The 57,671-nt window shown below is 44.0% G+C and carries 36 protein-coding genes and 1 pseudogene; 32 read left to right on the top strand and 5 right to left on the bottom strand.

Going from position 1 to position 57,671, the window contains the following annotated elements:
- Window positions 1–207: 207 nt before the first annotated feature.
- The 3 genes and pseudogenes from AAA938_RS16360 to AAA938_RS16350 all read left to right on the top strand — a co-directional run.
- Window positions 208–519 (top strand): annotated as a pseudogene (locus tag AAA938_RS16360) (energy transducer TonB); the annotation flags it as partial.
- A gap of 109 nt (window positions 520–628) precedes the next feature.
- Entirely contained in the window at window positions 629–1,024 is a 396-nt protein-coding gene (locus AAA938_RS16355; protein WP_338229832.1) for an energy transducer TonB, read from the top strand.
- A gap of 173 nt (window positions 1,025–1,197) precedes the next feature.
- Window positions 1,198–2,388 carry an ATP-binding protein gene (locus AAA938_RS16350; RefSeq protein WP_338229831.1) on the top strand — a complete coding sequence of 397 codons (1,191 nt, stop codon included), beginning with the start codon at window positions 1,198–1,200 and terminating at the stop codon, window positions 2,386–2,388.
- Window positions 2,389–2,490: 102 nt separating this feature from the next.
- Here the strand turns inward: AAA938_RS16350 and AAA938_RS16345 are convergent, their stop codons facing one another.
- Complete coding sequence (locus tag AAA938_RS16345; RefSeq protein ID WP_338229830.1) at window positions 2,491–5,031, bottom strand: M14 metallopeptidase family protein; 2,541 nt, start codon at window positions 5,029–5,031, stop codon at window positions 2,491–2,493.
- 136 nt (window positions 5,032–5,167) lie between these two features.
- On the opposite strand from AAA938_RS16345, the gene AAA938_RS16340 reads away from it, so the two are divergent.
- From AAA938_RS16340 to AAA938_RS16330, 3 genes are all read left to right on the top strand, one after another.
- Window positions 5,168–5,935 carry a 3-keto-disaccharide hydrolase gene (locus AAA938_RS16340; RefSeq protein ID WP_338229829.1) on the top strand — a complete coding sequence of 256 codons (768 nt, stop codon included), beginning with the start codon at window positions 5,168–5,170 and terminating at the stop codon, window positions 5,933–5,935.
- Window positions 5,936–6,142: 207 nt separating this feature from the next.
- Window positions 6,143–7,483, top strand: a complete 1,341-nt coding sequence (locus tag AAA938_RS16335) for a Gfo/Idh/MocA family protein (RefSeq protein WP_338229828.1) — start codon at window positions 6,143–6,145, stop codon at window positions 7,481–7,483.
- 268 nt (window positions 7,484–7,751) lie between these two features.
- Entirely contained in the window at window positions 7,752–10,601 is a 2,850-nt protein-coding gene (locus tag AAA938_RS16330; protein ID WP_338229827.1) for a CHAT domain-containing protein, read from the top strand.
- Between the two features lies 1 nt (window position 10,602).
- Here AAA938_RS16330 and AAA938_RS16325 read toward each other — a convergent pair whose 3' ends face one another.
- On the bottom strand, window positions 10,603–11,337 hold the full coding sequence (locus AAA938_RS16325) for a tetratricopeptide repeat protein (RefSeq protein ID WP_338229826.1): 735 nt from the start codon (window positions 11,335–11,337) through the stop codon (window positions 10,603–10,605).
- A gap of 1 nt (window position 11,338) precedes the next feature.
- A complete protein-coding gene (locus AAA938_RS16320) occupies window positions 11,339–11,878 on the bottom strand; it encodes an RNA polymerase sigma factor (protein WP_338229825.1) in 540 nt (179 codons plus the stop codon).
- Window positions 11,879–12,568: 690 nt separating this feature from the next.
- Between AAA938_RS16320 and AAA938_RS16315 the strand changes: the two genes are divergently transcribed.
- From AAA938_RS16315 to AAA938_RS16245, 15 genes are all read left to right on the top strand, one after another.
- A complete protein-coding gene (locus AAA938_RS16315; RefSeq protein ID WP_338229824.1) occupies window positions 12,569–13,891 on the top strand; it encodes an OmpA family protein in 1,323 nt (440 codons plus the stop codon).
- 3 nt (window positions 13,892–13,894) lie between these two features.
- Entirely contained in the window at window positions 13,895–14,599 is a 705-nt protein-coding gene (locus tag AAA938_RS16310) for a hypothetical protein (protein ID WP_338229823.1), read from the top strand.
- Between the two features lie 38 nt (window positions 14,600–14,637).
- Window positions 14,638–15,042, top strand: a complete 405-nt coding sequence (locus tag AAA938_RS16305; RefSeq protein WP_338229822.1) for a hypothetical protein — start codon at window positions 14,638–14,640, stop codon at window positions 15,040–15,042.
- Between the two features lie 70 nt (window positions 15,043–15,112).
- A complete protein-coding gene (locus tag AAA938_RS16300; RefSeq protein ID WP_338229821.1) occupies window positions 15,113–16,339 on the top strand; it encodes a hypothetical protein in 1,227 nt (408 codons plus the stop codon).
- A 201-nt stretch (window positions 16,340–16,540) separates the two neighbouring features.
- Window positions 16,541–18,184 (top strand): TldD/PmbA family protein, encoded by a 1,644-nt coding sequence (locus tag AAA938_RS16295; protein ID WP_338229820.1) that lies wholly within the window; start codon window positions 16,541–16,543, stop codon window positions 18,182–18,184.
- A 14-nt stretch (window positions 18,185–18,198) separates the two neighbouring features.
- Window positions 18,199–19,515 carry a TldD/PmbA family protein gene (locus AAA938_RS16290; protein ID WP_338229819.1) on the top strand — a complete coding sequence of 439 codons (1,317 nt, stop codon included), beginning with the start codon at window positions 18,199–18,201 and terminating at the stop codon, window positions 19,513–19,515.
- Window positions 19,516–19,650: 135 nt separating this feature from the next.
- Window positions 19,651–20,268, top strand: a complete 618-nt coding sequence (locus AAA938_RS16285; RefSeq protein WP_338229817.1) for a DUF4159 domain-containing protein — start codon at window positions 19,651–19,653, stop codon at window positions 20,266–20,268.
- 6 nt (window positions 20,269–20,274) lie between these two features.
- On the top strand, window positions 20,275–21,267 hold the full coding sequence (locus tag AAA938_RS16280; RefSeq protein ID WP_338229816.1) for an AAA family ATPase: 993 nt from the start codon (window positions 20,275–20,277) through the stop codon (window positions 21,265–21,267).
- Complete coding sequence (locus AAA938_RS16275; protein ID WP_338229815.1) at window positions 21,257–22,123, top strand: DUF58 domain-containing protein; 867 nt, start codon at window positions 21,257–21,259, stop codon at window positions 22,121–22,123. Before AAA938_RS16280 ends, AAA938_RS16275 begins: the two co-directional genes overlap by 11 nt.
- The gene (locus tag AAA938_RS16270; RefSeq protein WP_338229814.1) at window positions 22,123–23,283 is read left to right on the top strand and encodes a BatA domain-containing protein; all 1,161 of its coding nucleotides are present in this window, start codon (window positions 22,123–22,125) and stop codon (window positions 23,281–23,283) included. The genes AAA938_RS16275 and AAA938_RS16270 overlap by 1 nt, the downstream gene beginning before the upstream one ends.
- Window positions 23,280–25,466: a hypothetical protein gene (locus tag AAA938_RS16265; protein WP_338229813.1), complete on the top strand. Its 2,187-nt coding sequence runs from the start codon at window positions 23,280–23,282 to the stop codon at window positions 25,464–25,466. Before AAA938_RS16270 ends, AAA938_RS16265 begins: the two co-directional genes overlap by 4 nt.
- Complete coding sequence (locus AAA938_RS16260) at window positions 25,463–27,052, top strand: hypothetical protein (protein WP_338229812.1); 1,590 nt, start codon at window positions 25,463–25,465, stop codon at window positions 27,050–27,052. Before AAA938_RS16265 ends, AAA938_RS16260 begins: the two co-directional genes overlap by 4 nt.
- 444 nt (window positions 27,053–27,496) lie before the next feature.
- Window positions 27,497–30,121, top strand: a complete 2,625-nt coding sequence (gene alaS, locus AAA938_RS16255) for an alanine--tRNA ligase (protein WP_338229811.1) — start codon at window positions 27,497–27,499, stop codon at window positions 30,119–30,121.
- Window positions 30,122–30,138: 17 nt separating this feature from the next.
- Window positions 30,139–31,599 (top strand): Asp-tRNA(Asn)/Glu-tRNA(Gln) amidotransferase subunit GatB, encoded by a 1,461-nt coding sequence (gatB, locus tag AAA938_RS16250; RefSeq protein WP_338229810.1) that lies wholly within the window; start codon window positions 30,139–30,141, stop codon window positions 31,597–31,599.
- A gap of 4 nt (window positions 31,600–31,603) precedes the next feature.
- Entirely contained in the window at window positions 31,604–32,716 is a 1,113-nt protein-coding gene (locus AAA938_RS16245; protein WP_420915748.1) for a redoxin domain-containing protein, read from the top strand.
- A 507-nt stretch (window positions 32,717–33,223) separates the two neighbouring features.
- On the opposite strand, the gene proC is transcribed toward AAA938_RS16245, so the two are convergent.
- Window positions 33,224–34,024, bottom strand: coding sequence for a pyrroline-5-carboxylate reductase (gene proC, locus AAA938_RS16240; RefSeq protein ID WP_338229809.1), 801 nt, complete (start codon window positions 34,022–34,024; stop codon window positions 33,224–33,226).
- A 173-nt stretch (window positions 34,025–34,197) separates the two neighbouring features.
- Here proC and AAA938_RS16235 point away from each other — a divergent pair, with 173 nt between their 5' ends.
- The 6 genes from AAA938_RS16235 to rfbB all read left to right on the top strand — a co-directional run bounded on the left by AAA938_RS16235 (window position 34,198) and on the right by rfbB (window position 38,750).
- Window positions 34,198–34,620, top strand: coding sequence for a hypothetical protein (locus AAA938_RS16235; protein ID WP_338229808.1), 423 nt, complete (start codon window positions 34,198–34,200; stop codon window positions 34,618–34,620).
- A gap of 11 nt (window positions 34,621–34,631) precedes the next feature.
- Entirely contained in the window at window positions 34,632–35,087 is a 456-nt protein-coding gene (locus AAA938_RS16230) for a hypothetical protein (RefSeq protein WP_338229807.1), read from the top strand.
- Window positions 35,084–35,284 (top strand): helix-turn-helix transcriptional regulator, encoded by a 201-nt coding sequence (locus tag AAA938_RS16225; protein ID WP_338229806.1) that lies wholly within the window; start codon window positions 35,084–35,086, stop codon window positions 35,282–35,284. Before AAA938_RS16230 ends, AAA938_RS16225 begins: the two co-directional genes overlap by 4 nt.
- Window positions 35,285–35,435: 151 nt before the next feature.
- Complete coding sequence (locus tag AAA938_RS16220; protein ID WP_338229805.1) at window positions 35,436–36,590, top strand: glycosyltransferase family 4 protein; 1,155 nt, start codon at window positions 35,436–35,438, stop codon at window positions 36,588–36,590.
- Between the two features lie 51 nt (window positions 36,591–36,641).
- A complete protein-coding gene (locus AAA938_RS16215) occupies window positions 36,642–37,694 on the top strand; it encodes an NAD-dependent epimerase (RefSeq protein WP_338229804.1) in 1,053 nt (350 codons plus the stop codon).
- Window positions 37,695–37,697: 3 nt separating this feature from the next.
- A complete protein-coding gene (gene rfbB, locus AAA938_RS16210) occupies window positions 37,698–38,750 on the top strand; it encodes a dTDP-glucose 4,6-dehydratase (protein ID WP_338229803.1) in 1,053 nt (350 codons plus the stop codon).
- A gap of 25 nt (window positions 38,751–38,775) precedes the next feature.
- Here rfbB and AAA938_RS16205 read toward each other — a convergent pair whose 3' ends face one another.
- Window positions 38,776–42,708 carry a two-component regulator propeller domain-containing protein gene (locus AAA938_RS16205; RefSeq protein WP_338229802.1) on the bottom strand — a complete coding sequence of 1,311 codons (3,933 nt, stop codon included), beginning with the start codon at window positions 42,706–42,708 and terminating at the stop codon, window positions 38,776–38,778.
- Window positions 42,709–43,010: 302 nt separating this feature from the next.
- Between AAA938_RS16205 and AAA938_RS16200 the strand changes: the two genes are divergently transcribed.
- The 5 genes from AAA938_RS16200 to AAA938_RS16180 form a co-directional block, all read left to right on the top strand.
- Window positions 43,011–43,697, top strand: a complete 687-nt coding sequence (locus tag AAA938_RS16200; protein WP_338229801.1) for a LytR/AlgR family response regulator transcription factor — start codon at window positions 43,011–43,013, stop codon at window positions 43,695–43,697.
- Window positions 43,698–43,703: 6 nt separating this feature from the next.
- Window positions 43,704–45,233 carry a histidine kinase gene (locus tag AAA938_RS16195; RefSeq protein WP_338229800.1) on the top strand — a complete coding sequence of 510 codons (1,530 nt, stop codon included), beginning with the start codon at window positions 43,704–43,706 and terminating at the stop codon, window positions 45,231–45,233.
- 187 nt (window positions 45,234–45,420) lie between these two features.
- Window positions 45,421–46,032, top strand: a complete 612-nt coding sequence (locus AAA938_RS16190; RefSeq protein ID WP_338229799.1) for a hypothetical protein — start codon at window positions 45,421–45,423, stop codon at window positions 46,030–46,032.
- A 15-nt stretch (window positions 46,033–46,047) separates the two neighbouring features.
- Entirely contained in the window at window positions 46,048–46,752 is a 705-nt protein-coding gene (locus AAA938_RS16185) for a hypothetical protein (RefSeq protein WP_338229798.1), read from the top strand.
- Between the two features lie 207 nt (window positions 46,753–46,959).
- A partial coding sequence (locus AAA938_RS16180) for a CARDB domain-containing protein (protein ID WP_338229797.1) occupies window positions 46,960–57,671 on the top strand: 10,712 nt, incomplete at its 3' end.

Raw genomic sequence — 57,671 nt, 5'->3', positions numbered from 1 at the left:
CTTATGCTAACTAAAACCAACTCAACACCACAACAAAAAGTCCGGTTTCTTGCCATGCTTCCGGCAGTAGCACTACTTATTGCTGTTTTCTCTTGTGAGATTACTCCTGTGGAGGAAATAAAGGGGCCAATAATGGTTGAAAGATCAATGTCTATGTCTCCCACAAATCTGGTTGCTAGGGTAAATGATTTGGGTAAAGACGGAAAAGAGATTTTTGATGTAGTAGAGGAGCAACCTAACCCGCCCGGTGGTCTTGAAGGCTGGAACATGTATCTGGCAAAAAATCTCAAATACCCTGCTGAGGCCCGAAATATGGGGATTGAGGGAACCGTGATTGTGGTATTTACCATCAATTCTGACGGCTCGATTTCCAATCCTGAAATTCTCAGAGGTATTGGAGGAGGTGCTGATGAAGAGGTACTTAGAGTGGTTTCTGAGGCTCCAAATTGGACACCGGGATACCAAAAGGGGATTGCTGTGAATTGCAGAATGAGGTTGCCAATCCGATTTAAACTTGGAACTGGAAACCCTGTATCTATCGAAACTAAACCTGCGAGTCAATTTGAAGAGGTGATTGAAATACCAATCAATTCTGTAAAAAACTAACCCAACTTAAAACTTAACCGAAATGAAAAACAAATTAATTCCAAGCCTATTCATCCTTATTTGCTTGATTCTTGGATTGTCTAGCTTTGAAGTCAAGGCCCAAGAAACAATCCACAAGCAAGTCGATGAAATGCCTTCTCCTCCGGGAGGAATGCAGGGCTTTACTCAATACATGATCGAAAACCTGAAATACCCTGAGGTAGCCAAGGAAAAAGGAATCGAAGGGATGGTAGTAGTAGCTTTTGTAGTCAAATCTGATGGATCAGTGGAAAATATTGAAATCATCCGGGGCATCGGAGCTGGTTGTGACGAAGAAGCCCTTCGGGTAGTGGCCGAGTCCGGAAAATGGACGCCCGGAAAGAAAGAAGGAAAAGCAGTCAATACACAAATGACCTTGCCGGTACAATTTAAACTGTAAACTAAACCAACTTGATACCTAAAAACCGTCAGGTAGTTCGCTTGACGGTTTTTCTTTTTGAGTAAAGTGAATTGATCTAGCCTAATTGCACAAATAGATGTGCAAAAAAGTTTGAAAAATGCACATATGAACATGCGAAATTTCTTATTTTTGCATAAACAAAAGTGCAAAAGATGGAGGAGCTACTTGAAGTATCGAGCCAATTAATTCAAACGACCCAGACAGGATTTAAGCGCTATTTGTACTCCAAAATTGAATGGGGTGAAAAATTAATTGGAATCAAAGGTGCCCGAGGTACAGGGAAAACCACGCTTTTGCTTCAATATCTGAAAGAGAATCAGCTCCCTAAGTCTCAAATCGCCTACTTTTCCTTAGATGAAATATATTTTCTTTCACATAGTGTAGTAGAGGTAGTCAAAGCCTTCTACCAATCAGGTGGAAAAATTGTCGTTTTGGACGAGGTCCACAAATATCCAAACTGGTCTCAGGAAGTTAAAAATCTTCATGACCGATACAGGGATTTACAGGTAATCTTTACTGGATCTTCCATCATTGATATTGCGAAAGAAGAAGGAGACTTGAGTCGTCGAGCTGTTGTTTATGAACTTCATGGCCTTTCTTATCGAGAATTCCTGAGTTTTCGAAAAGGAATAGACTTACCAATAGTCAAGTTGGAGGACCTGATAAATCCTGCTTTTTCACTTCGAAGCCATTTTCCTTCTCATTTCTTACCCTTAGAACATTTTCAGGCCTATTTAAGAACTGGATATTTTCCTTTTTCAGGAGAAAATGAAGGGATTTATTTCAAAAAGCTCCGGCAGCTAGTCAGAACCGTTGTGGAATACGATATGGCTGAAATAAGGGGGTTCGATATCCGAAATGGGAAAAAACTTCTTCAGCTTCTCTACTTAATCGCCCAGCAGGTGCCATTTAAACCCAACATTTCTGCTTTAGCGGAAAAAACCCTAATCCATCGAAATTCCATGGTCAATTACCTCATTTACTTGGCAGAGGCTCGCTTGATTGATCTTCAATATCCCGCCGGAAATAGTGTGGCCTTGTTACAAAAACCTGAAAAAATCTTTTTGAATAATACGAATTACTTATTTGCGCTAAGTGAAAATAAGCCGGAAGCTGGAACGGTTCGAGAAACTTTTTTCAATAGTCTGGCAAAAGTTACGCATGAAGTCCATTACTCAGCTTCAGTGGATTTTTTGCTTGATGGTAAGTTTCACTTTGAAGTGGGAGGAAAGAATAAAAGCGGAAAGCAGGCTAGAGATGAAATGACCTGGATCGTCAAAGATGATTTGGAATACCCTGTAGGAAAAAGTCTCCCACTTTGGGTTTTTGGAATGTTGTACTGAGAAAAAATAAGCATTGGCATTTTCAAAAATAGCCGCCAAACGATCGTTCAACGGCTATTTTTTTTATAATATCAGAGTCTTTTGGTGTTCTCTGTCTCAGCCTTAATCCATGTTGTCCCCATGGAAAATGGCATTCAGGAATAGCTTGTTGGTTCCAAACCAAGTTCCCCGGAAGTTGGGACTGTCGAAGAAGTGAACCACTCTGCCTTGACCGGAAGGGGAAATGACCACTCCGGCACTCAACTTGAGTTTTTCCAAGTTGGTTTTGGAAATGTATCCTCCCAAGTGAGGATTTGCCGTGTATTTGATTGGTGTCAGATACTTGTCGGCAGATGGCTTGATGAAAATATCCGTGTTTCGGTACACCGGTAGGTTTTTGCGGTGGTAGCCATAAGCAATGGGATGGGTCAAATCCAACTCAGCCAAGTAAATACTTCCACCTACTTCTTTGGCTCCTTCGAAGTCGTTTCGGGTATTGAAACGTAGTGAAGCAGGCTCTTTTTCCTCCTCCAACTTCACTGCTTCTTCCTTGGTAATCCCAACTCGGTTGAGCCAAAGGGAGGCATTCTTCATGGAAATGATCGTTCCCCCACGATTTACCCAGTCTTTCAGGTGATTGACTTGTCCTTCGGAAAGGGAATTGTAATTCCCGGAAGGAAGAATCAGCGTGTTGTAGTTGTGAAGGTTCACACGGCCAAATTGCTCTAAATTTACCTTGGTGATTGGCATTCCGAGCTGCTGATCGAGGAGATTCCAGATTTCTCCCGCTTCGTAGGAACTTATGCCCGTTCCCACCATCATCAGGACTTTGGGCTGCTGTACGGCAGAAACCAGATTCGAACCCAAATCAATTCCGCTCAGGTTTAAACCTGTCTGAACAGCATAGACTTTTTGATGGGTTTTGGCAGCGATTTCTTTGATTTTGGTGCTGACTTCTTCAGCTTTCATTTTCTGGAAGCCCATCGGAATCATCAGGGTCCCTGCCGGGAAATCCACTTTTCCTTCCTGAGTTTGGGAAGAAAAGGATCGATGGACCGACTCTACGTGGATTCCTGCTTTTTGGAGTTCAAAAAGCATTTTCGGCGCATAATAATCCGACCAGTCGATCAGATAAGCATAGGCTTTTCCCTCAGGGAAAGAAAAGGAGGGAGCTTCCACTTCAGAGACTTGATTTCCTGATTTTGCAGAAGGTGCTGCCGCAAAAGGCATCCCATAAGCCGCTGCCATAGTCCAGGCAGAAGCGTCGTAGAAAACTGAATCAGCAAACTCTTTCACATACTCAAACATGGTTCTCACCATTCGGTACTGAGGCTGATTGGTAGGCACCACCCAAGATTTACCTTTCTTGTAGGACTGTCCTGCTAGAGTCAGGTCTGCGGAGTTTTCATAGACTTTGATCTTGTGATCGAGGAGAAACTGGACAAAAAGCCGGTTTCTGCTTTCGTCAAATTCATCTCCGAATACATAGTTTTTTGCTGGGTCTTTGGCTCCCTCAGAAACGGCACTTTCGAAGAATTCCCGCAGATAATCGTGCATGTAAACGCGGTTGTCTAAGGCAGCTTCCATGGTAGCAAGAGAGTTTACCACGTGATTTCGGATGGTGAAAGCGAAGGTGATGTCGCCTCTTTGGCTGCTTTGCACATGACCTCTGGAACTAGCCGTCTCAAACACCAATCCCAAACCACCATGGATGTCCGGATAGGTCGATCCATAGCCAGGATAGCTATTGTCAAAGACTTCCTTGGTCCAGTATAAGCTTCCGATCTCGTCCATGTATTTGGCGAAATACTTGGCAAAACGAGGGTTGATGTCGTCGTAATTCTTTCTTGGAACGACCGGATTTTCGGAGCCATAAGGCTTGGTCGGTTCGAAGAAATAGGTGCTGTTGGTGCCCATTTCATGGAAATCCGTGGTTACATTGGGATACCACTGATGGTACCATTCTACCTTTACCTGAGATTCAGGGTGGGCGAGAGGAAGCCAATCGCGGTTTAGGTCAAACCAATAGTGGTTGGTTCTTCCACCCGGCCAAGCTTCATTGTGTTCCCGGTCCAAAGGATCGGCAACTGCGGGAAAGCCTTTGTTGGAATTAGCCCAAAGGCTATGTCGGTCGCGACCGTCTGGGTTCAATGTCGGGTCGATGTGCACGACGGAATTTTCTCGGAGATTTTTTGCCAAGTCCGACTGGGCGGCCATCAACCAATAGGCGGTCAGCATGGCAGCTTCGGCGGAGGAGGGCTCATTTCCATGCACCCCGTAACCCAAGTGGATGATGGATGGCATGGAAGCCACATCGGGTTTGGCCTGGTTGGGATCAGCCAATTGGAGCTGCTTTTGGCGGATTTGCTCCAGATTTGCCATGTTTTTGGCCGAAGCGATGGTCAAAATGACTTTCGGTCTATGCTCATGGGTGTAGCCGATGGTTTGGAGTTGGGCTGTTTCGCTGAGCTGATCGAGTTTTTCGAAGTATTTGACGATCAAGTCATAGCGTGTATGCCAGTCGCCAACCGGATAACCCAAAAACTGGGATGGTGAGGGGATAGCGGGGTCAAATTTTTCTCCGGGGAAATAATATTCCTCCTGAGCAAAGGCTTGTAAGGTCAGAATAAATCCGAAAATCAATCCGAATAAAGGTCTTTTCATTTCGATGGTTTTTTTAGGAAAAGTAGAAAAGTAATTGGGCAATTCCAGCAAAAATCCATCAACGGCTTTCCGTTTCACGCCTTTTTTCCTGTAATTTATTGGCTTAGTCCAATATCCTAAAATAATCTATTGTACCATGAAAAAATTGTTGACTCTTGCTCTGATCGCAAGTGGATTGAGCTTGAATAATTTAGTGATAGCCCAAACCAATCCGACCCCACCACCCATGCCTCCTCAGGCTACGGAATTTTACACCCCAGTTCCTCCCAAAATTACCCCAGGAGCCCAAAATAACTTGCCTCCTTCTGATGCGATTGTCCTTTTTGATGGATCAAGCTTGAACAATTTCGTATCTGCAAAAGACGGATCAAGTCCGGCTGAGTGGAAAATTGAAAACGGGGAATTGGTGGTCGTTCGTGGAAAAGGCGACATCCAGTCCAAGCTTCCCTTTGGCGATGCCCAGTACCACGTGGAGTGGTCTGCCCCTACCGAAATCGTAGGTGAAGGTCAGGGTAGAGGCAATTCCGGCTTTTTCCTGATGGGCATGTACGAAGTTCAAATCTTAGACAGCTACGAAAGCAAGACTTACACTAATGGTCAGGCTGGATCGATCTACAAGCAATATCCACCTTTGGTGAATCCATTGAGAGCTCCGGGAGAATGGAATTATTATGACATTATTTTCAAGGCTCCAAGATTTGACAAAAATGGAGTGCTGACTTCTCCGGCTACGGTGACTGTCTTGATCAATGGGGTAGTGGTTCAGAATAATGTGATCCTCAGAGGTCCAACCGAGTACATTGGCATTCCAAATTACGAAGCTCACGCTGAGGAACTTCCGATCAAACTGCAAGACCACGGCAACCCGGTGAGATTTAGAAATATTTGGGTACGTCCTCTTTGATTTACGATTTACGAATGACGATCACAAAATTTACGATTTACGAATGACGATTTACGACATCTAAATCAGAGTGAAAGGTGTCTTTTAGTCCAATCCATTAAAGGCCTAATTGGAGAATAAAGAGATGGTTGCTATTCACCACCTCGTATATCGTAAATCTGAAATCGTAAATTCCTCTCACTATAAACCATTTAACCTAACAAGAGAATGTCTTCAAGAAGAAAATTTATACAAAATACCATGCTGCTAGGAGCGGGGCTTTCCATGCCTTCTATCCTTACCGCCGCAGATTTTGGCCGATTTACCCGAACTGTCGGCCCAAATGATCAAATCAATTACGGCGTCATTGGCTGTAAGGGAATGGGCTGGTCCAATATGAATGCCCATCTCAAGATTCCTCAGGTCAATTGCGTGGCCCTCTGCGATGTCGATCAAAGTGTGCTAGATCAACGCACCGAAGATGTGTTCAAGCTTCGCGGCACCCGTCCTAAGCAATACACCGATTACCGCAAGATGCTTGAAGACAAAGACATCGATGTAGTCATCATCGGAACACCTGATCATTGGCACTGCCTGAATATGGTGGATGCGGTATCAGCCGGTAAGCATGTCTATGTGGAGAAGCCCATAGCCAATACCATCGAAGAGTGCCAAATCATGGTCAAAGCCCAAGAACGTTACGGAAAAGTAGTTCAGGTAGGGCAGTGGCAGCGTTCCGGTTCTCAATACGACGAAGCCATTCAGTATGTAAAATCCGGAAAACTCGGGCAAATCCGCTTAGTGAAATGCTGGGCCTATCAGGGTTGGATGAAACCTGTACCTGTAGTACCAGATGGACCTGCACCCGCTGGAGTAGATTACGACATGTGGCTAGGACCAGCACCTAAGCGACCCTTCAACGCCAACCGATTCCATTTCAATTTCCGTTGGTTTTGGGATTATGCTGGTGGGTTGATGACCGATTGGGGAGTGCATGAGATCGACATTGCGCTGTATGCGATGGGAGTAAGTGCGCCCAAATCCGTGATGGCCTCCGGGGGGAAATTCGCTTATCCGGACGATGCTTCAGAGACACCTGACACGCTTCAGACGGTGTATGAATACCAGGGATTCAATATGCTTTGGGAGCATGCGACCGGAATCGACGGGGGAAATTATGGTACCACAGAAGGAATCGCCTTTATCGGAAACAATGCGACCCTAGTCGTCAATCGTGGTGGTTGGAAAGTGATTCCTGAAACCGAAAACGTGGACGGTCAGCGTAAGCCAAAAGTGGAAGAAGTGCCTCATACCCGACCTCAAGGCTCCGCATTAGACTTGCATGCGGTCAACTTTGTGGAAGCGGTGACGGCAAATGATCCCAAGTTGCTGAAATGTGCGATTCAAACAGGTTCGGTCGCTGCGATCAACGCCCAAATGGGAAATATCGCTTACAAAACCGGCAAGAAAGTCTATTGGGATGCGGGGAATAATATGTTTACAGATTCAGAAGCAAATCAGCTGATGAAAGCCAATTACCACAATGGCTGGAATGTGCCCAAGGTTTAACGTCATTGCGAGGAGCGCTTCAATGAACATGAATTTGTACTAGAATGATTGAAGCGACGAAGCAATCTCATTGAAAGTACAAAGTATGATTTACTAGCCCTCCGGAGAGATTCGGAGGTTTTTTTTCGTTTTTGCTTCCGTTAGGGGTAATGCTGGTTATTGATAATTGACATGAATCAATCTGCAAATTGAAATTATTGTGATCCAATTAATTTCTACTAATTTAAAATCAGTTTCTACCTCCAATCAGAGCGATTTAATTTTCAGCATGCTTTTTAGGTTTTTAAGAATAATATTCATTTCCAGTTTTTTTATTCTGATTTCCAAATCTGCCATTTCCCAAAACGCGGATTCCATTCTTTTACAAATCGAAAAAAAACAATTTCAAAGTAATTTTGACCAGGTAATCCCGCTGATCGAGCGGCTTTCTGCGGACTTTTCAGATGGAAAAATCAATCTTTCACCCAGTGAAAAACTTCGATTGGCGGCAATTCAAATGGCTTTTTTCAACGCCAAAGGTGAAGGTGAAAACGGTCTAGCATTGGCAGATTCTTTGGCAAAATTGCCCGAGTTGAAAAGTCTTCCCGAGGAGGCTTGGGCCAGTATTTTCTTTCAAAAAGGCGACATCTACCTCTATGAGGAAAAAATGCTCGAATCCGGAAGAAACTATGAGAAAGCCATTCAACTTTTTGAGCGACAGTCCAAGCCCAACTTCGCCGAGTTGGCGCTTTGTCATAATAATCTGGGCTACGTGCAGGATATTTTGGGTTTCCAAAACCGCTCTCAGGAAAGCTATTATCGTGCTTTTGAAATATGGAAAACAAGCTACTTGGATGATTTTTCAAATATCGCCACTGTACTCAATAATCTCATCTTTGCCGAGATTGAATATGGGAATTACGAGGCAGCGGAGGACTTGCTCCGATTTTTTGACAGCTATGTTAGGGAGATCAAAACTTCTTTTGCCCTCAAGGAAGTCGAGGAATTGGACCTGGAATTAAAACTTCTACTCAATTATTCCAGATTTTACGGAGCCACCAAAGCCGACCAAAAACTCGATCAAATCCTGAACCGGGCTGAAATTTTGCTCCGAAATGCTCCAAAAGAATTCTTCAATGATCAATGGGTGGTCTTGGCTGCGATGTTGGAGGAAGCCGGATTTTTGCAAAAAGAGCTGAAAAACTTCCAAGCTGGGGCGGAATATTACGAGCGGATGAAAAATCTCCCGCTTTCCGGATTTTTTCAAATGAAGTACCAGGCCAATCTTGCCATACTCTACTACGATGCGGGAGAAAACGAAAAGGCTCTGGTCTATGCCCGAAAAAGTCTTCAACTCTTGGAGCAGTTTGGATTTGGTGGATCGAGCAGCTTTTCGCTCAAAGTCCTTCAGGCCGACCTTTTGAATCGCTTGGGTAAGGAAACCGAATCCGTCACCATGCTGGAGGGTATGTTGAGCGATTTGCTGGGCAAATCCCTAAGCTCAAGCTCGATTCCTGAGCTTACATATCGGGATTTTAAGCAGCTCAACAATGAACGCTACCTGACCGTCTTGATCAAGTCGGCTCAGATTTTTCAGCGTATTGGTCAAAAAAACCGCTCAGAATCAGATATTAAATCTTCCTTGACGCTCTTCAGATTGGCTGCAGAGATGTTTCAGGAGTATTACCTCAAAGGGAGTTATACTCAATCTCTGGAGGAAATTCACCGTCAGATACAGGAGGGAATTTATTCTCTTTGGCAAGAAAAAAATCTGTTGACCGAGAGCGAAAAGTACCAGCTCCTTGCCTTACTGGAGCGTAATGAATCCCAACAAGGCTGGAAAAAATTCCTGAGCAAAAATGAGGAGTATTTGGGATCGACTTCTGAAATCCTCCGAGATCTCAATTATAAAAATCTGGAGATTAATCAACAGGAGCCTTCTGCCAGTCAGGAAAAAAGCCTTCAGGAAGAATTAAAGGCTATTGAAAAGCGAATGGAAGAGGAGGCTTCTTACAGATTTTTTACGGGTGGAAATTTTGACCTGAGGGAATTCCAAATCGGTCTTTCCCCCGACCTTTCTGTGCTCAAGTATGTGGTCACTGAGCGGCAGGTTTTTGCTCTGCTGGTGCAGCGAGATGGCACAAAGGTTATTCCATTAGCCGCACTCGAAACGGTCAATTCTTGGGTAGGGGAATTGAGAGCTTCTCTTAGCAAACTGGATGATTCTTATCGATTGCCAGCGCAGACCTTGTATCGCTTGTTGATTGCTCCCTTGGAAAATTCTCTCAGTGAAACCCTGTTTATTTTACCGGATGATCTGCTCCATTCCCTCCCCTTTGAAGCCCTGATTGATGCAGATGGACGGTTTTTGGTAGAGAGATATGTGTTGTCCTATCAGCAATCGTTTCGGCAGATGGCTTTCCAAAGTCCCAATAATGAAACTTGGAGAACCGACTTTTTGGTAGCCTTTGCGCCGGATTATCAAGGGACCAAATATCGGGCTATCCAAAACAATCGGGAAGAGGTGGATCGATTGGCCACTTCGCTTTCAGGAAAGTCTTTTATGGGCAAGGAGGCAACCAAAACGGCTTTTGTAGAAAGCTTTACCGACTTTCAGGTGCATCATCTTGCCATGCATGCCGAGCAAAATCCCTCCAATTTCGAAGAGTCAGCGTTGATATTTTCCGAGGGAGAAAAGTTGCTTCTAAGGGAACTCTACCAAATGAATTTTCCCTCCGAGTTGGTGGTACTGAGCGCTTGCAACACCGGAATTGGTACGCTGATGCCGGGTGAGGGACTGATGAGTCTGTCCAAGGCCCTGAATTTGGCTGGGGTGAAAAGTACCATTTACTCGCTTTGGGAGGTTCCTGATCGGGAGACAGCCGAGCTGATGGTTGATTTTTATGATCAAATTCAAAAAGGCCAACCCAAAAATGTTGCGCTGACGCTTGCCAAGCGGAATTTTCTCCAAAAAAATCCACTAAAAAAACATCCCATCTTTTGGGCTGGATTTGTCCTAAATGGAAACACGGACGCAATGGAGGTTACCTCACCTACCCGAATTTGGATTGCAGGATTGGGCCTGACTGCTCTGATTGTTTTTGGAATTGCTTTTTCTATCAGGAAAGCAAGAAGCTAAGCTATTTCAAAATTTCGGCTAATTCCTGTGCTTTTGCCTGAAGAGGATGCCCTTCAGTCCTAGCCACCTTGTTTACAGCTTGAGTTCCTTCCTCCAGTTTGTTGAGTTGAAAATACCCCAAAGCCGCATACCAGGTAGCCGTAATTTGGTCTGGATTGCTCGCATCCTCCCTAACTTTAAGAAATAGAGGAATAGCTTTTTCCGGCCTGCCCAGTTCTAATTGACAGATTCCAAGATAAAATACCGCATAGTCTGAATCAGGTTCGTGTTGAAGATTTTCGAAAAGGACAGCCGCTTTTTCATAATCTTTGTTGTCAAAAGCCAAAAAGGCATCCGATTCGAGATTGGCTTGACTTTCTCCACGCACGGTCGGTGCGATGAGATTGGGATAGGTCTCGTAATAGCTTTTGTAGATTTTTTCACCAGGTGTCATGCTGAGACTCGTCCAGAGAAATAGTCCAGCTAAGACTATCGCACAGGCAGCAATTCCCGAATAAATCCAAGACCTTAGCCCTCCCTTTGATTTGGGAATTCCTTTTTCTTTTTGATCCAACTCCTCGAGAAAATCCTTGATTTTGGATCTTTCCTCCAGTGTCACGGCGATTTTCAGTTGACGATGTTCTTCCAGTATGGTTTTGTATTCAGGCTGATTTTCGAGCAGTTGCTCGAAAAGTCGCTGATCCTCAGGGCTGAGTTTGCCTTCGAGATAGGCGTTGATTAGTTCTTCCTGATCCATGTTAGGTTCGGTTTAAGGTGTCTTTGAGATTTTTAAGGCATCTCGACTTGGTACTTTTGAGCACGTCTTTGGACTCATAGCCCATGAGTTTGGCGATTTCATCCAGGTTTTTGGATTGGTAATAGAAAAGCTGAAGAATTTCCTGGCATTTTGGTCCGAGTTCCTTCAGTTTTTGCCGGAGGTGACGGATCGATTCTTCCTTAGATTCATCATCGAAGCTTTCGAAAGGAATCGTGTCGATCAACTCCTCTGTGATTTCCAAATGTTGATTTTGTTTCTTTAAACTTTTGAAAAGAAGGTATTTACCTACTGCAAACAGGTAGGTGCCGATGGTGGAACTGAGGCTTTGAATTTTCCCTTTTTGGGCATTTTCCATCAAGGCTATGATAGCATCCTGATAGGCATTGTGGATTTGACCTTCATCAGAGGTGTACCGCTTCGCAAATAGTTGAAATCCGTTTTTATGTTCGAGATAGATTTGTTTAAGCGTATCTCGATCGCCTGCCTTTAGCAGTTCCAGCTGCTTTTCTTTCACATCCATTGGTTAAAAAAGTAAGCAAAAGTAAACATAGATTTTTTCGGACATGAAGAAAAAACAATAGATGGCGTTGATATGAGTAGCAAGAGGCAAGATGCAAGAAGCTAGACCCAAGATGTTAGACAAAAGACATTAGAGACAAGAAGCAAGAAAGAAGAAACAAGAAGCAAGAAGCAAGAGATTAGAAACAAGAATATCGAATACTGAACCTTGAACACCGAACTTCTAATTCTGAACGCAGGCCAACTCCCCCTTGATTTCTCAAGTTGCCAAAGAGTAGAAAACTTGACAAAGGGGGTAGGGGGATTTTGAAAAGAATAAATTCAGAAGTCTAAAGGATTTTAATATCTAACACCGAACATCGAATATCGATCATTGAACATCGAACACCGAACGCAGGCCAACTCCCCCTTGATTTCTCAAGTTGCCAAAGAGTAGAAAACTTGACAAAGGGGGTAGGGGTATTTTGAAAAGTATAAATTCGGAAGGCTAAAGGATTTTATTCGATTATCGGATCTCAATCTCAAGTGGTCTTACCGCTTCAATTAGACGATTAAACTGTTAATCGATTAAGTAACAACGACGTACTCCGAACCCCGAACTTTTCAACAAATAGCCAATAAAAAAACTGGCTCACGATGTTTACCTTTTGATATCGGGTGCACCAATTGAGGAATTTAACCTCAATGCATCATGAAAAAGTTTTTAATGCTGGGCATTTGCTGCTGCTTTATTATCCAGCTGCAAGCTCAAAATCTAGGCAGGCGAATTGTCCTCAACACAAAAAATCAGACCGAAGGGAAAGTTGAGTCCAAAACGAGCGAAACAGTAGACAAAGCCTTCAATAAAATGGAGGAAGGGGTCAACAACCTCTTTAAAAAGAAGGATAAATCCCCTGAGGGGCAAAATGAATCTGAGTCTGAGGGCCAAATATCCGATCAAAATGGAATGAGCTCTTCCGGTCAATCAGGAGAATTAAACCCCGGCGGGTCATCCTCTCCAAGTTTGCAGACGTATTCCAACTTCGACTTTATCCCAGGTGAGCGAGTGATCGCTTTCGAAGATTTTTCTCAGGATGCAGTGGGAGATTTTCCGGCTCGCTGGAACACCAATTCTTCCGGGGAGGTAGTGACGATCGATGGATTGGAAGGAAAATGGATGGTTTTTGCCGATGAGGGTGTGCTGTATCCTGAATTTGTCGAGGCCCTTCCCGAAAACTGCACCATCGAGTTTGATCTTGCTGTGATCAAAGAAAATGCAGTCCTGACCAAGCTGATGTTTATCGATGAGAATCAAAGTCCAAATCTACTTGATGCAGGCAATGCCAACTCCACGATCATTGAATTGGAACCAATCGTCGGAAATACAGCCATTTTCTCTTTCAATGCCAATGGAGATGCGGTGGTAGAAAATACCAAGCCTCAAAAGCAATTTTTTATCCCTGAAGGAGAGGAGTATACCTTGGTCAAAGTGTCCATTTGGAAGCAAAAATCAAGATTGCGAGTGTATCTCAACGAGTCTAAAGTTTGGGATATTCCTCGTGCCTTTCAAGCAGAAGGCAAGTATCGGTTTGCGTTGGGTACTGCCACTTTTTTCATAGAAAATCGGGAGTTTTTGATGTCCAACCTTCGCTTTGCAGTTGGGCAACCAGACACACGATCCAAGCTGATCACGGATGGGAAATTTATCACGCAGGGAATTGTGTTTGACTCTGGTTCTGCCTCCATCAAACCAGAATCTTTTGGTGTGCTCAAAGAAATCGCATCCGTGCTTTCTGAAAATCCATCTGTAAACGTACATATCATCGGCCACACCGACAGTGATGGGGACCTAAGCTTGAACCAATCCCTTTCTCAAAAACGTGCCGAATCCGTCAAATCAGCGCTTTTGGGGCAGTTTGGGATTGATGCCTCTCGGATGAGTACGGAAGGAAAAGGAGAGTCTGAGCCTATTGCCGATAATGGAAGTCCGGACGGCAAAGCCCAAAACCGTCGGGTAGAATTCATCAAAAAGTAAGCGATGAGAACTCTGAATTTCTACCTGATCCTCCTGTTGGGAATGATTTCCTGTGGAGAAAAAAGCAGTTCCGGTTCCTTAGAGGAAGCAGTTGAATTGGCTGAATCCAAAGGCTTGTTTGAGGCTGCGAAAGCCTACGAAGGCAAACTAGATGAGCTTTTGACTTTGGAGATGGCGGCGAGGACGATGGGATTTCCTGCTGAAGAAGCCGATGTGGATTACAACACCACATTGTCCAATCCTTCCTTTCATGCGCTCAATTTCACTTGGGATCGTGGCCGTACCCGTCCCATGACAGTGGCAAATATGACAGTACAGGTACCTGACCTGGACCGACTTGAGTTGAGTGGCATTCAGGAAATCAGCCTAAAGGATTTTGAATTTCAGTATCGAGTGCTGACGCAGGAAGAAGTACAAGAATCCAATCAGCTAATGAAGGATGCCTTGCAGGATAGGGTTTCCAAAGGTGAAATCACTCAGGAACAAGCGGATTGGGCAGGTGGACTGGGAGAGGGTTTGGTGGGCAACCAAACGAGGGAAATCGTATCGGACGTCGGCCAAGCCGCTACGTGGATGCCCGGGGAGGGGACGCTTTTTGTCTTTCAAGACGGACTGATGTTTCGGCTTTCTATCAATCAGGCAGCGGACTCCAGAGAGCTCAAGCAAAAGTTGATCACGCTGGCAGCAGACATCCTCAACAAACTCTGATTCTTTTCTACTTCTCTTTTCAATCAAAACTCAAAAAAATGAAAAAGCTCTTCTTTCTACTTCTGGTGTTTTCTGGATTGTTTTTCACTTCCCATGGACAAAATCTGAATTTTGTCAATATCAAATCCACTCAAAACATCCCCCGATTTGAAGTCAAAAACAACCAAACCACGCTATATCACATGGTGGGTGGTCGTCCTGTCGTAATGCAGACATGGAATCAAGTTCCTCAGTTTTTCAATGATGAAGACCGAATCAACCGGTACAAAATGACGGTGTCGAGAGAAGATAAATTGGCTCGACGGACCTATGAGGTCTGGTATAGTTTTTCCCGGGATGCGCAGGCCTATGATGGATATGTGAAAACGACCATTCGATACAAGGATTCTAGACCGAGTAAAGTATTTGAAGACTATTTTATTCATCGCCCATTGACTAATTGAATTATATAAGTAGATGATAATCAATTTTCTAAAATGTTTTACATCAAATACCAGATCAAATCTATTGGTTATGAAATTTAAAATCATTCTTGCTTCTCTCCTTGTTTTGCTAACGCATTGGGCTCAAGCCCAGATGTGGGAGGGAACGTATCAAACTCAATATGGAGCAGTAAAACTGGTCTATGAAAACGGGATTTACTACGGTGACTATGCGGGTAATGGAACTGTACTGGCTTTCGAGTCAAACAACACCAATTTTGAGCTTCACGGGGTGTTTTTCAATGGGAACGCCCGGGGCAAGTTTCTTTGGAGAGCCGGCGCAAATCTTCAGGTCCAGGGATTCAGCGGGCATTTTGCCTATGACAATACAGTCTCTCTGCAAGATTTGCGGGGTAAGGGAATTTACTTTATCTCCGATTTTCAAACCGGAAATTCTCAGTTTAACTGGAATGGAAAGCGGACTTCCACGTCAAAGGTAACAGACCTTCAAACTGCTGTATGGTCGGGAAAGTGGACGACCAATTTCGCGGATCTTGTTTTGGAGCAAGTTGGAAATCAGGTCACCGGCAAATACGGAAATGTGGGTGATATCAAGGCGACTTTCGATAAATCCAAGAAGGTTCTGAAAGGTACCTTTACCAATAATGGACGTACGGGATATCTGGAATTTGCATTTACAGGAAATGGATTTACTGGAAAATGGGGCTGGAACCAACAAATGACCGAAAACCCAGCTTGGACAGGAACAAAATCCATCAAGTCCAATAAGCCCGTGCCGGTGGTAGCGGCATCCTCTTCCACAAAGAAGATTACGGTGAGATTGGCTTCTATTCTGGCTGAGGAAATTCCCAGTAATAGAAACCCTGAGATTTATGGTTTTGCCGGAGTTCGTGTGTATCGAGTTACCGCATCAGGACGGGAAGAAATCCGGTCATTTGGAAATAAAAATGCCAATTACTTTGACCGGACTGAAAACAACCCTTTTCCACGTGATTCACGCTATGCCTATCGGGTGGATTTGGCTAATACCCCTGATTACCTTCGAGAATTTACCATCTCAGCTCAGGATTTGAATAACCCCAATGTAGATATTGAACTGGAAGTTTGGCATCATGTCAAAGGGAAAGTGCTCGGACCAAATTTTGATTTGGGATATCACAAAGAAGTACTGAATCTGGAAGGTATCAATTTCGAAAGAGGAGGTTTGCTTCGTGTAGGACAAGGATATCGAAACGGACAGCGACAAAGCAATTTGGCCTCAAAGTCTCAGGTAATGATCTATGTCACGGGGTTTTAACTACGGGTGATATTTTTTGATGAAAAGCGGCGATGGAAACATTGCTGCTTTTTTTTTGAAAAAGAAAGCCAACTTTTCTATCCTTCCATTTCCGTTAAAACCCAATTTACAGCTATTGTAATAAACCCTTTGAAATTCCCTTGGAATCGGGTTACATTTTGGATTCAGAAATAATAGACTAAACTATAAACTAACAAACCATTGAAAAGAAGAGATTTTCTACATTATTCAGGGCTTGGTTTGGGGGCAATGATGGTCCCAAGTTTGGTGGCATTTAGCAAACCTGTCGCTGCGGAGCATCTCATGGCTCCCGGAATGGATGCTGCCGCTAAAAAGCTCTTGGCTGACGTAGCACTCAACACGACCAAAGGTCTTGGAGCTACCTACACAGACGTCCGAATCGGTCGCTACCTGCAGCAGTACCTTTTTACCCGTGAGAAAAATGTGCAGGGAATCACCAATGCCGAGTCATTCGGTGTCGGTATCCGGGTGATTGCCAACGGTACCTGGGGTTTTTCTGCCACTTCTGACGTGACTCCGGACGGAATCAAAAAGTGCGCAGAAACAGCTGTAGCTATTGCAAAAGCCAATTCCAAACTCCAAAAAGAACCCGTTGAACTCGCTCCTGTGAAAGCTTATGGAGAAGTAAGCTGGAAGACTCCGATTCAGAAAAATGCGATGGAAGTGCCGGTCAAGGACAAAATTGACTTGCTTCTTTCTGTCAACAATGCTGCTTTGGATAATGGGGCTGCTTTTGTCAATTCAGCGCTTTTCATGATCAACGAGCAAAAGTATTTCGCTTCCACGGACGGCTCTTACATCGATCAGGACGTGCACCGTATTTGGCCAAACTTTACCGTGACTGCGGTCAATCGTCAGGAAGGATTGTTCCGTTCCCGTCAGGCTCTCAGTGCTCCTATGGGAATGGGATATGAGTATTTGGACGGATTGGCTTCGGAGAAATTCATGAATCCGGCAGGCTTCAATAGCTACAGAAATAGCTATGATATGGTTGAGGATGCAGTGACTGCAGCTAAGCATGCCAAGGAAAAATTGACTGCTAAGTCTGTTCAGCCGGGCAAATATGACCTCATGCTGGATCCTGACCACTTGGGATTGACCATTCATGAATCCGTAGGACACCCATTGGAATTGGATCGCGTACTTGGCTACGAAGCCAATTATGCAGGAACCAGCTTCGCTACACTCGACAAGTGGGAGACCAAAGATTTCAAATACGGTTCTGACTTGGTCAATATCGTCGCAGATAAAATCCAGCCCAATTCCCTCGGAAATGTAGGTTGGGATGATGAAGGAGTACAGACCAAAGAATGGGATCTGATCAAAAATGGGGTTTTGGTGAACTACCAAGCAATCCGTGATCAGGCCAAAATCATCAACGAATCCGAATCCCATGGTTGCTGCTTTGCGGACAACTGGAGCTCGGTACAGTTTCAGCGTATGCCAAATGTATCCCTGAAGCCAGGAGAGGCCAAAATGAGTCCTCACGACATGATCAAGGATATCGAAAAGGGGATTTATATCCTCGGTCGTGGTTCCTATTCCATCGATCAGCAGCGGTACAATTTCCAGTTTGGTGGTCAGCTTTTCTACGAAATCAAAAACGGAGAAATCGCCGGAATGCTGGAAGATGTGGCTTATCAGTCCAATACTCAGGAGTTTTGGAATAGCTGCTCAGCACTTTGCGACAAAGACGATTACCGTTTGTTTGGGTCTTTCTTTGACGGCAAAGGACAGCCTTCTCAAGTTTCCGCAGTTTCCCACGGTAGTCCTACCACCCGTTTTGACGGAGTCAATGTAATCAATACCGGTAGAACTATTTAATCCTCAAAACTACTATGGCTATACTAACTCAAGAACAAGCTAAAGCGATCATAGATAAAGTGTTGTCTTTTGCCAAGGCCGATGAAACCGAGGTGACCATCAGCGGTGGCCGTACCGGAAACATCCGCTATGCAAGAAACACGGTCAATACCAGTGGTGAGACCAACGAGCTAAGTCTCGCGATCACCTCTGTGTATGGTAAAAAATCAGGTACCACCACCATCAATGAATTCGATGATGAATCTCTGAAAAGAGCAGTGGAAAGGGCCGAGGAAATCGCTGCATTGGCACCAGAAAATCCGGAATACATGCCCATGCTCGGTCCCCAGAATTATACTCCTTCCAAAACTTTCTCCAAAGCCACCGATGCCATCGATCCGGAATATCGGGCTCAGTTGGCAGTGGACAGCATCAAGCCCTGCGTCGATAATAATCTGACCGCTGCGGGGTATTTGGAGGATTTCACTGGATTTGTCGCAACTGGCAATAGTAAAGGGCTTTTTGGTTACAACCAAAGCACTTCAGTGGACTTTACCGTCACAGTGAGAACAGCAGACGGGACAGGTTCAGGCTATGCCGGAAAAGACTTCAATGATGCGAGTCTCCTCAAGGCAGGTCCAGTGACCAATATCGCCGTACAAAAAGCAAAAGCATCTGTCAATGCACAGGCTATCGAGCCCGGAAAATACACGGTGATTCTCGAGCCTATGGCGGCTAATGATTTGTTGAGACTGCTGACTTTTGCCATGGATGCACGAAATGCAGATGAGGGTAGAAGTTTCCTGAGCAAGAAAGGCGGAGGTACAAAGTTGGGTGAAAAACTCTTCGATGAGCGGGTAAATATCTACTCCGATCCAAACCATCCGGATATTCCTTCTGCTCCTTGGTCAGGTGAAGGATTGCCTTTGGAAAAAACGACTTGGGTCGAAAATGGCGTGGTGAAAAATATGTTTTATTCCCGCTATTGGGCTCAAAAACAAGGTGTACAGCCAGTGCCAAGACCAAGTGGGGTGATTTTCGAAGGGGGAGATCAGTCTCTTGCAGACATGATCCGAAATACGGAAAGAGGTGTTTTGGTGACCCGATTCTGGTATATCCGTGCGGTTGATCCACAGACTTTGCTCTATACCGGGTTGACCCGTGACGGTACCTTCTACATCGAAAACGGTCAGATCAAGTTCCCGGTAAAGAACTTCCGCTTCAACGAAAGCCCGATCATCATGCTCAATAACATCGAGGCAATGGGCAAACCTGAACGTACCGGTGGAAACATGGTGCCTCCGATGAAGATCAGGGACTTTACGTTCACCAGTCTTTCGGACGCGGTTTAATTTTATTGATAGCCTTCCAGTTTTGTAAGTTGTGAGTGGTAAGTCGTGAGTAGTATATGGAACTACTTACTTTTTACCACTTACTACTTACATAGGAAGTACAACAGATTCCACTGCGACTGCAAACTACCAACTGTGACTACCAACTTCTTCTTCACTCGCCTCAAATACACCTCCGGCAATTGGGATACGGATCAGCGCATGCCTTCCAATATCCTGCATAGCTTGGTGGAGTACACCACGATTCCAGTGGATGAGAAAGAGCGCGTGATCGAATTGAGCAGCGAGGAGATTTACAAAAGCCCCTTTTGTTACCTCAGTGGGCACAAATTGGTGGAGTTTACCCAACAGGAGCGGCAGATTTTCAAAAACTATGTGGAGCGGGGAGGTTTTGTCTTTGTGGATGACTGCAATCATGACATAGACGGGCTTTTTGCCAAATCTTTTGAAAAAGAAATGGCCCGAACCTTTGGAGAGGAAGCTTTGCAAAAAATCCCAAACGACCACTGGCTTTACCGATGCTTCTTTGAGTTTGAGGATGGTCCTCCGACCACTTCCTTCGAGCTCAACGGCTGGGGGGATGATCTGGTCCATGATTACCTGAAAGCCATTCAGATAAACGGACGTATCGGAGTGCTGTATAGCAACAAAGACTACGGCTGCGAATGGGATTACGACTTTAGAAACAAACGATTCAATAAAATCGACAATACCCGCTTCGGGGTTAACATCATCGTTTACGCTTTAACCTAAACCAACTTGGAGAACGAACTCATCAAATACCAACAGCTCGTGGAAAAGATTCCGCTGCTGAAAAAAGAAATTGCCAAGGTCATCGTCGGACAGGAGGAAGTCCTGGACGAGGTGATCATCACACTTTTGGCGGGAGGGCATTGTTTGCTCGAGGGTGTTCCCGGCTTGGCAAAAACTCTGATGGTCAAAACCATCTCCGAGGTGATGGAACTGAGCTTCAAGCGAATTCAGTTTACGCCCGACCTGATGCCCGGAGATATCATCGGGACAGAGATTCTCGAAGAAGACCATAGCACGGGCAAGAAGTTTTTCCAGTTTAACCAAGGGCCCATCTTCGCCAATATGGTCCTAGCCGATGAGATCAACCGAACTCCACCAAAGACTCAGGCGGCTTTGCTCGAAGCCATGCAGGAAAAGTTGGTGACCTATGCTGGGAAAAACTACGCATTGCCTGATCCTTTTTTGATTATTGCTACGCAAAACCCGATTGAGCAAAGTGGTACCTATCCGCTTCCCGAAGCCCAACTGGACCGATTTCTTTTGTACATCAAACTCGGCTATCCTTCTGAGCAGGAGGAACTCGAAGTCCTTCAGAAGACCACCGGAACTTACAAAGCTTCTCCTCAAAAAGTCCTTTCCGGAGCCGAAGTCAAGCAACTACAGGAGCTTACCCGACAGGTGCATTTGGATTCTGCCTTGTTGGGCTATATCAACCGGTTGATTCGGGCGACGAGATTGGAAAATACCACCGTTGCCGAGGTGAAAAACTACGTAGAGTGGGGCGCCGGAACCCGGGCCGGACAGGCTTTGGTGCTTTGTGCTAAAGCAAGAGCCATCGTGAAAGGTCGTTTTTCAGTGATCCCGGAAGACATTCAGCAGTTGATTTATCCGGTCTTGAGGCATCGGATTTCCCTGCATTTCCGGGCTGAGGCCGAGCAGTTGGATACCGACTTTATCATCAAAAAGATCCTCGAGCAAGTACCTGTTCATGCCAAGTAATCTGGAGATCATCAAGCTCAATGACCTGCGTCTCGCCGCCAGACTGATCAGTCAGCAGCTGAGGCAAGGCATCCACTCGGGCATCCGGGTTGGGGTCGGTAGTGAGTTTGAGCAATACCGGCACTATCAGCCCGGGGATGATCTCAAGCGGATCGACTGGAAGTATTTTTCCCGGTCCGGAAAGTACATGATCAAGGAATCCACCACCGAAAGCAATCTTCAGATTCGTCTGATGCTGGACCTGTCCGGATCGATGAATTATACCGAAAATGGAGTTTCCAGGCTGGATTATGCCAAGAACCTGATTGCTTCTTTGGCTTATCTGGGTTTTTTGCAAGGTGATGGTTTGAGCTATTTTACACTTTCCGAAGGCAAAATCGAGCAAAAAGTAGCACCCAGTCCCAAAAGCTTTCAGCGTATTTTATTGTTTTTGGAGCAGGCAAAAGCGGCCGGCTCTTGGCCTTTGCAGCCGGTTTCTGATTCTTTTTTTCAGGGAAAAGAAAGGGAATTGGTGATTTGGGTTTCGGACTTTTTGCAGAAAGAATCGGAATGGGAAAACCTTGTCAAGGCTTTCAACCATCCCCGAAAAGAACTGATGTTGATCCAGATTTTGGGTGAGCAAGAGCTGGACTTCAAACTGGAAGGGAATTTTGTATTTCGGGACTTAGAATCCGGGCAGGAAGTGGTGCAGGATGCTAGGGCGATGCAGACGGATTTTCGAAAAAGGTTTCAAGCCTATCTAGATCACTTGGATCAAACCTTCCAGGCTCCAAATGTGCAGTTGATGCGGGTTTCGATGAAAGAGCCTTTGGCAGCTGTGGTACGACAGATTTTGAACCGAAAAAAGCTTGCCTGATGGAGTGGATTCAGCCGACCTTGCTTTGGGGCCTTTTGGGTTTGACGATTCCTGTTTTGATCCATTTGTGGAATGGGAAAAAGGGAAAGTTGATCGCATGGGCGGCTTTTCCATGGCTTGATCCCAAAGAATCTCAATCCAGTCGTTCGGTCAAACTCGAGAATTGGCTCTTGCTTTTGGTTCGAATGCTACTTATGATAGTCCTTGTTGTTTTATTGGCCGGACTAGTCTGGAAAGGGCTGGGAAGTAGTCGAGAATATAAGGTCGTGCATCTGATTTGGCCGGATGAGCAAGTGGAGGCGGAGTTTCGGTTTGAACTTGAGCAAGCGACAGAGAAGGGGCAGCAAGTTCGATGGCTCGCAGCAGGCTTGCCGGATTATCAAGCCAATCCCATTTCAAGCTTGGATTTCTCTTTGGAAAACCTTCGGAACTATTTGGAGGAATTGGAAGCCGATACGGATTCGATTTACCTCTATACAGGTTTGCAGGACTCTTTTTTTCCTAAAAATAGCTATTGGCTACCTCAGCAACCCGTAGTTCGTGTGGCAGAAAATTACATTTCCAAATCAAGCAGCCCGAGTATTTCTTTGGAATCAGGCGAGTCTTTGGGCTTGGATTCAAAAGGGATTTTAGTGAAAACAGCCTCAATGGGAAGTTCTACCAAGAGTATTCCAAGTCAATTTTCCTTTGCTTTTGGTGACTTGTCGGATGAAAGGAAAACAAACGTTCGAAATGCCCTTGATGCAATTTCTCAGGTTTATGGAATGAGCTTTACCGAGAGTGATTTGGAAGATGCTGAGTTTGTATTTTCCGACTCCTTGATTTCAAACCTGAAAGAAAATCAGGTTTTATTGTTGTTTGAAAATCAATTGATTGAAAATAAAGATCAAGTTTTTACTTTAAGCAATTCGATCAATCAAAACTGGGATGAAATGGTAGCAAATGGGCTTTTGCCTGAGTTGATTTTGGGAAAGATTTTAACCCATTTGGGTTTAGGAAAAGCTGACCTGAAAATCAGCAAAACCCAACTCGAACAGAAGTTTTTGACTATCCCAAGTTCCAAATTAACCAAGACCGCCAATGGCAACGAAGTTCTCTTGGTTCTAATGCTAGTGCTCTTCGCCATCGAACGCTTTCTCGCTTACCGCGCTAACCTGTGAATAAACTCCAAGCCCATATCGCCTCCATCGAGCTACAGCTTTCGGCCAATCTTTGGTTGAAGGCTCTTTTGCTCAATGTGAGTATTGCCTTGATTTTGGGGATTTGGTGGGAAAATGAGACTTGGAAAAGTGTGGTGACAGGGGCAGGGACGGTGATCATTGCTATGGCTTTGGGTGCTTTTCGAAGCCAACGAAAAAAGGCAGTTCAGGTCGTGCATCAGCAGGCTGGAAATATGGAGTTCAGTTTGGAACTGCTGGACAAAAAGGAATTGAATATCGCCGAACAGCTACAGGTTTCACGGATTTTGAAACAAATCCCACAGAAAATCTCAGTTTGGGGAATTGGTCTTTGGCCTTTTTTGGTAGGTTTTGCAGGTTCGGCTCTGCTCTCTTATGCCATTCCTTATCTGAGCCATTCCAATCCAACTCCATTAATCTCTACTTCTCAGCTGAATGAACTGGCGCAAGTGGTTTCTAATCCTGCAAACCTACCCATTCTCCAATCTGCCCAAGTTCAGATTCAGTCCCCGCCATACACTGGAATTCCCTCCAAAACCGAATCCAATCTGAACATCAAAGCTTTGAAGGGTTCGAGGATAAAATGGGAATTGAATTTTCAAAATGGAGATGAGTTGGAAGTGTTTTTGGTGAATTCAGGGAATGAAAAACTGCTATTTCAGGCTAATTCAGGTATTTTTTCTCTTCAGGAGCAGTTACTCGGCTCGGGTATTTATTCCATTCAGGCTTATAGAAAAGGGGAGGCCGTTTTCCAATCGGAGTTTTACACTTTGGAGGCCGTGGAGGATTTGAGTCCGGTTATCGAGCCTGACGAAAAGGAGACCTACAAGTTCTTTTTCCCTGGAAATAATCCTAAAATCCCGCTCAAGGCTCAGATTTCCGATGATTTTCGAGTTCAGGAAGTAGTCATCGTGGCGACATTGGCTAGAGGAAGAGGTGAAAATGTGAAGTTTCGGGAAACTCAAATCCCGGTGGAAAATCGGCCTTTTCAAAAGAAATCCAGCGAATTGGTTTTGGACCTTTCCGGCATGGATTTCCAGCCGGGGGATGAGCTGTATTACTACTGGTCGGCTCGGGATAATAAGCAACCGGAAGCCAATTTTTCCCGTTCGGATACCTATTTCATCAAGTATTTTGATGAGAATGACGACAGCGAGGAAGCTTTTGCAGGTATGGCCATCAATGTGCTTCCAGATTATTTTCGCAGTCAGAGGCAGATCATCATCGACACCGAAAAGCTGATCGCCGAGCGGAAGAAGAAGTCGGAAAAAGATTTCAATTTCACCTCCAATGAGATTGGATATGATCAAAAACTCCTTCGCTTGCGCTATGGACAATACTTGGGAGAGGAGTTTGAGTCAGATGCAGGAGGAGGCACAATCGAAGGGCAGGAAGGCGATCTTTTGAGTGGGTACATGCACCTGCACGATCAGGAAGGCGAGCATGATCCGGATTTCAAAATCGAGGAAGAAGGCCACGAAGGCCATGAGGGACACGATCATGGGGAGGAAGAAGGGAATACAGGTGGAGGAATTGAGAATCTGCTTGCGGACTACATGCATGCCCACGATTCGGAGGAGATGAACACCTATTTTGAAAAAAGTACCCGAGGTGCACTGAAGTCGGCTCTTGAGCAAATGTGGCAGGCAGAGTTGTATTTACGGCTTTTCGAACCCGAAAAATCCCTTCCGTATCAATACAAGGCTTTGGAAATGCTGAAAACCGTGCAACAAAAATCACGGGTTTACATCAAGCGAACGGGCTATGACCCGCCTCCGATCAAAGAAGATGAGATTCGATTGAACGGAAAATTGGAGGAATTGGGGAATCGTTTGGAAAAGGAGTTGGCCGAACTGGAAGCCCAGATCGAACCTTTGGCTTCGGAAGTCTTGGGCTTGTTACTGAAACAAGAGCTTTATGCGGCGGAACGGGAAAAAGTTAATCAATTGGGTCAATTGTGGTCGGCGAGGATTCAGAATTCCGGTATGGAAGACTGGTCGGTTTTGCTGGCTTTGCAGGAATTGGAAGCCGGAAAACTGGATGAAAAAGGCAGAACTCTTCTTCGAGAAAAGCTCTATCCCTTGGCTAAAAATTACAAAAACACAGGCCCAAGTCAGCTTTCGAATCAAGCTTTAAAAAGTGCTTTTTTAAAGAAAAATCAATGAGCATTTCCTTCGCACTGATCGTATCAGATTTACTCATCTGGACCATATTGATTTTGGTCCTTGTGATCGGATTGTTTTCGGTATTTTTTTATGGGAAAAAGGGTGTTTCAAAAAATCGACTTTGGGTCAAAATTGGTCTATTTGTTGGATTTTGGGCTTTTTTGGCTTTATCACTTCTTCGACCACAAGTATTAAATCCAAAAGAATCTGAGTCTTGGTTGGTCTATCAAAGTGGTCTGGAAAGGGCTGAAATTGAGTTTTGGAAAGACAGTTTGGGCTTGGAAAATGCAGTCGAGATTATGGATTTTGAAAAGCAGTCGGATCAAGTGATTTTGCTGGGAAAGAAGTTCTCAGAAGCAGAATTATATCCGTTTCGCAGACTGGAGACTGACTGGTTTTTACCGAGAGAAAATGGGTTGATTCGGGATATTTCCTGGAAGGGCTATTTGCGAAAAGGAGAGCTTCAACGAGTTACTTTTTCAGTCTTTTCCACCAATCCAGACCAAGTTTTCAAACTTGGAATACCAAAAACGGATTCACTTATCTTGAATTCCGGTTGGAACCAAGGCATCTTGGAGTTTGCCACTTCAGGTCAGGGGAGGGCGGAAGTTCCCTTAATTTTGGGATCTGACACGCTTTCTGTTTTACGCTATTTTGTGGGACCCTCGGTTCCCAAGAAGTATCAATTTCAGCTTGGGTTTCCAAGTGCGGAAAGCCGGGCACTTGCAACTTTTCTAAGGGAAAAAGGAGAAACGGTTAGTGAGCAGATTCAGCTTTCCAAGGAATCATTTTTGGTGACTGATGAAAATAAAGATTCACTCCAAATCCGAATTATCGATCCAGCACAACTCAATCAAAAGTCTTTGCAGGACTGGATTAAAGAGGGAAAAGAGAATCTAATGCTAATCCAAGTTGCCGATCCTGTGGCACTCTCTCAACAGGTCAATCGGCTTTTTGGGACTGATTTTGAGTTGGAAGCTGCCAAAACAGAATTGGAAAATGGGTTGGAAGCCTTGCCTTTCCGATGGAAAAAGAAACGAGGTCAGAAAGCATTTTTAGATGATCGGATCGCTATTGAGCAGGCGGGAAGTAGACAAATCGGAATCAGCTTGTTGGAATCGAGTTATCCACTGATTTTGGAAGGGAAAAGGGACGCTTATGAAGAAATTTGGGGAGAGGTTTTTGGGGCGATGGAACCTGCCGAACCCCGTTCCAAGCGTTTGGATGCACCGATTTTTCAAGGCTTGGAAACTCAGATTCAGCTTTTTGATCAAGATAGCTTGCCGGAATTTTGGAGCATAGGCGAGGATACGCTTTGGTTGAAGCCAAATCCCATCAATGAATTTCAGGCAACTGGAGATTGGCTTCCCACGAAATCAGGTTGGATGGATGCAGGAGAGGATTTATCGGTTTACAGCTTTCAAGCGGAGGAGTTTCCGGCAGTAAGCACGGGAAAGTATATTTCACAACTTCAACAGGATTCTAGAAAGACCGAAAAAGAGCAGTTTCAGCAGATTTCTCCTTGGATTGGCTTGGTAGGGATGTTGGTATTTTTGGGAGGAATGTGGGTGGAGCCTAAGCTTTAACCACTAAGGTCTCAAAGGTTAAAATAGAGGGTACAAAGAGAAAAAACACCGCAGAGGCGCGGAGTTCATTGAATAAGTCTTTTCGAAAGGAAAGCCAAAGAATTTTTTTCTCACAGATTTCACAGAAGGGCACAGATGATTTGATTTCGTTACTTTTTTCACGAGAAAGTTCTTAAGGCGTAAAAGTGGGTCTTTGATCCGTACTTCCAGGTTCCTAGTGTTCTACTAATCCCAACGGCATATTTTATTTTATCCGGGAGTGGATCGTCCGGAAAAAAAGAAAAAGGATTGCTTTTATTTTTTTCAAAGATTGCCTTCGAGATTAATAAATTATCAATCAAATCCTCGATTGCCCGTCAAATCTGCTAATTTTGTGACCCGATAAAAAGGGCCTTTTTTGGCCTAAAATGAAGAAAATCAAAATTCCTGCACGACATATCCTCCATGGAAGCAAAGAAAATCCGAAGTACGTTTATTGAGTTTTTCCAATCCAAACAACACTATTACGTTCCTTCCTCGCCAATCGTAGTCAAAAATGACCCCACACTGATGTTTACCAATGCGGGGATGAATCAGTTTAAGGATGCGTTTTTAGGCAATGAGATCGCCAAATATCCTAGAGTAGCCAATTCCCAAAAATGTCTCCGCGTCAGCGGCAAGCATAATGACCTAGAAGAGGTTGGGGTGGATACATACCATCACACCATGTTTGAGATGTTGGGCAATTGGTCCTTTGGAGATTACTTCAAAAAAGAGGCTATTGAGTGGGCTTGGGAGCTTTTGACCGAGGTTTATCAACTTCCTAAGGACAGATTGTATGTGTCTGTTTTTCAGGGAGACGAGGGAGATAAGCTGGCCATGGATCAGGAAGCCTATGATCTTTGGAAATCCATCGTTCCCGAGGATCGGATCATTATGGGTTCCAAAAAGGATAATTTCTGGGAAATGGGAGATACAGGTCCCTGTGGACCTTGTTCCGAGATTCATGTGGATCTCAGGTCTGAAGCCGAAAGAGCTCAAACTCCCGGTCGTGACTTAGTCAACAACGACCATCCTCAAGTAATTGAAATCTGGAATCTGGTTTTCATGCAGTTTAACCGTTTGGCTGACGGAAGCCTCAAGGAGCTCCCTGCCAAGCACGTGGATACCGGGATGGGCTTTGAGCGTCTGGTGCGGGCGATTCAGAGGAAGTCCTCCAACTATGACACGGATTTGTTTGAGCCATTTATTCAGGCTTTGGAGAAAAAGTCCGGAAAAACCTATGGTCAAAATGAGGCCGATGACATCGCTTTCCGGGTGATTGTAGATCATATCCGAGCCATTTCTTTTACCATCGCCGATGGACAGATTCCTTCCAATAATAAGGCTGGCTATGTCATCCGAAGAATCCTCCGCCGGGCTGTCCGTTACGGATATACTTTTCTGGGCTTTCAGCAGCCGTTTTTGTACGAATTGACTCCGCTGATTGCAGAATACTTTGGGGATATTTTCCCGGAAGTACGGGCTCAGCAGGAGTTTATTGCCAAAGTAATTCAGGAAGAAGAGACCTCTTTCCTTCGCACTTTGGACAACGGGCTGAAAATGCTCGAATCTATCAAGTCAGAACTGAATGCTAAAAATGAGAAAGTAATCCCGGGTAAAACCGCCTTTGAACTTTACGATACCTATGGTTTTCCTCTGGACCTCACTTCCCTGATCGCCAGAGAAAACGGCTTCTCTGTGGATGAAAAAGGTTTTGCTGAAGAAATGGAAAAGCAAAAGACCCGTTCCAGAGCCGCTTCTGAATCGGAAACCGGAGATTGGGTCCTGGTCCATGAGGATACAGGCGTGGAATTTATCGGGTATGATTTTACAGAGACTCATTCTCATATCATCAAATACAGAACCATCACAGACAAGAAGGGCGACCGGTACCAATTGGTCTTGGACAAAACGCCTTTCTATGCCGAAAGCGGGGGACAGGTAGGCGATACCGGCTGGTTGGTCTCTGATTCGGAGAAAATCCGTGTCATCGACACCAAAAAGGAAAATGATCTGATCGTTCATTTTGTTGAAAAGTTGCCAACCAATCCTGAAAAGCGCTTCTCAGCAGAAGTGGACAGAGAGAAGCGAACTTTGACCATGAACAACCACACGGCTACCCATTTGCTCCAATCAGCTTTGAGAGAGGTGTTGGGTGATCATATTCAGCAGCGTGGATCTTTGGTGAATGAAAACCTCCTTCGCTTTGATTTTTCTCATTTTGGAAAAATGTCTGAGGAGGAAATCGCCCGTGTGGAAGAGATTGTCAATGCCAAGGTGAGAGAAAATATTCCTTTGGTAGAGCAAAGAAACGTGCCTATCGAAGAAGCTAAGAAGATGGGAGCTACGGCTCTTTTCGGAGAAAAGTACGGAGACTTTGTGCGTGTGATCACTTTTGATAAGGATTTCTCCGTAGAACTTTGCGGAGGCACTCACGTTCCTGCTACTTCACAGATTGGACTGTTTAAGATTACTTCAGAAGGTTCTATCTCTGCCGGAGTTAGGAGAGTGGAAGCCATCACATCCAAGGCTGTCGAGGCTTATTTGCGTGAGCAGGAAGCTTTGGTCAAGGAAATTCAGGAATTGCTAAAGAATCCAAGAGATGTCAAAAAGGCGATTGAATCCCTGATTCAGGAGAGAAACGACTTGAAGAAGGAAATCGAAACCCTTCATTTAGAAAAAGCGGCCGGAGTAAAGAGTGAGTTGCTGAAGCAGTTTGTAGAAAAAGAAGGAGTTCAGATCCTGATTTCTCAAGTTGAATTGCCAAATGCAGATTCCTTGAAAAAACTGGCTTACGAATTGAAGAATGAAGTCTCTCCAGCTTTGGTGGTGTTAGCGGCAAAAATTGAAGACAAGCCCCAGCTTGCTGTCATTTTGGAAGAAAGTCTGATTGCTTCCAAGGGCTGGAATGCAGGTCAGATTGTCCGGGATTTGGCTAGAGAAATCCAAGGTGGAGGAGGAGGACAGCCTTTCTTTGCTACAGCAGGAGGAAAAGACCTGTCCGGATTGGAAAAAGCAGTGGCCAAAGCCAAGGCCATGTTTTTGTAAAACCGAACCTATAAATCATGCCTAGCGAGGAAATAAAAGATAAATATCAGGTGGTAATCGGGCTGGAAGTCCATGCCCAATTGCAGACTGAAAGTAAAATATTCGCTGCGGACTCTACTGAGTTTGGAAATCATCCTAATACACAGGTGTCCGTAATTACTTTGGGCCATCCCGGCACTTTACCCAAAATCAACAAGAAGGCTGTAGAATATGCGGTCAAAATGGGCTTGGCTTGCAATTCAGAGATTACCCGAACGAATATCTTTTCCCGCAAAAACTACTTTTATCCAGACCTTCCCAAAGGTTTTCAGATCACTCAGGACAAGGGACCGATTTGTGTAGGAGGGATAGTCCCGATCCTTTTGGCGGACGGCACAGAAAAAGAAATCCATCTCAATCGGGTCCATCTCGAGGAGGATGCGGGCAAGTCACTCCATTTGGCTGGAGAGTCGGATACTGCGGTAGATTTTAACCGGGCAGGCACTGCCTTGATTGAGATTGTGACCGATCCGGATTTGAGAAGCTCAGAAGAGGCCACCGCTTTTCTTTCTGAAATCAAGAAGTTGGTCAAATACCTCGAAATCTGTGACGGGAACATGGAAGAAGGTTCCCTTCGCTGTGATGCCAATGTCTCCGTGATGAAAAAGGGGGCTACCGAGTACGGGAAGAAGGTAGAAGTGAAAAACATGAACTCCTTCCGTAATGTAGCCCGGGCTATTGAGCACGAGTTTGACCGTCAGGTCGAATTGCTCGAAAAGGGAGAGGAAGTGGTATCTGAGACACGAACTTTCGATGCCAATACCTTCACAACAGCGAGCATGAGGACCAAAGAAGATCTGAATGACTACCGCTATTTTCCCGAACCGGACCTCAGTCCTGTGGTCATTTCAGAGGAATGGTTGTCCTCTATTCAGCATCAGATGCCGGCTTTGCCCAAGGAACTCTTCCATAAATTCATGGATGTGTATGGTCTTCCGGTGTATGATGCGGCGTTTTTGACCGAGGAAAAAGACTTGGCACTTTGGTTTGAGGAATTGTGTTCCAAAACCAAAAATTACAAAGCCGCCTCCAACTGGATTATGGGGCCTATCAAATCTTCCTTGAATGAACTTTCTCTTTCTGTAAAGGATTTTCCAATTCAACCCCAAACCATCGCACAACTAATTGCATTAATTGATGAGGGGAAAATATCTTTCACTATTGCTTCGCAAAAAATCTATCCTGAACTTTTCAAAAATTCAGGAGAAAATCCGGAAGAGGTGGCACACCGCCTCAATCTGATTCAGGAAAGCGATGAAGATTCATTGAAACCTATTGTAGAAAGTGTATTAGAAGAAAACCAAGCCAAAGTGGCCGAATATCGATCCGGGAAAAAAGGACTGATGGGCATGTTTATGGGGCAAGTGATGAAAAAGTCCCAAGGTAAAGCTGACCCTAAAGTAGCTACCCGCTTATTGACAGAATTATTGGAAAATTAAAGCTATGAACAAAATGATGATTGGAATCTGGATGATTGCCTCGCTTTCACTTTTCTCCTGTGGAGGAGGTGAAACTTCAACTGACGGGAAGGTTCAGGTATCCGGAAAAATCGGCAATGCGCCCGAGGGAATGGTGATTCTTTCCCAATTCACAGACAGCAGACCCAAGGTATTGGATACTTTGGATGTAAATGCTCAGGGAGAATTTTCCTATGAGTTGGAGGTCAATACCCCGACTTTCTATGAATTGAATCTCTATGGGCAGCGATCAGTAAGACTGGCTCTGCTTGATGAAGATGTCTCTGTGAGCTACAACTTCAATGAGCCATCGAGTCTGGTTATCGAAGGATCTAAGGATTCTCAGGAAATGCTGAAAATCGAGACCCTGATGGAGGAGTATCAGCTTGCAGTCAATCAACTGAATGAGCGGTACTACGAAGCTATGGGAAATAATGATACCGAAGCCATTAAGCAGATTCAGACCGAAGCCTTGAAATTGGAATCGGATCAGGCAGAGAAAGTAAAAGCGATGATCAGCAGCATGGGAGACTCCTTTGCCCCGCTCGCTGCTGTTGGATTGCTCAATCCAAAAAATGACTTTCCTTTTATTGACGAGCTCATTGCCAAGCTAAACGACCTATATCCAGGCACTTCTTCCATCATGCAGATGAAGCAGCAATTGGATGAGTTGAGAGCATTGTCGGTGGGGCAGCCTGCACCAGAGATCGAGCTTCCAAACCCTGATGGGAAGCTAGTCAAGCTTTCTGACCTCAGAGGAAAATATGTTTTGATTGATTTTTGGGCAGCCTGGTGCAAGCCATGCCGTCAGGAAAATCCCAACGTAGTGAGACTTTACAATCAGTACAAGGATAAAGGTTTTGAAGTTTTTGGGGTTTCCTTGGATAGAACCAAAGAAGATTGGGTAAAGGCCATTGCGGAGGATCAGCTGACTTGGACGCAAGTTTCTGATTTGAAATACTTCAATTCGGTGGCTGCAGAGACGTATCAGATTCAGGCTATTCCTGCGACCTATATGATTGATCCGGATGGAAAAATAATTGCCAAGGATCTCAGAGGACCTTCCTTGGAGAACAAGCTCGCGGAGCTTTTCGACTAAAAATCTGAATTCATTTCATAAAAAAAGAGCCTTCTGCGAAAACAGAAGGCTTTTTTATTGAGCAGAAGTTCAAAATTATGAGAAAAGGAGGAGGAAAAAGTACCAAACATTCCTCCCTTTTAAAAGTCGAGTCTCTCAAAAAGGAATAGCAAAAGTTGTTTATCACCCGAGACAAAGCTAATAAAAAGATTCAATTTAAAAACAATTCTATATTTATTCTTTTTTGCTCTTCTTTCAATTTTGTAACAAATAATTGCACTATTCGAATACGATAAGTTTTGTTCTATCGATTGCAAAGCCTGAGAAGGCTTCCTATTATCAAATTGTGAAGAAATCGATTTCCTATTTTTATAACTCGTTTTCAATTGATCGATTCGTAATGAAATAAGAATTGAAAATTTTTTCTAAGCCTGCTTGGGATGGATTTGGGGCCAAGCCACAATGAAAAAAAGGCATAAAAAAACCTACAAGGATTTGTAGGTTGCTATAGGCAGGGGGAAGAGGAGTCTACTTTTCTATTTTCTCGTAACTGGCAATTACCCCGCGTACCATTGCGGAACTGAAGCCTTGATGTTCCATTTCATTCAATCCGACTATGGTACATCCTTTCGGTGTGGTTACTTTGTCAATCGCGGCTTCCGGGTGAATGTTTTTTTGGATCATCAATTCTGCCGCTCCTTTGACCGTTTGATTCACGATTTGGCTGGCTGTATTGGCATCAAAACCGATCTGAATTCCCCCCTGAATCATTGCCCGCATAAATCTCAAAACATAGGCAATCCCACACGCACCCAGAACAGTAGCAGCTTCCATCAGGCTTTCATCAATGGATATGGTAAATCCAATCGAATCAAAGAGTTCCTTTACCAATTCGACCTGTACAGGCAGAGCTTTTTGATGGCAGATACAGGTGATTGATTCCTGGATATCAGCGGCGATGTTGGGCATAGCCCGAAAAGTCACCGTATTCTGATCTAGCACCTGATACATTTCTTCCAGTGTAATACCTGTAGCCAAGGAGATGATTAACTGTTTTTGAGGATGTAATACCGGTTGGATTTCCTTAAGGATAGTGGAAACGTTGTATGGTTTCACCCCCAAAAGAATGATATCTGCGTATTGGGCTGCTATCTTATTATCCGAGTGGACATGAACTCCTCTCGCTTCAAACTCAGACAGAGAGCTGGTATTTCTTTTAGTCAGGCTGAGATTTTTTGGATCAAAATCCTCCTTCATCAATAAACCATTGGCAATGGATGTTCCAAGGTTTCCACATCCGATAATGGCGATTTTCTGGTTGTTGAGCATGGAGTAGTTAATTAAAAGCTTGATTGATTGAATAAAGGTAAACAAATCGGGCTCTTTTTTGCCAAAATGAAAAATCATTCTTTTAGCAAAATACTATTCTTTTGAAAAAAATTGGAAATTTTATTTGACATAAAGTAAAGGTTATTTTACATTTAGTAAAAAATATTTGACTTATGGAAAATCAAACCTTATTCAAAGTACCTCTCTTGCCGACCTTATGGAAAAAGATAGCATTTGTCTTTTTTCCTCTGCCGGTAGTTTTGGTCATAGGATTGGCTTTCGCTAATCCTGATTGGGCGCCCAATGAGGCGTCTCAACTGATTTATGGGTTCTGGGCTATTGGCTTCGGGATATTGAACCTGACCAAGGAGAAATTGGAAGATGAAATGATTCGCTCATTCCGTCTTCAGGCTTTTCAGACCGGATTTTTCTGGTTGATCTGGGGATTGGCTGCCTTGATGCTGATCAATTATGTGAGATTTGACCGATTCACATCGGAAATATTCACTGCCTATCTGGTCCTGTTTTTATTGAATCTCTATATCTATGCGGCCTTTCAGTTGCAGAAATATCAGGCGAGTAAAGACGAGAATTAACTACGCTGACTATGAAGCTATCCAAAATTCTATTGCCTCATCGATTCAAGCTAGTAGGTTGGATCTTACTTGGGCCATTTGCCGTGTTGACTTATATGGCTGCATTTAATGAGTTTACCTTTGATTGGCTGGATGTTGGGACCCAATCCCTGTCTTCGGCTTTCAATTTTGAAGATAAAAATCTCACCAATGAAGTGGCCATTCTTGGCATCTTGGTTTCTTTGTTCCTGGTTTCTTTTTCAAGAGAAAAGGAGGAAGATGAATTCATTCAAAAAATCCGGCTTGACAGTCTTTTGATTGCCTGCTATGGCTACTTTCTGATCAATGTGTTGGGAACCTTGATATTCTTCGGACTGGACTATTTGTCGTTTATATTTTTCAACATGTTCACCATTCCGGTTCTTTTCTTGGTTCGTTTCCATTGGGTTTTGATGAAAGAGCAAAAAAATTTGGACTTGGCCTCATGAAAAATACCATAAAAGTTGAGCGTGCCAGGCAAAATTTAACCCAGCAGGATTTGGCAGAGAAGGTTCAGGTCTCCAGGCAGACCATCAATTCAATTGAGGCTGGAAAATATGTTCCCTCTACCGTTTTGGCCTTGAAGATTTCAAAGGTTTTTGGAGTTCCCGTAGAAGATTTATTTGAATTGGAAGAAGGGGATTAGTCGATTTTTTAATCCTTTTCCCTTTTTTTCAAATAGTCTATGACTAAAAATCATTAGTGCATTTTGGATATTTTCTGGGTCAACTGTCAATTTTGGGGAAGTTTGACTCGTTAAAAATCTTACCTTTGCGACCCAAGAATCTGCTTTTTTGATGCCAAAACTGATCCGAATCACTACTGTTCCAATTTCTCTCAAGCTTCTCCTTGCCGGTCAGATGAAGTTTATGAAAGAAAAGGGTTGGGAGGTAATCATGGTCAGTGCGGATGGGCGGGAAGTAGCCCAAGTGATCAAAAATGAAGGCGTCAGGCATGAGGTGATCCCTTTCTCCAGAAAAATCACCCCTGTCCAAGACCTCAAGTGCATAGCCCAATTAGTCAAACTTTTCAAAAGGGAAAAGCCGGACATCGTTCATACCCATACTCCCAAAGCTGGCTTGTTGGGTATGATTGCAGCTAACCTTGCCGGGGTGAAAATCCGGATACATACCCTTGCAGGAATCCCTGCTATGGCAGCTGAGGGCAGCAAAAAAGGGCTTTTGGAAAATGCCGAAAAATGGACGTATTCCAATGCCACGGAAGTATGGCCTAACTCCAAGGGGCTTTTGGATTTTGTAGTCAAGTCCGGATTTTGTCCTTCCGGTAAGCTTAAGCTAATCGGCAGAGGCTCTTCTAACGGGATCGACTTGGAGAAATTCAACCGGGACAACCTGAAGGAAAATCATCTGGTAGCTGCTACCATGCGGATTTTACCCGGCGATCAGGATTTCATTATTCTCGCAGTTGGCAGGCTGGTAAAGGACAAAGGGATTGAGGAATTGGTCAATGCATTTTTAGAATCGAAGATCGTCAACAGATCCAAATTGGTGCTTTTGGGTTCCTTCGAGCAGGAATTAAACCCTCTTTCTCCTGCCACTATTCAGACTATTCAGGATCATCCACGAATTGTCCAAATCGATTGGACTGATCATGTTTCTCACTACCTGGCTTTGGCTGATGTGCTGGTTCATGCGTCTCACCGGGAAGGCTTTCCCAATGTGCTTTTGGAAGCAGGAGCCATGCAGGTTCCGGTGATCTGCTCGGACATTATCGGCAATAGGGATTTGATCACTCAGCAGAAGACTGGGCTTATTTTTCCAGTCAAAGATGCTCCGGTACTTAAAGAGGCCTTGGAGTTTGCTTTTGTCAAAAGAGATAAAATGGCCGAATATGCCGACAATCTTTATCTGGAAGTAAAAGAACACTTCGAAAGAAAGAGGATGCATGAGTTGATTTTTAATGAATACCAAAGGCTCATCGAGCAGGCATAAACGGGAGAATCGTTTATCTTTGGACTTCAATCATACACAAGACTTTTCTTTATGAAGTACCTGGTGACCGGCGCCGCCGGATTTATTGGATTTCATGTTGCACAAAAACTGATAGATCAAGGGGAAGATGTAGTTGGGCTGGATATCATCAATGATTATTACGATATCAATCTCAAATATTCTCGACTTCAGCATCATGGAATAGCCAAAGAGAAAATCGAGACCGGGCTTTTAGTTGCTTCTTCCAAGTATGCCAATTACCGTTTTGTGAAACTCGATTTGGCTGAGAAAGAGCCATTATTGAAACTTTTTGAACAGGAGAAATTTGACGTGGTTATCCATCTAGCTGCTCAGGCTGGGGTTAGGTATTCCCTTACTCATCCTGAAGTGTACGTGCACAGCAATATCACAGGATTCCTGAATATTTTGGAAGCTTGCCGGTTTCATCCCGTCAAGCACTTGGTTTATGCTTCTTCAAGCTCGGTATATGGGGCAAATGAAAAAATGCCTTTTTCTACCTCAGACTCTGTAGATCATCCGATTTCCCTCTATGCTGCCTCCAAAAAATCCAATGAATTGATGGCGCATACCTACAGCCATCTTTTTGGAGTTCCCACTACCGGATTGAGGTTTTTCACTGTATATGGACCATGGGGGAGACCGGATATGGCCCTTTTCCTTTTCACAGAAGCTATTCTGAAAGGGGAACCGATCCAAGTTTTCAATTACGGGCAAATGAAAAGGGATTTTACCTACATTGACGATATCGTGGAAGGGATTCTAAAAGTCGCTGATCGCCCTGCTCGACCCAATAAAGACTTCGATCCAAAGAATCCTGACCCCGGAAGCAGCAAAGTCCCATTTAAAATTTATAATATCGGGAATTCGTCTCCGGTTCTGTTGATGGACTACATCCATGCGGTGGAAAAGGGCTTGGGAAAAGAAGCCAAAATGGAACTTTTACCGCTGCAGCCGGGTGACGTACCTGCCTCTCATGCGGATGTGGAAGATTTAGTGAGAGATACAGGATACAAGCCATCTACTCCAATAGATCAGGGAGTCAAGGCCTTTACAGATTGGTATATGGATTATTACAATAAATAATATATGTCAAAACGAATCTTAATCACCGGAGGAGCCGGGTTTATCGGAAGCCATGTGATAAAACTTTTTGTGGAGAAATATCCTGAATACCAAATAGTCAATCTTGATGCATTGACTTATGCTGGGAATTTGGAAAACCTCAGAGAAGTGGAGAATGCTTCTAATTATCACTTTGAAAAAGTAGATATCCAAGACGCCGATGATTTGGATCGCGTATTTGAAAAGCACAAGATTTCGGATGTGATTCACCTTGCGGCTGAATCCCATGTGGACCGCTCGATTTCTGATCCTTTGGCCTTTGTTAAGACCAATGTCTTTGGAACAGTGAACCTTTTGAACTCCGCCAAAAAAGCTTGGGCAGGAGAATTGGAAAAGCAACTGTTCTATCATGTGTCCACAGACGAAGTATATGGGTCCTTGCATGATGGAGGTTTCTTTTTGGAAACTACTCCCTACGATCCTCAATCACCTTATTCTGCTTCCAAGGCAGCATCAGACCATTTTGTGAGAGCCTATGCCAATACCTATAAGATGAAGACAGTGGTGTCCAATTGCTCAAACAATTACGGACCCAACCATTTCCCGGAGAAGTTAATTCCTCTCTGCATCAACAATATCAAAAACATGAAGCCGCTTCCTGTCTATGGAAAAGGCGAAAATGTCCGGGATTGGCTCTTTGTGAAAGATCATGCCCGGGCTATTGATACGGTTTTTCATAAAGGAAAGCCCGGAGAAACCTACAATATTGGGGGCTTCAATGAGTGGAAGAACATCGATATCGTACGTCTGCTTTGCAAAAAGATGGATGAAAAGCTGGGTCGCGAACCCGGTACTTCCGAAAAGCTGATCACCTTCGTTCAGGATCGTGCGGGGCATGACCTTCGGTATGCCATCGACGCCAGCAAAATCCAAAAGGAACTGGGTTGGGAGCCTAGTTTGCAGTTTGACGAAGGAATCGATATCACGATCGACTGGTACCTTGCCAATCAGGATTGGCTGGACCATGTGACTTCCGGTGCCTATCAGGATTATTACAAAGAGCACTATAATTCTTAATCTTTAGGGTCAGCAGAAGCTGACCCTATTTTTTTGAATTGCTTTGTTGGTATTCTGCAGGGGTCACTCCATAGGTTTCCTTAAAGCTTTTGATGAAATAAGAGGGGGAGGAAAATCCAACTGCATAGGTAATTTCAGAGATGGTTTCGTCCGTTTTTTCCAATCGCTGCACAGCCATTCTTAATCGTTGGTCTTTCATATATGCTGTGGTAGATAAGCCCGTTAATGCGGTAAGCTTTCTGTGCAGCTGCATTCGACTCATTCCCATTTTTTTGCTGAACTCATCCACAGAAAAATTACTGTCTGAAAGCTCGTTGTCTACGATTTCCTGTAATTTTTCGAGAAATCTTTCATCCAAATTGGTGACAGCGATTTCCTTTGGAGAAATGGGATTCTTTCCTGAAAATCGGATTTGAAGCTGGGTTCTTAGCTCAATTAATTTTTCTATTCGGAGTAGCAGTTGATTGGTTTTGAAAGGTTTGAGAATAAAATCGTCCGCCCCAGCTTGAATGCCTTCCATCTGACTTTGCTCATCCGCTTTGGCAGTCAAAAGTATTACCGGAATATGGGAAGTCAATTCATCTGATTTGATTCTTTTGCAAAGCTCAAATCCATCCATTTCGGGCATCATCACATCAGAAATGATCAAATCCGGTATTTTTTTAAGGGCAAGAAAGAGACCTTTTTTTCCATCTTCAGCTTCAATAATCTGGAAGTAAGGTTCAATTTCTCTGGCCAAAAATTCCCTGACTCTGGTGTTGTCCTCTACGATAAGAATCAGGGGCTGTTTGTTTTTATCTTCTCCTTTTAGGGTAGGCAGACTTTGGAACTCATAGCTGTCAGAATCTTCGTCAATGACTTCGTCCGGATGAAAGACATATTTGTCCACCGGAAGTTGGATAGTAACCTCAAACCATTTGGAGTCCTTAAAATCAATTTTGAATTCACCATGGTAGAGTTGGGTCATTTCCTTTACTAGGGAAAGGCCAAGCCCAAAGTCCTTTTTAGTATCCTTGTTATTGTGAAATCTCAAAAACAAGCGGTTTAAATCTTCTTTTTTATACTCTTCGAGGCTTTCATTTTTAATTCTCAAATTCAGATTTCCATTATTGATGGAGCTTTCCAATTTCATCTCTGTATTTTCTTTGCTGTATTTGATGGCATTCTGAATCAGGGTTTTTACAATTTTTTCCACTTTATCAGAGTCAAACCAAATTTCGGTCATCAAAGGGATGCTGGCAGATAGCCGGACGCCTTTCTCAGAGGCCTGATAGAAATAATTTGCGACAATGGATTGCAACAGTAAACCCAAATTGCCTTTTCGGATGGTCAGTTTATTCTTGCCTGTTTTGATCTTGCTAATTTCAAGCAACTGATCCACGAGGGTTAGCAGGCGTTGAGAGTTGGTCTTGACCAGGTTTAATTGTGATTTCACGATTGGACTTTCTGATTGACTCATCAGTCGATCAACAGGTCCGGAAATCAGCGTAAGTGGGGTCCTGAACTCATGTGAGATATTAGTGAATAGCTGAGTTTTGAACTCGTCAATTTCCTTGAGAGTCTGCGTTTCCCGGTCTTTCATTTTAAGGGAAAACTGTATTTGCCATTTCCATTTCAAGTATTGGTAAATCCAAAGAATAAGAGCCGCAAGCAATAGGACATAGACTACTTTAGCCAGATTGCCAAAATACCAGGGTGGAGTGATCGAAAATTCAAAGGCTACCGGATCATTGGCCCAAACCCCATCGTAATTACTTCCTTTGACCAAAAATCGGTAGGTCCCCGGGGCAAGGTTGGTGTAGCGGGCTTGGTGATTGTTTCCGTTTGCAATCCACCCCTCGTCATAATTTTCCAGCATGTATTCAAACTGGTTTTTCCCTGGAGATGAAAAGACCAGACTGGCCATATTGAATGTCAGTGTATTTTGATTGTGCTTTAGCTTAAGCCTTTCCTTCAGGTCGATTTTTTGGTCAAATGCCAATAATTCGGTAATGGCAATTTTCGGAGGGGTTTCGTTTAGGAAAATATCTTCCGGATTGAACCAATAGAACCCATCCAAACTCCCGAAGTAGAGTGTTCCATCCTCGGTTTTGAAATAAGCACCTGTATTGAATTCTGTAGCCAATCCATCATAGTTTGAGTAATTGGTGATCTGAAAATCTGTTTTGGATTCTCCATTGATGTTAACTCTGGTGATTCCTTTGTTGGAGCTTAGCCAAAGATTTTTGTTCTGATCCTCCAAAACGGCATAAATCACATTGTTGGCCAGGCCAGATTCCACATTTAGAATAAAGACATCTTTGGTGTTCAAATCCATTTGATTTAGGCCGCCTCCGTTTGTTCCTATCCAGAGTCTGTTGTTTTCCAGATGCAGGGATTTGATGCTGTTACTGGAAATAGAGTTGGGGTTTTGGGCCTGATGTGTGTAGGATTCAAAGACCTCCGTCTCCAAGTTCAATTTGGCAATGCCGTGATTTTCGGTTCCAATCCAAAAATTGCCAGAAGGATCTTCCAGCATAGTTCGGATATTGTTGTCAGGAATACTTCCAGGACTATTTTCCTGATGGACAAATTGCTTCTGAACCCCTTTTTCAGGATCAAACCATATCAGACCGTCATTTCTGGTGCAAAGCCAAAACCGCTCTTTACTATCCCGGTAGATTTTCCAAATTGTGGAGCCTGGCTGAATTACTCTCCTTTCCGAATTGAAGTGCTGAAAACTCTCATTTCTCAAATCAAAAAGGCTCAAGCCCTCATCCTGATATCCTATCCATAATTTGCCATTTCTATCACCCAAAAGGCTCATGACCCGATTACTGGAAAGACTTTGAGAATTGCCCGGATCATGGGTAAAAGTCTTCCATGATTTGGTTTTGGGGTTATATCGGGTCAATCCTTTGCCTGAGGTGCCTAGCCAAACATTTTCAAACTCATCTACATAGATGGATCTGACCACATCGATATTGATGTTTTCCGGCACTTCCTGATTATGGAAAAAGTTGAATTTTTCCAGATAAGAATCGTAAAAGCTCAAACCTGCTCCATCAGATCCAAACCAAAGCGTGCCTGTGTAATCTTCAAAAATGCTCAGGATATCATTGTAGTGAATTGATCTTGGGTTTTGTTTGGAGTAGCTGTATTGGGAAAAAGTCTTCTTTTCAACGGCTATCATTTGCACTCCACGACCGTAGGTAGCTACCCAAAGTCTTTTTTTGGAGTCCAAAAGCAAATCCAGAATCATTTCTTCCGGAGTTATTTTTTGTCCGAGAAACTGCTCCAAGGAAATTGCCTCAGTCCCGGGATCGGTACTAGTCCAAAGTCCCTGATTTAAGGTGCCAAACCAAAATCTTCCGGTATGATCCACTAGAGATACTGAGAGCGTTGTTCCGGGATTGGGTTTATAGACGGATGTGGTAAGGCCCGAATTTTTATTCCAAATCACCACTTCATCCCGAAAGGTCAAAAGCAAGTGCTCTTCATCGTAATTGGTCAGGTTTACAATTTCTCTGGATGGATCCGACCAGACCATTTCTGCTTTATTCAACTCCTCATTCCATGAATAGAGGTGCCCGGAAAGTGTTCCAAACCAAATTTTCCCTTCCAAGTCTTCTCCAATGCAATTGGCAGAACTGATGCCTTCAATGGAAAAAAAAACATTTCTCGTCCGATCAAGCAATTCCGGAACAGAGCTTTCCGGAATAATCCAAATTCTGTTTTTCCCATCGGCAAATACCTTCCCAAGCATCAAGCGTGTAGATTCAGTGATGTCCAGAAACTTTCTCTCAAAAAGCAAAAATCCTCTTCCATCGTAGCGGTTGAGCCCTTCCTGAGTGGCGATCCAAAGAAAGCCGTCTTGGTCTTGGGTGATGGAAACGGCGCTGTTTTGAGAAAGGCCATCATTTACGGAAAGCTGTCGGAAGGAGAGGTTTTCCTGCCCTGCGGAAGAACTCAATGACAAAACGTAAAGAATCAGGCTTAGAACAGGGCATTTTAGGATCCACCCTTTAAATGAATGCTTTTGGAAGGAATCAAAAATTCGGGTCATAACCCAATAAATAGAAAAATGTAATCGCTGCCGAAGGTAGTAGCAGATTGTTCATAACTGGTAAATATTTTTTTATATGCTTTAGTTGAATTAAAAATTATTATTGGTAATTCTTTATCTATTTGTTAGAAAATTTGGATTTTGATGTGAATATTGGGAGTATCTATTTGTTGGAATTTTTAAGAGACTTATAACCCATCTAATTTTATAAAGAAATGATCCGTGTGGCATTGGTAGATGATGAGCCCAAGTCAATTGTGTCCCTGGAATGGGAAATAAAAAAGACCGGAAAAGAGGTAGAAATCGTGGGGAAGTTCAAAGAGGCCGAAGAAGCGATTGATCAGCTTATCGGTTTGGAACCGGATTGCGTTTTTTTGGATATAGCTATGCCCGGGATGGATGGGTTTAAGTTTTTGGAATATTTCCCCAATCGGAATTTTGAAGTGGTTTTTGTGACTGCCTATGCGGAGCATGCCATTCAGGCCATTCGGGAGCGGGCCTTTGATTACCTTCTTAAGCCTGTTGAAAATGAAGACTTGGAAAGGGTACTTGATAGGATTTCAAGAAAAAAATCTGATAAGGAGTCCAAAAAGATATCCATTAACAGGGATGATCAGGTAATTCTTTTAGATCCTGGGGAGGTTTTGTTTTGCGAAAGCGAGGGAAGCTATTCGCTGATTCACACGGTGGCTGATGAGAAAATCATGGTATCCAAAAGATTGAAACTATTGGAAGATCTATTTTCCGGCTTTCCTTTTTTCCGAATCCATCATTCCTTTCTGGTAAATCTCAAAAAGGTCAAATCTTTTGAAAAGTCAAGCGGCAAGGTTTTGCTGGAAGGTGGAATAAAACTTCCCGTTTCCAGGATGAAAAGGGCTGGATTTACAGAAGCTATCAAATAGAAAGAAATGGGATTATTGGATAGATATTCTTTTACCGAGCTGCTAGAACAAAGCAATTTCAATGGTTTGGGATGGGCCGTTACCAGCATCCTATTTTATCTTTCGCTTTATCACTTTGTACTTTTTGTAAAAAGCAGGGAGAAGTTTTATCTCTTCTATAGCCTGTATGCCTTTATCAATGCGGTCAATCTGATCAAAAGAGTCAAAGGGGTTTTTGTGGAGCATGTCTACATGGAGTATGCTGACTTTTTTATCCATATCAACTTCCCTGTTCAATTTGCCAGCTACCTGATTTTCTCCTTTTTTCTGATTGAGATTCTGAATTTCAGGAAGCATTTTCCCAAGTTTACCCGCTTCTTCAGCTATTATGCATTGGTCACCAGCTCGATTTTTATGGTATTGATAATCGGCAGGTACCTCTGGGATGGGTATGAAATGATGAGGGGATATTATATCCTGATTTTCATGCCCTGCACGCTGATTTTTCTGATTTACGGGATATACTTGACTATCAAAACCGGGGAAAAGGTGAGATATGTGATTCTCGCCGGGTATCTGATTTTGGGAATCAGTTCTTTTATTCTTGCTTTTTTGACTTTTGGAAAAGATGTCTCCTTTACCAACAAGTATTACTATTGGTACTATTTGCCCGTATTGGCGGAGAATTTTCTTTACACCTACGCGCTGGCAATCAAGCAGAGAGAGGTATATGAGCAAAAGCTGGAAGTGCAGGCCCTTTTATTGGATCAACTTCAGGAAAATGAAAAACTAAGGGACCAACTGAACCAGAGTCTTCAAAAGGAAATAAAAGAAAAAGAAAGTAAAATTTCTTTTTTGGAGGCGGATGCCGAAGAGCAAAGAGTCGCCAAACTGCGCTCTGAGTATGAGCAGCAAATCACCCAACTTCATCTTCAATCGCTGAGAAGTCAGATGAACCCTCATTTCATTTTCAATGCCCTGAACTCAATCAAGGTGTTTTTGATCGAAAGCGATGAGGAAAATGCGGTTTTGTATCTGAATCGATTTGCGAAGCTGATCCGGATGATTTTGGAAAGTTCCCGAGAGTTCAAGATATCCCTAGGGGAGGAATTGGATATTGCAAAATTATACCTCAGTCTGGAATCAATCCGCTTTGAAGATGGGATACAGGTTCATCTGGACGTGGGAAGGGATATCAATCTCAGGGATGTAAAAGTTCCTCCCTTGGTTTTCCAACCCTTTTTGGAAAACTCCATTTGGCATGGATTGATGTCCAAAAAAGGACCAAAATCCATTTGGATCAGAGTTTTTAGGGAAAATGAGGATGTGGTAGTTTCGATCCGAGACAATGGCATAGGAAGGGAGGAATCCAAGAAAATCAAGCCAGCTCAAACAATTTCCAAACAGTCCATTGGGATTTCACTATCATCGGACAGGCTCAAATTTTTTAACCAAAGTGAAAACCTCAACTATCAGTTTGAATTTCGGGATCATCAAGGTCCCAAAGAGGAACAAGGAACAGAGGTTGTTTTTTATCTCCGAACCGTAAAAAACTAAGCTTTAGGAACGGTGTAGGTTACAGGAGTCTTATCATTTGATACATGGCTTTTATTCCTCTTGCCATCTCCGGGGTATTTTTGATCGATTAATTTCTATCTCGGTTTTTGTGCGGTTGATAGGTCTAAATCAAGTTTTGTTTCGAAAATTCTAATCTCTCCTGCACAGAAACCTCTATACTCCATTGATGATGATCAAGAATTCACTCCTAATTATGATTTTGGCTTTCCTGCTTTTTGCTTGTCAAAAAACAGGAGAATCAACATCAGAGGAGCAGACTTCTGAAAAGGGAATGACCTTGACCGAGTTCTTGGATTCCTTTGATCAACTGACATCAGTCCCTCCCAAAGACCTGGAAGTCTTGGTTCCCTTGAGCAATGATCAACTCAAAAAGCTGATTCCTGAAAAGGTAGGGAATATGGAAATGAAGAAAATCATGCTGGGTCACAAGCAGGCTTTGGGGATCAGCAGTGTCATTTCTACCTATCAGGAAGATGGGGAGGAAGATAGACATATCTCCATGGAATTATTGGATGGGGCTGGAGCTACGGGAAATGTTCTCGTCAAAGCAACTGAGCAAAAATTGATGCCAGACTATGAGGAAAAAACCGAAGATGGCTATTCCCGCATCTATAACTATCACGGTATTCGGGTTTGGGAAAAGCTTAATTCCAAGAATCATTCTACTGAAATAGAATTCGTCTGTGCCGGAAGGTATCAGTTCACTTTCAAGGGATACCATGTTCCGATGAATGAGCTTTGGGCTTTTGTAAATGATGTGAGAAAGCAGAAGAAATAAACCTTTTTGAGTGCTATGTATAAGATCAAAATAGTAGTGACCCTCTTTTTCCTCTTGGAAGTATCGGTGGCTATGGGCCAGCAGCTTTCTGGACAAATCGAAAATCATCCCAAATCAAAAATGGATTTGGTGCTGATGCCTTTCGGGATGGATTACACGATTTCCATCGGTTCAGTGGATCAAAAAGGACAGTTTTCTGTGAATCTTACGGGATTGGATTTCGGATCGGTACCGGAAGAGGTTCAGTCTATGTTTGGAGGAGAGCTCGGCTATAGCTTTTTCTTTGGGTGCGATGATTCCCAGGAGTTTGGGGCAGGTTTTGAGATTCCTGCTATGAGGGTTGACTATATCCGAATGAATCGGGATGGGCAATGGGCTGGGACAGTTTTTTTGGTTTCAGACGAAAATCTGAGGCCTTGGCTGGAAGACTCGGGGTACAATAATGCAGTCAAGGGATCATTTTATGAAGTGATTTATGTGGAGGCAGATGTGTCAATCCATACCATCTGCGGAGCTCAGATTTATGCTTCGGATGAAGAAATGGTGGATGTGGAGTACGATTTCCAGCTGGAGTTGAAAGCGGGATTTAATTGGGTGGAATATGAAATCCTGGAGGTCTTTGAGACCAATCCCGAAATCCGGGCTTCTTTTCCTTCCAAGGTAAAAATTCAAAACCTTCAGAATCCCGCAGAGATGAAATGGATTGGGACTTACTACTAGGCTGGTATTAGATATGACTGACTTTTTAAGCTTAACACAAGGATTTTTTACCTGCTCTGAAAGGGGCAGGTTTTTTTGTGAAAAAAACCATGGTGTTACAGGATTGCTATCATTTGATACATAGCTGATATCCCTTGCGGGTAAGGATTAGGATTTTTAGAAGTGGTTTCAGGCAAACTGAAATCCCGGAAATAAAACCAAATCAGTATGGAATCAATTTTACGCCTTCGTTTTAGAAAAAGAGTAGCTCAAGTTTTTTCTCTTTTCGATTTTGGAAATGGGTTTTTCAATGGAAGAAAATCCTGGATGGTAATCTTTCTTCTTTTGATCCAAACTGTCGCATATGCTCAAGCACCGACAGTACCCGCTTCAAATCTTAGGTTAACAGATATTGATGGAGATCGATTTATAGCGAGATACACAAGAGGTGACGGGCAAAACAGAATCATTATTGCCAGTGAAAGTCCGATTACTGCCGTTCCTGTGGACGGAGCAGATTATTTAGCAGGCAATTACGGTCTAGGCAATGAAATTTCCCCCGGTCAATATGTGGTTTATAAGGGGACTGCCTCTGATACTTATTTGTATGGATTTAATCATTCCACGACTTACTATATCAGGATCTACGAGTACAATGGGTCTAATTTTACCACCCAATATTTAAAAGATCAATTCGTAGAAGGTACTGTGACTACCCTCACTGGTCCGACGGTACAGGCGAGTAATCTGACATTCAGCAATGTCACAGGGAATGCCATGACGCTAAACTGGACTAGGGGAGACGGAAGCTCCCGTATGATCGTGGCCCGGGTGTATGCTCCTGTGGATGCAGAGCCTGTAGATTTAACCTCTTATGGATCAAGTGCTTCTTTTGGAAATGGTGTTCAGATCAGCCCCGGGAATTATGTGATATACAATGGGTCGGGTACGAGTATGAACCTTTCTAATCTATCACCAAACAAGACCTATCATTTTTCCATTTTCGAATTCAACGGCAGCAATGGTCGGATTTACTTGCGTCCCGGAGCGACTGGCAGTCAGTTGACCGCATCCGCTCCTACGGTCCCGGCAAGTAACTTTTCTACGAGGAGTGTGGATGGCAATCGATTTATTTATGATTTTACCCGAGGCAATGGCACTCGGAGGATAGTGATTGCGAAAAAGGGAAGTCCTGTGACTGCCGTTCCGGAAGATGGTCAGACTTACTCTTCGAGTGAAACTTTTGGCTCAGGGACAGAAATAGGTCCAGGGGAGTTTGTCGTCTATAATGGGACTGCAAATGCAGTTTTTATATATGGACTGGAACCTGCTACTACCTATCATTTTGCAGTATTTGAATACAATGGGACAGGTTCCGAGACATTTTATCTCAGAGATCCCTATTTGGTAGGGACAGGTACCACCCTCACCGGTCCGACAGTTCAGGCGAGTAACCTAACATTCAGCAATGTCACAGGGAATGCCATGACGCTAAACTGGACTAGTGGGGATGGAAGCTCCCGTATGATCGTGGCTCGGGAGGGTGCTCCTGTAGATGCGGAGCCTGTGGATTTGACCGGGTATGGGGCTAGCGCTTCCTTTGGAAGTGGAAATCAGATCAGCCCGGGAAATTATGTGATTTACAATGGGTCGGGTACGAGTATGAATTTGTCGAATTTGTCTCCAAACAAGACGTATCACTTCTCCATTTTTGAGTACAATGGAAGTGCTGGAAGGATTTATCTGCGTCCCGGAGCGACAGGGAGTCAATTGACCGCATCAGGTCCTACGACTCCGGCAAGTAACTTTTCTACGAGGAGTGTGGACGGCAATCGATTTATTTATGATTTTACCCAAGGCAATGGCACTCGCAGGATGGTGATAGCCAAAAAGGGAAGTCCTGTGACTGCCGTTCCGGAAGATGGTCAGACTTACTCTTCGAGTGAAACTTTTGGCTCAGGGACAGAAATAGCTCCAGGGGAGTTTGTCGTGCATAACGGTACTGCAAATGGGGCTTGGCTGTATGGATTGGAACCTGGGACTACCTATCATTTTGCGGTATTTGAATACAATGGAACAGGTTCCGAGATATTTTATCTCAGAGATCCTTATTTGGCAGGTACTGGGGCTACCCTTTCTGGTCCAACTGTCCAGGCGAGCAACCTGACGTTCAGCAACGTCACGGGAAATTCCATGAGGCTAAACTGGACTAGGGGAGACGGAAGCTCCCGGATGATCGTGGCCCGGGTGGATGCTCCTGTGGATGCGGAGCCTGTGGATTTGACCGGATATGGATCAAGCAGTTCTTTTGGAGGCGGAAATCAGATCAGCCCGGGGAATTATGTGATATACAATGGGGGAGGGACCAGCATGGATTTGACGAATTTGTCTCCCAACAAGACCTATCATTTTTCCATTTTCGAATACAACGGAAGCAGCGGTCGGATTTATCTTCGTCCTGGAGCGACAGGCAGTCAATTGACCGAATCAGCTCCAACGACTCCGGCAAGTAACTTTTTTATAAGGAACGTAGATGGGGATCGATTTATCTATGAATTTACCCGAGGCAACGGAACACGCAGGATGGTGATAGCCAAAAAGGGGAGTCCCGTGACTGCAGTTCCAGTAGATGGTCAGACGTACTCATCTAGTGAAACTTTTGGTTCTGGGCCGGAAATAGCTCCGGGCGAGTTTGTCGTCTATAATGGGACTGCAAATGCAGTTTTTATATATGGACTGGAACCTGCTACAACCTATCATTTTGCAGTATTTGAATACAATGGGACAGGTTCAGAGATTTATTACCAAACCGATCCTTATTTAGCTGGTACAGGAAGCACGTTAAGTACCCCAACTGTTCAATCCAGCAATGCCTTTATCAGTAGTAGGAGCAATAATTCCATCAATATTTCTTGGACCAGAGGTGATGGTGCCCAGCGAATTTTGATTGGCCGTAAGGATGGGCCTGTAAATATCGAACCTCAGGATTTTACCAATTACAGCACTTCAACCACTTTTGGTACTAGCTCCACTCAAATTGGAACAGGAAATTATGCCCTCGCTGTAGGTAATGGGAACAACGTGAATATTACCAATCTGGAGCCTGGGACTAATTACAACTTTGCGCTTTTTGAATTTAATGGGTCTAACGCAAAACTTTACCTAAGACCCGGATATGCTTTTTCTTTGGCAACTTTTGGAGAAAGGCCGACTGTTCAATCTTCCAATGCCAGCTATTCCAATATTGGTTTTAATTCCATTGACGTCTCTTTTGTCAAAGGAAATGGAACCCGAAGGCTAGTTTTAGCACGGGCTGGATCTGCTGTCAATGCGGGTCCTTCTGATTTTGCTGCTTATGCTGCCAGTTCGACTTTTGGTCAGGGGGATGAGATTGGTTCGGGAAATTTTGTGGTTTTCAATGGCTTGGAAGAAAACTTCAGTCTGGAAGGATTGGAACCCGGAGTGACTTACCATTTGGCATTTTTTGAATATACCGTTTCTGCACAGGGAGAACTGTATTTGGCACCAGCTTATACCTCTACTCAAGGTACGCTAGAAAGTTACGATTTGGCTCTTTCGGCAGTTTTGAGTCCTGAATCATCTTGTGTTTTGACTGAGACTGAAAATATCACCGTCGAGGTTACCAATTTGAGTTCAACTCCTGTAGAAGCGTTTAGTCTGGGATATTCTATCAATGGCGCAAGTCCTGTAATTGAAGAGGTGGCAGGCGAGAATCTGATTGCAGGAAATGGAACCTTTACTTACACGTTCAATCAATCATTTGATTTTTCTCTAGATGGAATCTATGATCTACGTGCATTCTTGGTACTTGACGGAGATGTGAATTCAGAAAACGATGAATTGACTGTAGCTGTAGAAAATTTCCCTGAACCCGAAGTATCCATCACCGGAAATACCACAATCGTGGCAGGGGAGTCTTTGGTCCTTGAGGCTACCGGCGGGGTAGAATACCTCTGGAGCACAGGGGAAACGACAGCCAGCATCGCAGTGCAACCTTTAGAAACTACTGTTTATTCAGTTGTAATAACAGACCAAAATGGCTGTACGGTGGAATTATCAGTTCAGGTAGAAGTATTGCCTGATCCATGTGCAGAGGTTACTTGTCCTCCCGGTACCAGTTGTTTTGAAGGTGCATGCTTTACCAATATTGTGGAACTAAGCGGGGTAGTTAGAGATGCAGACACCAATGCTCCTTTGGAAAATGTGAAAATTAGTGGAGGAGCGGCTGATGTATTTACAGGCAGCAACGGATTTTATTCCATGCAGGTAAATGCCTTAACCGAATTGACTTTTGAAAAATCGGGATATGTGCCTCAAACTATATCCGTTCAGGAGTCTGCCGGGACTCAGGTGCTGGATGTAAATATGCTGGATTTGTGTTCTGGGGTGACCTGTCCGGAGGGATATGATTGTTTTGGAGGTGCCTGCTTCCCCAGACCCCTAACTTTAAGTGGATTTGTAAAACAGGCGGGTACTCAAGCTGTGATTGCGGGTGCCATGGTCAGCACCCAGTTTGAAACCGTCCAAACAGATGAAAACGGATTCTACACCATTCAGGTGACCACGGGAGACGTGGTAGTATTTTCCAAGGATGGGTATCTGGATTTTGAAACCGAAGCTATTGTGGTGGACAATCTGGATTTCAACGTTGAATTGCAGGTTGATCCTTGCTTTGCACTCAATTGTCCAGAGGGCTTCACCTGTTTTAATCAACAGTGTATTCCGGAAATTCTGACAGTTACGGGAACAGTGCGGGATTTGGATACCAATGAGCCATTGGCCGGGGCAAAAATAACTTTGGTTGGGGAGTGTACGCTGTGTCAATTTGATTGGACACAGGATGTGTTTACAGATTCAGAGGGGAATTTCAGTGTTCCACTTTCTTATGAATCCAGTCTTAATTTCTCCAAACCCGGCTATCTCAATGCCTCATTTGGCCCTGTGACAGCCGATGTTACAGATGCTGTGATATTGATGGAGGGAGATCCGCAATGTGCCTTGCTGGAGTGTCCTCCGGGAACGCAATGTTATCTGGGTTCTTGTATCCCCATTTCCTATGAAGTATCAGGTACTGTTCGGGACTCAGAGACCAACGAACCGATCGCCGGAGTTTTGGTGAGTTCGTTGGGAGCATTTGTCCAGGGAGATATTTTCACAGATTCCGAGGGTAATTTTAGTATTGGTGTTGAGTATAATTCGCAAATCGAATTCAGTAAGTCAGGCTATCTGACTGCATCTTTTGGCCCGATAAGGGGCGAGGTTTCGGATGCGGTGATTTTGATGGAAGTGAATGATCCGCAATGCGTTGATAATAGTTGTCCAATAGGAACAGTTTGTAATCTGGGTATTTGTAGCCCTATCACTTACGAGGTATCCGGTCAGGTGATTAATCAGGTCACACTCGAGCCGGTAGTTGGGGTTTTGGTAGACTCTCCAGATAAGTTTTTGCCAGGAGATGTTTTCACAGATTCAAATGGGAATTATTCCATCCTTGTAGAATTTGGTGCTAGAATTACATTTTCCAAGACTGGATATGAAAGCTATACTACAATAGGTATTATAGAAGATACTCCAGACCTTCTGATTACCCTAAAGGGTACCTGCGATGGCGTCTTCTGTAACATCGGTCAGCAGTGTTATGAAGGTGAGTGTTACATCGCGTGCGCTGCAGATCTGGATTGTCCTCCGGGAACAAGATGCGCTGGAAATGTATGTCTTCCCAATGAAACCGATGTGCCTTTTGAAACTATCATTGTATCCGGTGTAGTCAGAGATGCGGATTCCAACCTCCCAATTGCCGGAGCTCGGGTATTTGGAGCATTGGAAGGATACTACCAAAAAGAAATTTTCACAGCTTCCGATGGCTCTTATGAGATAGTTCTGAATGAAGGTGCTTCGATCACTTATTCCAAGACAGGCTATGAATCCCAATCGATTGGGCCTTTGGTGGTCGGTGATAGTGTTTTTGATGTCAATCTTGTTTACAATCCTTGCCGGGATGTTTATTGTCAAATCGGTCAAGTATGTGTCAGCGGGGAATGTAAAATAGCCTGTGCTGCGGATCAGGATTGTCCTCCAGGTACCTTCTGTATGGGAGGGGCTTGTATATCGGCCGAGGAACTCTGCTTGGTTACCGATTGTCCTCCGGGAACAGTCTGCCTAAATGGTCGATGTATCACCGAAGAAGACCCATGCTTTAACTCCAGCTGTCCTGCTGGTAGCTACTGCGTCGATGGTACCTGCTATGAGTCAGATTCACCTTTTGTCACCATAGAAGGAGTAGTCCGGGATGCTAAAACAGGATCAGGTCTCGGTGATGCAGATATTATCGTGGGTGAAAATTACAAGTCATTTATCAGCCAGAGAGGTGGAATCTTCAGTGTCCAAGTTCCTATAGGAATGGGAGTAGAATTCACCAAGTGGGACTACACTTCCACTACTATTCCTCCGGTAACGGGTCCTCAGTCTGGTCTGGAAATAGAGCTTTATAAAAACTGGTGCTTGATTCACAGTTGCCAGCCGGGACAGGTCTGTATAAATGGTCGATGCGAAACAATTTTCTACACGCTATCCGGTACTGTAAGGGATGAGAGTACCAATGAGCCGCTATCCGGAGTGACAGTCACCACCGCTGCCGCAGAGGTACTGACAGATGAGAATGGAAATTACAGCATCCAAGTTATCCTTGGAAATGTAGTGGTCTTTCTGAAGGATGGGTATAAAAACTTCCAAACGGATGCTATCGAAGCTGATAATGAAAGCTTTGATGTAAACCTTACCCCAGGAAACTGTACGGCTGATAGTTGTGAGCCGGGATTTGTCTGTGAAAACGGGGAATGTGTGCCTGATCTTTGTGCCGAGGCCAACTGCCCTCCTGGAGAATTTTGCTTTAATGGTTTCTGTTTTCCTCAAGGGGACCTGACGATTTTTGGGACTGTCAAGGATATCGTAACCGGAGAGCCTATTGCTGCCTCCGCCGTAGTGGATGGTAAACCTACTTTGGTGGATTACAATGGGTTCTTCATCGTTCAGGTACCATATGGGGAGCAGATTCTATTTATAGCAGACGGTTATGAATGGGAATATTCTCCTTTCCTCACCGAGGATTACCAAGTTTTGGAAATTCTGATGACTCCGGTATCCAACTGCGAAAATGTAAGCTGTCCTGAGGGCACCATTTGTGACAATGGAGTATGTAAAGACCCGTGTGAATTGGTGACTTGTCCTCCTGGGCAGGCCTGCTTCGGTGGGCAGTGTTTCCCTGCTGCCTGTGAATCCACCCTCACTGACCTGCAGGTTACTCCAGAAGTGGGTGATTCGGAGACGGAATTTACGTTCACCATATCTTACAGGGATCCGGCTAATGTCAAGCCTGCTGCTGGCTATCCTAGACTTCAGTTAGCTTATGAAAGTCCAGTTCTGGGACAGCCAGGATTGAATATTTTCTTTGAAATGACTGAAGTAGATCCGAATGATAGAGATGTAAGGGACGGAAAACTTTACCAAGTCACAGTATCTGGATTATACGAGAATTCAGGTCTTACTTCCTATGTAATTGTTCAAAATGAGGCTGCATGTATTGTTGCTACACCAGAATTCTCAATTCCTAGAGTTGCAGACAATAATCTTGACTTGGCCATTTTTGCCAATAACATTTCTTTCTCCACGGATAATCCGCTTGAAAATGAGTCTGTAACCCTATTTGCAAGGATCAGAAATCTCTCTGATTTCCCTGCCGAAAACTTCGTGGTTTCGGCTTATGATGGGGAAACTCAGATTTTCTCCACCACAGTGGATTTGTTGGAAGCTGGAAGGAATCAGGACTTCTCTTGGACTTACAGTTTCGGGGAAGCAGGATTCTATCCTATCAAAGTAGTAATCGACGAAACCAACCAAGTCGAGGAGATCAATGAGCTGAACAATTTTGCAATCAGGCCTATTCTGGTTGGCAATTTTGTCCTCCCTGGTGGAATAGAGGCAAGTGCAAGTCCAAATACGACAACCGTATATGTGGGTAATTCAATTACTGTCTCCGGTTCTGCTCAATACTTTGGAATTGAAGAAGGGGTGAACCCGAATGTGGTAGGTGCCAATGTTTCTATCAGTTTTGAAGGTGGTTCAACTCAGACTACAACTGATACAAACGGTAATTTCAGAAGAAGCATAAAAATGCCATCTGTACCGGGCATCTACACCTTCACCGGTACTGTGACTGATTACACGCTTAGCGCAGATTTGCCAAGCTTCCAAGTTGAGGTAATTCCATATCCCGAAAAGCCTGATCTGAAAACAGATTTGGTACTGGATCAGGCCGAAATATTTTTGGGAGAAGAGGTCAGTGGAACGGCTACCGTGACCAATATTGGTGAATTGACTGCGGTGAACTTTACGCTCAGAATTCAGTCATGCGAGGGTTTGATTCAGGACATTTTGATTCCTTCCCTTGCTCCTGGAGAGTCGCTGAGCTATAATTTCATAACCATAATATCAGATACTATTGGTTCCTGCCTTGCTAAAAACAACTGTTCAATTACCGCAATCGCAGATGCCACCAATCAGGTAGATGATAAAACCCGAGTGAATAATACTGTCGGAAGAAGCTTTACGGTATATCCAGAATTACCGGATTTAACTGCAGTAAACTCCCTCATTTCTTCCAGTAGCCGTATGGTTGATCCTTTCAACTTTACAGTGAGAGTGGATAATATCGGGGGAGTTGCGGTAAGCCAACCTTTCACCGTCAACGTCTATCTGGACGATGTTTTGGTTGACAGCAGACAGTTTGAGGGACTCGGAAAATGCAGTCAAATCTCTTACCCTTTGAGTATTGAGCTCGAATCGGGAACTGATCAAACCATCAGGGTCAAAGTAGATGAACCTTTGGGTAGCGGTCAGATTATCGAATACAAAGAGGATAACAATGAATTTGTCCGGCTTGTCAGATACTTGCCGCCTCCTACCGAAATACCGAATCTATATATTACCAATACCTTCCTTTCTGTGGATCCAGCTTTGCCGGAGGCAGGACAGAATTTCGTAATTCAGGCGAAAGTCAGAAATATCGGTAATGCACCTGTAGAGCAGGATTTTGAGGTCAATTTCCGAATTGAAGAAAATGGAGAGTTCAGAAATGAACGGGTGACGATATCAGGAGGATTAGTTCCCGGAGGGGAAAAAGTAGCTCAGTTGGCAACCTCGCTGGCTCAATTCGGAAACAACGGGCTATTGGTTGAAATTGATCCGGATAATCTCATTGAGGAAAGCACCAAGTTTGACAATAAGGCAAGCATGCCGCTATGTGTGGACTTGGTAGCGGTTAAATCTGGGTCAATTTGGGGAAGCACCTTCTTTGTGGATACAAAACAGAACCTCACAGGAAGGGTAAGGAATACCGGACTATTTACGGCCTATAATGTCCGGGTCGACTTCTTGTTGAATGGAGCAGAGATAGGAAATGTGATCATTCCGGAATTGAAGCCAAGCTTTGGCTCCCAAGGCCAATGGGTCACTTTGCCATATGTCTTCAGAAATACAGGAGTGTTCCAGTTGGAGTTGGCTGTAGATAGAAATGAAGCCTATGTAGAATGCAATGAAATCAATAATTCCGCATCGGGTGAAATAAGAGTTAGAGATCAACAGCCTGACTTGAGAATATTGTCTGAGTACATAACTCCATCTGAGCTCAATCCTGAGCCGGGAGAAGAAGTAAATCTCTTTGTTTCTTTCGAAAATATCGGCGTGGCGGATGCGCAGCCATTCAAGGTGAGAGTTACTGTGGACGATGTGCCTTTAGGAGCGGATATCCCTGTCAATGGATTGGCTGCAGGTCAGTTGAGTACAGTTCCGGTTACCGTTCCTTACAGCAGTCCGACCGCCGGAATCAAGGTAGTCAGAGGAATTATAGATGTGGATCGTGAATCTGATGATGTCAGCTACGCCAACAATGAGGCTACAAGGGCCTTGGTAGTGGGACGAGCGCCAAATCTATTCTTTACCAAGATTGATTTCAGTACCTATTGTCCGAATGTAGGAGATCAGGTAGAGATCTTTGTGGATATAGAAAATGAAGGAGATTTGGTTGCTGATGCAGAAGTTTACTTCTATTATTTGACCGAAACGGATACCATACCGATTGATTTTGTGCCGATTTCCGTGGATCTGTTAAGTTCTACTTCCGCTTCAATCAATTGGACTGTGGTCAATCCGGATTATAGAATCTTGGCAGAAATCAAAAACTCTGATCCACAGGAATTTGATGATTTGGATAATAGAATTTTTGGAGAGTTTGTGGATATAAATCCACCGGTAGTAAAAGTCAAAGGAATTACTGTTTATCTGGATGAAGATGGAGAAGCATCTATACTTCCGGAAGATATCGATGATGGATCTTTCGATCAGGAATGTGGTATCGCTTCACTTACACTGGATAGAAATGTGTTTGAATGCTCCTTGGTTGGATCGCCAACTCTGGTTAGGTTGACAGCGCTTGATTTTGCAGGAAATGAAGCAAGCGCAGAAGCTGAAGTGCTTGTCTTAGATGAAATATTACCAACGATCACTGCACCTACTTCCATCACGGTATCCACCGACTCTGGACTTTGCGAAGCAAGTGGAGTGGACTTGGGCACTCCGGAAACCGGAGACAACTGTTCAGTTGCGTCTGTGTCCAACGATGCACCGGCTGTCTTCCCGCTTGGCGAGACTTTGGTGACATGGACGGTAATTGATGCTTCGGGCAATATTGAAACAGCCACCCAACTGGTAACGGTGAAAGATACCGAGAAGCCGACCATCACTGCACCGGGAGCAATCACAGTATCAACGGATGCTGGACTTTGCGAAGCAAGTGGAGTGGATTTGGGCACCCCTGAAACAGCAGACAACTGTTCGGTAGCCTCTGTGTCCAATGATGCACCGGC

The organism is Algoriphagus taiwanensis (genome assembly GCF_036245645.1).
Taxonomy (GTDB): domain Bacteria; phylum Bacteroidota; class Bacteroidia; order Cytophagales; family Cyclobacteriaceae; genus Algoriphagus; species Algoriphagus taiwanensis.
The sequence above is the reverse complement of the archived record's forward strand: the minus strand, read 5'-3'. Positions and strand labels throughout refer to the sequence as shown.

What these genes read in the sequence shown, in the direction of transcription:
- AAA938_RS16355 (WP_338229832.1), top strand. Translation starts at nt 629, where the DNA reads ATGAAAAACAAATTAATTCCAAGCCTATTCATCCTTATTTGCTTGATT.
- AAA938_RS16350 (WP_338229831.1), top strand. Translation starts at nt 1,198, where the DNA reads ATGGAGGAGCTACTTGAAGTATCGAGCCAATTAATTCAAACGACCCAG.
- AAA938_RS16345 (WP_338229830.1), bottom strand. Translation starts at nt 5,031, where the DNA reads ATGAAAAGACCTTTATTCGGATTGATTTTCGGATTTATTCTGACCTTA.
- AAA938_RS16340 (WP_338229829.1), top strand. Translation starts at nt 5,168, where the DNA reads ATGAAAAAATTGTTGACTCTTGCTCTGATCGCAAGTGGATTGAGCTTG.
- AAA938_RS16335 (WP_338229828.1), top strand. Translation starts at nt 6,143, where the DNA reads ATGTCTTCAAGAAGAAAATTTATACAAAATACCATGCTGCTAGGAGCG.
- AAA938_RS16330 (WP_338229827.1), top strand. Translation starts at nt 7,752, where the DNA reads ATGCTTTTTAGGTTTTTAAGAATAATATTCATTTCCAGTTTTTTTATT.
- AAA938_RS16325 (WP_338229826.1), bottom strand. Translation starts at nt 11,337, where the DNA reads ATGGATCAGGAAGAACTAATCAACGCCTATCTCGAAGGCAAACTCAGC.
- AAA938_RS16320 (WP_338229825.1), bottom strand. Translation starts at nt 11,878, where the DNA reads ATGGATGTGAAAGAAAAGCAGCTGGAACTGCTAAAGGCAGGCGATCGA.
- AAA938_RS16315 (WP_338229824.1), top strand. Translation starts at nt 12,569, where the DNA reads ATGAAAAAGTTTTTAATGCTGGGCATTTGCTGCTGCTTTATTATCCAG.
- AAA938_RS16310 (WP_338229823.1), top strand. Translation starts at nt 13,895, where the DNA reads ATGAGAACTCTGAATTTCTACCTGATCCTCCTGTTGGGAATGATTTCC.
- AAA938_RS16305 (WP_338229822.1), top strand. Translation starts at nt 14,638, where the DNA reads ATGAAAAAGCTCTTCTTTCTACTTCTGGTGTTTTCTGGATTGTTTTTC.
- AAA938_RS16300 (WP_338229821.1), top strand. Translation starts at nt 15,113, where the DNA reads ATGAAATTTAAAATCATTCTTGCTTCTCTCCTTGTTTTGCTAACGCAT.
- AAA938_RS16290 (WP_338229819.1), top strand. Translation starts at nt 18,199, where the DNA reads ATGGCTATACTAACTCAAGAACAAGCTAAAGCGATCATAGATAAAGTG.
- AAA938_RS16275 (WP_338229815.1), top strand. Translation starts at nt 21,257, where the DNA reads ATGCCAAGTAATCTGGAGATCATCAAGCTCAATGACCTGCGTCTCGCC.
- AAA938_RS16270 (WP_338229814.1), top strand. Translation starts at nt 22,123, where the DNA reads ATGGAGTGGATTCAGCCGACCTTGCTTTGGGGCCTTTTGGGTTTGACG.
- AAA938_RS16260 (WP_338229812.1), top strand. Translation starts at nt 25,463, where the DNA reads ATGAGCATTTCCTTCGCACTGATCGTATCAGATTTACTCATCTGGACC.
- alaS (WP_338229811.1), top strand. Translation starts at nt 27,497, where the DNA reads ATGGAAGCAAAGAAAATCCGAAGTACGTTTATTGAGTTTTTCCAATCC.
- gatB (WP_338229810.1), top strand. Translation starts at nt 30,139, where the DNA reads ATGCCTAGCGAGGAAATAAAAGATAAATATCAGGTGGTAATCGGGCTG.
- AAA938_RS16245 (WP_420915748.1), top strand. Translation starts at nt 31,604, where the DNA reads ATGAACAAAATGATGATTGGAATCTGGATGATTGCCTCGCTTTCACTT.
- proC (WP_338229809.1), bottom strand. Translation starts at nt 34,024, where the DNA reads ATGCTCAACAACCAGAAAATCGCCATTATCGGATGTGGAAACCTTGGA.
- AAA938_RS16235 (WP_338229808.1), top strand. Translation starts at nt 34,198, where the DNA reads ATGGAAAATCAAACCTTATTCAAAGTACCTCTCTTGCCGACCTTATGG.
- AAA938_RS16230 (WP_338229807.1), top strand. Translation starts at nt 34,632, where the DNA reads ATGAAGCTATCCAAAATTCTATTGCCTCATCGATTCAAGCTAGTAGGT.
- AAA938_RS16225 (WP_338229806.1), top strand. Translation starts at nt 35,084, where the DNA reads ATGAAAAATACCATAAAAGTTGAGCGTGCCAGGCAAAATTTAACCCAG.
- AAA938_RS16220 (WP_338229805.1), top strand. Translation starts at nt 35,436, where the DNA reads ATGCCAAAACTGATCCGAATCACTACTGTTCCAATTTCTCTCAAGCTT.
- AAA938_RS16215 (WP_338229804.1), top strand. Translation starts at nt 36,642, where the DNA reads ATGAAGTACCTGGTGACCGGCGCCGCCGGATTTATTGGATTTCATGTT.
- rfbB (WP_338229803.1), top strand. Translation starts at nt 37,698, where the DNA reads ATGTCAAAACGAATCTTAATCACCGGAGGAGCCGGGTTTATCGGAAGC.
- AAA938_RS16200 (WP_338229801.1), top strand. Translation starts at nt 43,011, where the DNA reads ATGATCCGTGTGGCATTGGTAGATGATGAGCCCAAGTCAATTGTGTCC.
- AAA938_RS16195 (WP_338229800.1), top strand. Translation starts at nt 43,704, where the DNA reads ATGGGATTATTGGATAGATATTCTTTTACCGAGCTGCTAGAACAAAGC.
- AAA938_RS16190 (WP_338229799.1), top strand. Translation starts at nt 45,421, where the DNA reads ATGATGATCAAGAATTCACTCCTAATTATGATTTTGGCTTTCCTGCTT.
- AAA938_RS16185 (WP_338229798.1), top strand. Translation starts at nt 46,048, where the DNA reads ATGTATAAGATCAAAATAGTAGTGACCCTCTTTTTCCTCTTGGAAGTA.